This window comes from Acinetobacter sp. IRS14 (assembly GCF_034650275.1).
Taxonomy (GTDB): Bacteria; Pseudomonadota; Gammaproteobacteria; order Pseudomonadales; family Moraxellaceae; genus Acinetobacter; species Acinetobacter oleivorans.
On record NZ_JAOVFN010000011.1, the window covers coordinates 1 to 57,671 of the forward strand.

Below are 57,671 nucleotides of genomic sequence, written 5' to 3' on the forward strand. Positions count from 1 at the left end.
CCAAGAAATAATGAATGTGCAAAGCCAACTCCTTTTTATTGGGAGTTCTGCCAAACATTTATAGAATTATGGTGGCAGAACGAAAGGGGGTTAGCAGACTGGCCGAAAAAACCCAGCACACCCGAAGGTGTCCCCCTCCCGTTCCACCGTAGAGGGGGCACGAGGGTTCGTCACTAAAAGAATTAACTTTTAATGCTTTTCGGAACGGTCTGCTAAAACCGACTGGCAATGTGGCCAGCAGGCAAAGGATAGTGCTCTGCCCTTTAGCAGTCAAGCACACAAAATGACATTTGCTTTAAAATAGATCATTAAAAAGTAAGGATAAATAATGAGATAGTTATTGTTAAATGGGGGTTTATAAAGGTGGGAATTTTGAGATATAGCAGTTTAGGAAACTAGAAATGCGCTAGTGCGGCTTCCGCCACCTGCGCTTTATTATTAAAGTTATTGTTTAATTGAGTATTTGAAATGTGCCCTAAAGCTATGAGGTTTTTCTATTTTTAAAAGAACGCTATCCTGCAACGTTAAATGTACTGCGTGGATAGATTAATTTATTTTATCAATTTTAAAAATTTTACCACTTAGAGTACTTTGAAAAAACATTTCAAAACCCGGTCGTATATCTTCACCTTCAACTGTAATGTATTTTAAATTAGAAAAACATTGAGTATTAGCGAAGTAACTATCTACTGTTGCCTGAATGACGTATTTAATTCCAAACTGGTCTTTAACACTGATATTTTGTTTAAGCATGACGATATCCTAATAAAATTATGGCAGAAATAATGGACCCGCCTAAATATCCAATAGCAAACTGAGTTTTAACTAACTCTATAATCTAATTTAAATAGTTGATTTATAGACGCATAAAAGGTACGCCCATCTAAATTTAAATCAACTTCAATTCCAGAGGAAAGAAGAACTCTTTTACCAACTTCAACAGTTTTAAAACCTTGACGTGTATTTTGTATTCTATTTAGAGGAATTAAAGACACTAAAATTTCTGTACCATTTTTAGATTTTGCAATTAAATCATTTATTTTTAACAATTTATATCCTAAATTAAAATTTACTTATAATCTTAAAATAATTTTAAAATTAATTTAAAGTGAAAAGCACTCATTAGTGCTTTTTACTTATGACTGCTTATAATTATTTATAGAGCAACAATATTTACAGCATTTGGGCCTTTTTGGCCTTGTGCAACACTGAATTCAACACGTTGACCTTCAGCAAGAGTTCTGAAACCTGAGTTAGCGATTTCGCTAAAATGAGCAAAAACGTCTGGTCCTGATTCTGGTTGGATAAAACCGAAACCTTTAGCTTCGTTAAACCACTTAACAGTACCTTTCATGATATTTGAATTAGACATAATACATCCTAGTTTTTTTAAAAATTTAAACCATTTTATTGGTTATGAGTAACATCGAAATAATAAAGAATGGAGCTGAAAATCTGAAAAAAACGAAGGATTATGACTAATACTGCGGTACTTAGAGAAGATTTACCAAACATGACTTTTTCTAGTTATGTTCATTGTATACGAAAAATAAAATTAATCAAGTTTTCTAATATATATATTTATTTTATTTATAAAATAGGTGATGTTCTGGATTCTGAATGTTTATAAGGGGGGGTGCTCAATGCAGGCAGGCAAAGGACTGTGCTCTACCCTTTTGCACTCAAGCAAATGACATTTGCTTTAAATTAGATCATTAAAAAGTAAGGATAAATAATGAATAAGTTATTGTTAAATTGGGGGTTATAAAGGTGGGGGTTCTGGGAGTTACAGCTTTATAGAGCAAAGTTTTGAGGGTGTAACCTTTTTAGAAAGTACAAAGGTTACAGATTTCTGAGGTTACACCGCCCAATTAACTTATAAATAGAAATTAGACTTAATCTATTTTCATAAAATATAAATCGGTGCCTTTTGCAATGACCTGCTCTTGAAACGGAACCATCACAATACAGTTCGCTTTGACAAACGGTTCAATTTGATATGGCTGCTGTTGCTCAATAATTTCTAATAAATATTCACCATTTTCTTGAGCCTTATAACTTCCCCATAACAATTTTCTGTTTGTCGTATCAGGAACAATCTCTATGTCAGCTTTACCTTTAAAGTAAGCATGATCAAAAAAGTCTGAGATGTGCTTATTCAAAATATATTTCACAAAAGCATGCATCAGAATTGCAATATCTTGGATATCACCCGGTAAATTAATAATAGTCGCTTTATCTTCTGTAACAACTACTCGCATACCTTTATGATTACCGCTTTCATCATATATCTGCACTGTCTCACGACTAGGTGGAGTCCTATCTTTGCCTTTTAGAATTTTAATTTCATTCGCTGGTATACAACGAGTATTCAAAGCCGATGACATGCTGCTTTGATCAAAGATAGGAAGTTTTTCAAGCTGAAATAAAGCAGAATGGTTATTTTGATATGTGCAGCAAAGAATGACATCAAAATTCGAGGTTTGTTCTTCAAAGAACTTTATATAATTGTCCCTGCTTGTCGTTAATGAGTCATCTAAAGCTGGGTCATTATCTTTTTTAAGATTATTAAATGCTGCATCGAAACGTTCAGGTTTAAGCAATTTTATTTCTACGTGTTCATATCCCCATGTTTTCAAGACATCTTTAACATAGAGACTTTCCTCACTCATTTCATCTTTATCAAAAGAATGCATACTTACAATGAGAATTTTAGGATTCTTATATATAGATAATTCTTTGATTCCAGCCCGTCTTAAGGCAATTAATTTTTCAGGAGTTAGCTTTTCATCTTTTTTTAAAATCACATCGCCTTGTTTAAATATACTGCCCTTAGGAATAACACCATGCATAGCAGGAATGGAGCCAGTAATTTTTTTAGCATCGGTATCAGAAAGATCTAATCTTTCATCTTGTTCAGCAATGACTGCATCTAAAGACTCTGGTAATTTTGTATAGGCAGGAATCTCTAACAAACTTGGAGCTTTTAGGTCTAATTTATATGGATTAATAGACCGATAAAGTTGTTGTCCCCAATAGTACCAATGAGTAATTAATAAAGGGCTTTCTTTACTTGCAGTTTGAGTTATTTCTGAATTAATAGCCCATCCTGCATATCCTGATAAATTATGTAGAGGATAGTCCTGTAAAGCATACACATCACTTGCATTAACTTGATTTATTGCGTCATCCAGCTCTACAGTTTCTTTTAAATCGCCTTTTGGCAAATTTATATTGATGTGATAAAAAATGTCCGTTAAATGATTTGGTAAGTTATCGGGTACTGGAAGTTTTTTTTGCATAAATATAATTCCTGGAAGTACCTCAAATAGGAGGTACTTCGCTAATTTTAATTATTAATCAACATTAATAAAGAACTTATCACCGTCTAAAACGCGTTCAGCATTGAAGAAAGACCCTAAAAAACTACCTGCTCTACGGTTGTCAGACGCATCAATTTTTTTCACCGAAGCCCCTGTACCACCTTGGTGGGTAGCTGCAAATGGAAATTCATCACAATCGCAGTCTGTAGCGACTTCATCTGAATCGCCAGTAAAGAAGCACTTTGAACCAACAGTTGGACCATATTTAACTTTGCACATTTTCACAGATTCAGCTCGATTATCTTTACGAGTTTGAGCATCGCGCAAACGAGTTAAAGGACTTGCACTTGAACTAGGAAAAACCGAGTTGGCTGAGCCTGCAATAAATTTACCTGGCTGTCCAGCGGCAAATGCTTCTTTAATATGCTTTGCAGACTCATCTACATCGGGATTAGTGACTTTAATTGTAGTAAGGACAGGTGGTACATCTGAATATACACATCCTTTCGTATTTGCCTTAGCTTTACCTATATCACAGCGAACACCCGGACTATAAATACCTGGATCATAACTTGCAGCATCATTAAATGACGCGTTTGCTTTAACGACTTGAAAAGACACACTAGGAGATAATGATAACGGGTTTGAAGAAGCTAACTCTGTATTAGACGGCGTGAAAGTTGTTGTAGATTCTAAAGATAACCCATTTACTAAATTAATTGGATTGCCATAGACAGTCTTTGCTGTGCAGTTATAACAGTACAACTCAGGTCGTACTTTTAGAGAATCGCCAGGTTGCCCTATAATTTGTGTGCGCAGTTTATATTTAAAAGTCCAAGTTAATGCATTTTTTGGATTATCAGAATAAACATATGCAACCACTTTCGCAGTACCTACATTTAATCCTTTTGCATCAGTCAATGGAATTTCAAATGGTTCGGACTCTAAACAATGCGCCCCTCTGTTTATATAGCTATCTAGATCTTTTCCAACTTTTTTACAAATTGGTGAAACATCCAAAGCACTAGCAGCATGGCTAGTTGTTACTATGAATACTGAAGCTAAAGCTATTATATATTTAGTTATATTTAACATGAAGTTTCCAATTTTATAAATTTAAAAAATCACTCTAATAAGCCATTTTGGCTTACCAAAATGAGGGCGCATAATATCACAATTAAAAAATAAGTAAATTTATTGATTAAAATTGATATGTTACATTTACCAATTGGTATTTTTAAAATTTTAGAGCATAAAAAAATAAAATACTATTCACGTAATTATTATTCACAAACCTATCAAAACATCTTTTGTTTAAACTATTTTATTAAGCTTTATTTCAATGTATTCAAATAAAAATTATATCCAAACGCTTAGACATCATTGTTTTGAGCCGCTCCTATCTTGGTCTTCAAAAGAAATTTTTAATTATTTTCTGCTTAAGGATTAATCAGCTGTATGAATTTATGAAAAGCAATAAAAAAAGCCCTAAACCATTACAGTTTAGGGCTTTTTAAGTCATGTAAAGCTATTCGAGTTTATATGACTTTAAATCTTGGTAGGTATATCCAGACTCGAACTGGAGACCTCTACGATGTCAACGTAGCGCTCTAACCAACTGAGCTATACACCTAGAATGGAAAGCATAATATTCATTTTTCAAAAGCAAAACAAGTGATTTTCAATTGAAAAAAATACAAATGAGCAGACTTTAAGCAAACATTTTTCATTTTCAAAAAAAGAAAAACGGTACATGGTTTAACCACATACCGTTTTGTTTAGCTAAATATCAAGCTCAACTTAACAAGGGCATTTCTTTAAAGTACCGCCTGCCGATGGATAACGCGCATCGACACAATGACGGTAGAAAGTCGTCGCATCCATTGGGGTTAAATCAGGATGATGAGCTTTCATATGCTCCACATAAGTCTGATAGTCTGGCACGCCAACCATCAGTCGAAAGCTTTGCTGCAAACGCTGCCACAAGGTTGCAATACGCGACCAGTTCTTTGGAGAAAGCAACAGCTCTTTTTGTGAGAGCACCGTCATTTTGATGATTTTCGCAATAATGACAGTTCCATTTTTTGCAAATTTAAAATTCATCATTACTCTCCTCGCGGGGTGACCACTTCCGGATCAGCATATACAGCTGGCGCTTCATTTACTGTTGGTTTAGGGCTTGCTAAAGCACGGCGCACAATACCAATTGAAGCAATAATCATGACAATCGAAACAATCATAAAGAAGCCACAAAGCGCAGCATTAATCTGATTCGACATCACAATGTTTTGCATTTCAGCAATACTTTTAGCTGGTTTTAATATTTCACCACGAGCAATCGCGTCAGAGAACTTATGCGCTTGTGCCAAGAAACCAATCTTAGGATTTTCGTGGAAAATCTTTTGCCAGCCCGCAGTCATACAGGTGATGAATAAGAAAATTGTTGGGATGATCGTCACCCAAACATATTTTTCTTTTTTCATTTTAAACAGAATGACTGTACCCAAAATGAGTGCCATTGAAGCCAACATTTGGTTACCAACACCAAATAAAGGCCATAAGGAGTTAACACCACCGAGTGGATCAATCACACCTTGATAGACGAAGAAGCCCCATCCACCGACTGCAACCGCAGTACCGACCAAGTTACCAAAGAATGAACCTGATGCTTTAACCGCAGGAATAACAATACCAACCGTGTCTTGCACCATAAAACGACAAGCACGTGTACCCGCATCTACAGCAGTTAAAATGAATAACGCTTCAAATAAAATGGCAAAGTGGTACCAGAATGCCATCATTGAACGGCTATTGAAAATTTCCGAAATGATATGTGCCATACCAATCGCAAAGGTAGGCGCACCACCCGTACGCGATAAAATCGAAGATTCTCCGACTTCCTGTGCCAACACAGTTAACATTTCAGGAGTAACGACAAAGCCTAAATTACGCACAGCTTCTGCCGCAGTTTCTACAGTTGTACCCAGTACAGCCGCAGGAGCATTAATTGCAAAGTACACGCCCGGATCTAAGACAGTTGCACAGATCATCGCCATGATACCGACGAATGATTCCATGAGCATACCGCCATAACCAATCACACGAATATCAGCTTCGTTATCGACGAGTTTTGGTGTTGTACCACTTGATACAAGTGCATGGAAACCAGAAATCGCACCACAGGCAATGGTAATAAATAGGAATGGGAATAAGCTACCCGAGAAAACAGGGCCAGTACCGTCAATAAAATGAGTCACTGCTGGCATTTTCAGTTCAGGTAATGCAATGATAATACCGACTGCTAAACCGAGAATTACACCAATTTTAAGGAATGTTGATAGATAATCACGCGGTGCTAACAATAACCAGACAGGTAAGACTGAGGCGATAAAACCATAAATGATTAAGCACCATGTCAGCTGTGTTCCTGTTAAGGTGAAAAACTCACCCCAGTAAGGATCTGCTGCAACATGTCCACCGTAAACAATTGCAAGCATCATTAAGACGAAGCCAATAATCGAAACTTCAGCAATACGTCCCGGGCGAATAAAACGCATGTAAATGCCCATAAATAATGCAATTGGGATAGTCGCTGCAATCGTGAAAACACCCCATGGACTATGGGCAAGTGCTTTAACCACAACTAAAGCCAATACTGCAAGGATAATAATCATTACCCCAAGCGCACCAAGCATTACAACGATACCAGCAAAAGAACCCAGTTCCTGTTTTGCCATTTCACCAAGCGAACGACCGTCTCGACGCGTTGAAATAAATAAAACTAAGAAGTCTTGTACTGCACCCGCGACAACCACACCGACCAGTAGCCAGATTGTCCCTGGTAAAAAACCCATTTGTGCAGCCAAAATTGGCCCGACTAATGGCCCCGCTCCTGCAATTGCAGCGAAGTGGTGACCAAAAAGTACATATTTATTGGTGGGAACATAATCCAGACCATCGGCTAAACGGTGGGCTGGGGTTAAACGTCTTGGGTTTAATTCAAATACTTTAGTTGCAATAAATAGACTATAAAATCGATATGCGATGCTATATACACATGCTGCAGCCAGTACAAGCCAAACTGCATTGACATGTTCACCACGACTGAGTGCCAGCATCCCAAAAGAAATTGCACCTATAATTGCCACTAGGCTCCAGACCAGCTTGGAGGGAAGCGTAGATTTCGCTTGCATTGTGTCCATTCTTAACCTCTCAATAAATAACTACAGCATTTTTATATTGTTATGTACTGTTCTATCAAATCCTTGTGACTGTACTCCTCCTTTAATTTTTTTCCTCTTATACTTTCGCATAAAAAAAGGGATGATTTACATCATCCCTTCGATAATAGTGTATTTTTTAACTATTATGCACGCTCTAAATAATCGCCAGTACGAGTATCTACACGAACGCTTTCTTCTTGCTGAACAAATAACGGAACACGAACAACCGCACCTGTTTCAAGCTTAGCTGGTTTACCGCCACCGCCAGATGTATCACCGCGTACGCCTGGATCAGTTTCAACAATTTTTAATACAACGAAGTTCGGTGGGTTTACAGTTAAAGGTACGCCGTTGAACAACATAATCGTACATTTTTCATTTGAATCGTCTTTTAACCATTTTGCAGCATCGCCCATTGCAGTTTTGTCTGCAGCGATTTGCTCAAAAGATACAGGATCCATGAAATTCCACATTTCACCATCGTTGTATAGGTATTCCATTTCAACTTCAACAATATCAGCAGCTTCTAAAGAGTCACCTGATTTGAAAGTTTTTTCTAATACTTTACCAGTTTTAAGGTTACGTAATTTTACACGGTTGAACGCTTGACCTTTACCTGGTTTTACATATTCGTTTTCCATGATTGAACATGGGTTACCATCAAGCATAACCTTAAGGCCTGCTTTAAAATCATTTGTAGAATAATAGGCCATGAAAGGCACACTCCAAACTTAACAAGTCAACTATGCGATATAATGCGTTGTTGCATTATCTTAATCGTGTCAAATGATAAACTATTTATACCAAGAGCAAAACTGGCAATCACAACTGAGTGACCTTATTACTGATCCGTCGGAGTTGCTAAGCCTACTCGAGTTATCCTCTGATCAGCTATTATCAGGTGCGATTCTGGCTTCTGAACAGTTTAAATTGCGTGTTCCTCGCGCGTTCGTCGGAAAAATGAACGCTAAAAACCCTTTTGACCCGCTTTTGCTACAGGTTTTACCTCATCATTTAGAACTTGAAGAACATCCTGAATTTGTAACAGACCCTTTGGGTGAAGAAGCAGCAAATCAATTACCCGGTGTATTACATAAATATAAATCACGTTTTTTACTGACTTTGACAGGTGCTTGTGCGGTACATTGCCGTTATTGTTTCCGTCGTCATTTTCCCTATCAAGAAAATTTACCGAAAAATGATGATTGGCTAAATATTAAAAATTACATTGAAGCGAATCCGCACATTAATGAAATCATTTTAAGTGGTGGAGACCCCCTTACGCTTTCTAACCGTAAATTCGCACTTTGGCTAGAACGTTTATCATCTCTCAAACAAATTAAGATTCTGAGAATTCATTCACGAGTTCCAATTGTGATTCCAAACCGGATCGACGAAGAGCTAATTTCTTTATTAAAAAACAGTAGGCTGCGTATAGTTCTGGTGGTACACTCAAATCACGCTTCTGAACTCGATGACTTTACCTGTTCAAAATTGTTGCAGTTATCTGCCGAGCACATTACTGTACTTAATCAGGCAGTATTGCTTAAAGGCGTTAATGATTCTGCACAGACATTAATTGATTTAAGTTATCGTTTATTTGAAGCTCGCGTTATGCCTTATTACTTACATGTTTTAGATAAAGTAAAAGGTGCACAACATTTTGATTTAATACCATCTGAGATAGATGATATATATCGTGATGTGTTAGCGAACCTACCGGGGTATTTGGTTCCTAAACTCGTCAGGGAAATTGCGGGCGAAAAGAATAAAACACCGCTTTTTGGGGCAACAACATTTTGAGTTATATAATAAGTGATGATGAATAATGCACTATCGGACATTTTTCACAATCAAACCGAACTCACTCGTGAACGGTTAAGCTTTTGTGAAGCCAATATTAAAGATCTTAATGAATGGGTCACTACCCTTTCTATTATGCAACTCGGCGATACGTCAAAAGCATTATTCACCGCCATTTTAGAGCTCAATGAATTAAAATGTAGTGAAACTTTACGTTTTGATCTTATACAAACGCTTCATCCCACCATTAATAACGTTCTTGCAAGTCTAGAAAAAAACTTTTTTAACCAAGGTGTGATTAGTACAGACCGTAACGAACATATTATTGAGTTAGCGATGTTGCTGCGTTGCTATTTCGCCAGTATTTATTTAAATATTGCACAAAATAGTCATGGGCAATTACAGCATCAAAAGTTTTCTCTATTTGCCTATAAGCAAAAAAAGAATTTGCAAACGGCACGTACCTTATCGACTTTTCATGCACTACAACAATTAACGAGTCTCTTATATCAGCAGCATATGCTCTATAGTGAGCCTCTTAAAGGACAGTGGCTGGTTGCACATCAGCTCTATGAAACCGCTGTTCAACACAAATATCATCTCATCAATATTAATCATATTCAGGGTATCCACCACCCTCTAGCAAATATTACCCAAGCTTATGCTCAGCTAATTTTGCTCGATATTTTAAATACAAACCAGATTCGTCAGTCAGAAATTCAAGCCTTATTCCAATGTAGTTTTGACTGGGCAAGAATGATTCATATTTTGCCGAAAGATACTGCCTTAACCAAATATGTTGTCGACCCAAGTAAAGACCATCCGCCAGTCTATAACACCAAACGCAGCTCTAACTTTAGCCCAAGCATTTTTATAGGCACTCAGGCTTTACTTGAGCATGTCACTGCAACCATGCATAAAAATGCGCAATATATTTCCAAAAATGAAAAGTTTTATTTAAGCCCAGCTTTAAAATTTCATGTTCAAACGATTTTAGGTACAACGGCTCAACGTCGTCACGAACGTTATGAATACAATGCAGAGCTACAAATTTGTTTCGGTTTAAGTACAGCTCATTTCTATCTAGCGAAAGCAAAAAACTTTGAAGAAACACTACAACTTAACAATAACTACAACTTACAAAGTGAGTCTAAAGTTTTATCAAATTTAGAGAAAAAAGAACAACAAACCACATCCTACCAACGCTTAAGTCGTGAAAGCAAAACTATTTATCAAACCACTGTTCTCGATATTAGTGTCAATGGATATCGTATTAAATGGTCTGGGGAAGCACCGAAAAATTTAAGAACCGGTGAATATATTTTAGTTAAAGAAACTTTGCATGGACAATGGCGTGGTGGCGTAATCCGCTGGATTAAACAGTCGACAGAGAAATCTCTAGAGTTAGGTCTAGAGATTTTGTCACAGGCGATGTTCCCTTGCGCAGTGCATGTTCAGGCAGAGCGTCATACACGCAATTATCATCCTGCACTATTACTACAAACACAAAATCTAGAAGAAATACAAAATACGTTGATTTTACCGGGGTCACAAATTTTTAGAGAGCAACAAACAATTCATTTACGATTGGGGACAGAAGAAATCAAAGTGTATCTACTCAAAGCACAACTCATTACTCAAAGTTTTATTCAATTTCATTTCGAACTTCTGAATGAGCAGCAACAAAATCTGCTTGATCAGTTCATGATGAAAAAGAATAGCAACTCTAGCAGTCAAGATTTATGGGAAGCACTAAAGTGAGAAACTCTTTATTATCTAAAAAGTTAAAACGTACTGAAACACGTTTACTCATTATTGATGACAACCAGCTACGTTATAACCAGATTTTAAATTTATTATTGGGGAATAATTATCAAGTTCATGCTTTATTACTTGATGATCTAAAAAGTTTCGAAAAACAGTTAAATACGCCTTGGGATGCTATTATTTTTGGTCGTGCTTATGACCTGAAAATTGAACAAACACTCTCCCTTATTCAAGCATCTGAACAGCCACATTTACCTGTTTTGTTATTGCAACCTGAAGATTATCAACCTCAGCAATATCAAGCCTATATTCATAAAGGTATTTATGACGTAGTTCCATTAGAGCCATTAGATTATTTTTATATCACGCTTATTCGGACCTTGTCATATAGTCACTTATTGCAAACTGAGCAACGTCTGACCAATGAATTGGAAACTATTCATTCTCATACACAAACGTTGGTTAATAACAGTCATAAAGCAGTTGCACTCTTTCAAGAAGGCATGCACGTTAAGGCAAATACAGAATACCTCAACCTTTTTGGCTTTAAGCAAGAAGAAGAGATTATCGGCCTACCCATCTTAGATGTTTTACAACCCAATGATTTAAATATTTTTAAACAAAGATTTAAGAAAATTTCATTAGGTCAATTTGATCAGGCTCGTTTTGAAATCCAAAGTCAACATGCAGCAATTTCAGGTAATAATGCTTTAAAACTTGAATTTATTCCAAGTCAGGAAGAAGACGCTGTACAGTTAACCATTGACTATCAACTGGATTTACAAACACCTGCAAATACAGCATTTTCTGAAAAAAGTTACGGATCCACTGCGCCTTGGCAACAAATTAATCGACAACTATCAACACACCCTGCTCAAGCGAATGCATTGGTTTTATTCAGACTAAATCAGTGTCCAGAACGAGTGTTTCAACTAGACTGGCAAACACCCGGACAATATTTTAATGAGCTGCAAAGTTTCCTGAAAGAACAGGCTCAAATGCCGATTTTTAATCTTGAACTTGGGTCATATCTTGGCGTTTTGCAAGCCGAAAACAGTACAGTCCTTAACTCCCAATTGGCTAGTCTGCAAAGTTTGCAAAAAGAGCATTTATTAACGGTTAATGAACTTAATTACTCAGTACAATTCAAACTGAGTTATGCGCAAATTACAGAACCATTAAATGAAGCTAGCTTTGCAAAGCTTCTTGATCAAACAAATCAGCAAGCGTTACCTAAGGCCAAGCCAGAAATTGAGCTAACGCCAACAATCGATATTATCCCTTCTGAACCTATCAGCTCGTCTCTGTCACTTAATTTAAGCCTTCAAAATGTTGATGCTCCAATGCCCTCACCACTATTGCAGCAGTTAAAGCAACAGCTGGCACGGGGTGAGATTCATTTAAAATATCAGCAGATTTATGATAAGCATGATCAAGAAACCCATAACTACGAAGTGACGAGTGGTTTTATTGCAGATGAACAGTGGCATGATTTAAATGATTTAGCCGCATTGCGAGATGATAGTGAACTTTCGATTCAATTAGACCGTTGGATTTTGGTCGAGGCTTGCAAGCAGCTACATAATTTCATCACGCAGTACCCGAAAGCCAAGCTGATTATCAACTTGAATATTGATATCTTACTTAAAGATAAATCAGCCCCTGAGCTTATTTCGAAATTACTCACCATTATTGGTAGTAAGCAAGAAAGCCCGTTGATTTTACAATTTTCAGAGCAAGCGATTCAGCCACACCTTGCAATTGCACAGCAACTTATAGCCCGCCTACGTCAACACGGCGCAGAAATTTCAATTCGGGATTTCACATCTTCTATGTATAGTGAATCGATATTGCAACAACTTGATGTTCAATATTTAAAATTGCAATCGAAGAAGACAGAGCTATTAAACTCAGATGCTGGTTTAGCGCAATTACAAGAAAAGATTCTAAATTATTTAACTGTAAAACCTATTGGGATTTTACTTGCCGATCTTAATGATATGAACTTATTTGCTAACGCTTGGAATGTGGAAGCACGTTTCTTACAAGGTCGTTATTTCCAGAAAAGACTTGATCGATTAACAGACGTACAAGACCAATAATGGTCTTGTCGTTCATAAACAAAAAACGGGCATAAAGCCCGTTTTTTGTTTCGTTTTTCAGTATTAACGCTTGATAGAGCGAGACATACCAGAGAAACGTTGTTTGAATTTGTCGATACGACCACCAGTGTCTACATTCTTTTGCTTACCAGTGTAGAAAGGGTGGCAAGCTGAACATACGTCAAGGTAGATAGTGTCTTTACCTAAAGCAGAACGAGTTTCGATTACGTTACCGCAAGAACAAGTTGCTACTAATGTTGCATATTTTGGGTGAATATCGGCGCGCATCGTCGATTACTCCTAATTTAGAAAGGCTTAAGCTGTTATCGCAATTGATCACTCTCAAAATAAATCGAGGAAAGCTCAAAATGAGCAGATCAACACCACAACAGACCATTCTTTTGGCTCACCGAAACCCCTAGGGTTAGAGCTAAGCACAACAAGTGGACAAGATTATACGCCAAATATTTTTTATTTGCGAATTAATCTTTAGATTTAGCCCAGTAATTTGCAATGACCCCGCAAACCATTAATTGAATTTGGTGAAAGATCATAATAGGTAACACAATCATGCCTAAAGGCTGACCAATAAATAAGATTTGCGCCATCGGCACACCGCTCGCCAACGTCTTTTTTGAACTACAAAAGAAAACCGTGACTTGATCTGCTCGGTTAAATCCAAAAGCACGAGGTAGATACAGTGCTAATAACATAATGACCGTTAAAAGAACTGAACAAGCAACCACTAAAATAAGCAAGGTTTTCCAATTTACCTGATGCCAAAGACCTGCAACCACTGCCCCACTGAACGCGCCATACACTACCATCAAAATCGAGCCTTGATCGAATGCTTTAACGATACTTGGGACTTTTGCCATATACGGGAAAATATAAGGACGTAATATTTGCCCTAAAATAAATGGCACTAACAGCAACAATGTAATTTGTATAATTGAAGCAGTCGGGTCGAACCCATGTTGGCTTTGGCCTAAAATAAAAAAGCTCACCAACACGGGTGTAATAAACATACCAATCAAATTGGAAAAAGATGCGCTACAGACCGCTCCAGCCACATTCCCTTTTGCAACTGATGTAAATGCAATAGAAGATTGAACTGTAGAGGGTAAAAAGCACATAAACAGAAAACCCCAGTACAGCTGCTGGCCGAGTAGAGGTAACAGAATCGGTTTAGCTAACAAACCAAGCACGGGGAAAATAAAAAAAGTAAATGCGAAGACAAGTAAATGCATTTTCCAATGCAAAACGCCTTCAATTACAGCCTCGCGGGACAGCTTCGCACCATGCAAAAAGAATAAAATTGCAATCGCGACAGTAGTCAGTGTATTGAAATATTGCGCTGCTTGACCACTGACTGGAAAAAATGTTGCTAGCAGTACCATTCCAACTAACAAAATTGTAAATCGATCAAGTGCCAATAACTTCAACATAGCCACATCCTATGATTATTTTAGATAATAAAAAACCCAGTTGATAAATTGACCATCTGGTCAAGCGTTCATCATACTGGGCTAAAAAAATAAAGCTAGACTTTTAAGACCTAAATCTTAAAGCGTCATAGTCAATTTTTAGTTATTTGTCGCATTAGCATCTTGTTGAATCAACTCGATTTTATAACCATCTGGATCTTCAACAAATGCGATAACGGTAACACCGCCTTTCATTGGGCCCGCTTCACGCACAACTTTGCCGCCACGTGCTTTAATTTCTTCACACGCTTTATAGGCATCGTCAACACCAATCGCAATATGACCATAGGCATTACCTAACTCATAACTTGATGTATCCCAGTTATGGGTAAGCTCAAGCACAGTATTGGTTTCTTCATCACCATAACCAACAAATGCCAGTGTAAAGCGCCCTTCTTCATAATCACGCTTACGAAGTAACTTCATTCCTAATACTTCGGTATAGAACTTTAAAGATTGTTCTAAATTGCCTACTCGCAACATTGTATGAAGCATTCGCATGTTTATTCACCTGCCTTTTCTGATTCATGAGTTTGATGATCTTTTAAAAGCTTTCCAACCCAAACCACTAAAATCAAGATTGGAATACCAATAAGAGTGGTCATCAAAAAGAACTTTGGATAGCCAATATTACTCACTATGGTACCTGAATATCCACCCAAAAGTTTTGGTGTGAGCGTCATGAGTGAACTAAAGATCGCATATTGAACAGCTGTAAATGACACACTCGTTAAACTTGAAAGGAATGCAATAAATGCTGCTCCAGCCAAGCCAGAAGCTAAGTTGTCGACAATAATGGCAAAATAGAGCCATAAAGAACTATATGGTTTAATTACCTTACCGCTGACTTCAACTGATTGGCCAGAAAGTGGATCGATGTAAGGGAGCGGCTCAATATTCACATCTAATTCACTTGTCGCTTTTAGATTCGCACTCACTGCATATGGATGAGATGCAGAAAGTATTTTCTGTTCGCCCTCTACTACAGCGACCTTAAGCTCTTTACTCGTTGATGCTACTAATTTTTTAGCATCGATTGTCGTACTAAAAACACCTTTTTGGTCAGTCATTTTTGCATCAAAATTTTGTCCATCAAGACTAATTATGATTTTTTGTGCAGGAGTTAAAGATTGCCCAAAGTATTGGCCTCGAACAACAACACTTCCCTCTCCATCTTTTAATGAAACCTGATCATTTCCCATAACAGGTAAAATTTGTAGAGGTGATTTTGCCAATTCGGTGGTCAGCAACGGCTGAGTACGCACTACAGGTGGCACAGTATTTTGTGCAGCATAAGCAGCTTTTACTTCAATTTGTTTTGTTCCACTAAAAGCAGAGCTTGGAACTTCTAATTTCCATAAACCCACTTCATCTGGTTTAACTTGATAGCTTTGACCACCAACTTTTACATCAACCATATCTAATGGCTGACCAGATTTTACGAGCCCAATAAAAATTAAATTTGTAGAACTTGCTAAAACTGCACCCACAAACATAAGCTTCATAATGTTTATGCGCTGTGCTAAAAGTCCCCCTAAGAATCCACCGACTAAACTGAATAACACACCATAGATTTTGACTGCTTCGGCAATTTCTTCTTTGCTAAAGTTCAGATCCTGATAAAACACATTGGAAATGACACCAGCAATAATGTCTGAAATACGGAAAAAACCAATGAGAAGTAATAAGACTAATGCAAGTTTGACACCATAACGTTTAAAGAAATCTAAAATGGGTGCAATCCATGTTTCTTTCGCCATTTGCTGATTAACTACACCAAATTTAACCAGTAAATAACCCACAAAAATGGCGCAAGCTGTAGCCGTTAAAAATCTTAAAGCTTCTAAACCAAATAATGCTGCGTTGTCTTTTATATTTCCAGCTTGTGAGATTGCATCTGTAATCTGCCCAGAATAAATATAGGTGACTACAAATGAAATAACAGCAATAAAAAATACAAAAACCAAGCGGTAATAATCACTAGTCTTATAGTTTTTATAGACACGATTTACCTGAGGTTCACGAACGAGTAATGTCGTTACAATACCGACTAACATAACCGCTGCCATGGTTAAGTAAGTCATTTTCCAAGCTTCGTAAATGTAATTACCTTTAGCAGTCCCTAAATGTGCAGCTAAAAATAATGCTCCTGCTCCAGCCACAATCATGCCGATTCGATAACCAGCATTATAGGTAGATGCCAACACTGTTTGCATTTCTGTTTCTGCTAGTTCAATACGATAGGCATCAATTACAATATCTTGTGTTGCTGCTGAAAAACCAAGCAACACTGCACCCACTGCCATTTGAACCAGATAACTCTGACCTAAAGCTGGGTCAGAGAAAGCCATAATACAAATAGCAAGAACGATCAAACACTGTGCAATTAACAACCAAGCTCGTCTTCGTCCTAACATTTTAGTTAAGATCGGTACAGGTAATTCATCAATAAGAGGAGCCCAAACGAACTTAAAAGAGTAACCTAGAGCCGCCCAACTAAAAAAAGTGACTGCACTTTTATCAATGCCCGCCTCTCCAAGCCATAAAGAGAGACTAGAGAAAATTAATAAAATTGGAATTCCGGCAGAAAAACCCAGAAACAGCATAATTAATGCACGGCGATCTAAAAACGCTTTAAAAGCCGAGACCCAACCCGAAGCTTGTGTGGTCATTCGTTTTTATTTTCCATAAATTATAAATGTGCCTATTCAAACCCTTCTTACAATTGCTTTCAAGATTCTTTATGCAAACATTTTTGTTTTGGCGATAAAAACCGCAAGTTTGCTTGATATTTTATGCTAAACCTGTATACCTTAAGGCTTCAACCTTCGTTTTCTTTTGCTGGATATCAACAGTGACACAAAAACTTGATCAAGTGACTATTTCAACTTTATCACTCGCTAAAACAACCACCACAAACGTCACAGTAAATGCATTTCCTTCAGCTTTTGAGCAACCTGATATAAAAATGACCTTAGATAAGACCGTTTTAAAACCTGAACAACTTACACATATCCCCGATTTTGAAAAAATTCCAGCTTCAACTAAACGCATCAAACCTCTTAATAATTTTTTAGGTCAAGATCGTGCCAAAGCATCTGTAGAGGCGGGAATTTCTTTACCCTACTCAGGCTATAACATTTTTGCAGTAGGAACTGCTGGTTTAGGCAAACGTACCATGATTAAACGTTTGTTACAGCAACACGCCAAAACAATGCCAACACCTGATGACTGGGTGTATGTCTATAATTTTAAACAAGCACGTCAACCTATTGCCCTACGCTTTCCAGCAGGTCAAGGAACTAAGTTTCAACAGGCACATGACCAAACTTGGCAAATTATTTTAAAACAACTTGAACGCCGCTTTAGTGCAGAGACTTATCACAATCGTATTGAACGTATCCGTCAAGAAACAGGTGATGTCCAACAACAAGCGCTTGTTGAACTAACCAAAGAAGGCGAAGAACTCGATTTAAAACTCATTTCTCGTAATGAGAAACACGGTTTTGTTCCCGTACAAGTCAAAGACGATCAGGTTCAAGAACTTACCCAAACAGATATTGATGCATTAAATAGTAAGCAACGCGCTGAAATTGCAGCCAATATTCGCTATATGGATAAAAAGCTGGATCGCCTTGGTCTACATTTAGGTGATTTAGAAGATGATGCACGCGACAAAGTGTCTGTGTTAAATCGGGATATTGCAACGCAAGTTGTTATGCCAAGAATGGAGCTTATTTTAAATAAATATGGTCAAGTGAAAGGACTCGAAGATTACTTAAAACAATATGCCCAAGATATTATTGATAATGTTGAACTGATCTTAGAACAAGATGAAGATGATTTTACTCCATCAATGTTCAATCGTGTTCCAGCACGTTATCAGGCCAATGTGATTGTTGCAAATAAACCAAATAGCGGCGCTCCTGTTATTTTTGAAGACTTTCCAACGCACTATAATTTACTCGGCCACGTTGAACAGCTCACCCATAACGGCACAATTACTACAGATTTCACTCTCATTCGTCCAGGTGCTCTACATCAAGCGAATGGTGGTTTTTTAATGCTTGAGGCCGAGCAATTACTCGAACAGCCTTATGCATGGCAAGGTTTAAAGCGTGCCTTAAAATCAGGCCAGCTCAAGTTATCTTCTCTTGAACATATGCTGACGTTAACAGGCTCTATCTCGATAGAACCCGCTGCAGTTCCACTTGATATTAAAGTGGTTCTTATGGCAGAACCTGAAATTTATTATGAAATTTTAGAAGTAGAACCAGAGCTTGGTAGTGTATTTAAAATTCGTGCAGATTTTACCGATACATTACAACGTAATGACGAAAATGAACAAGCCTACATGCAGCTAATTGCTGACTACGTACAAGCGGATAAATTGCTTCCGTTTGATCGCAGTGCTTTAGCAGCGTTACTTACTGATTCAAGTCGTCAGGCTGAAGACCAAAGTTCACTGTCTTTACATGCTTCAACCCTAGGTGACCTGATTCGCGAAGCACATCATCATGCATTTAAAGCGGATGAGAAGCTGGTAACCGACCAGCACATTAACCTTGCTCTACAACATCGCCAATACCGCTTAGGCTATTTAAGAGAACTTTACTGGCAAGATCTTTCACGTGGTACACAATTAATCGAAACGTCGGGATACCGTTTAGGTCAGATCAATGCCCTCTCCGTCATTCATTATGCAGATGTTGAATTTGGTTTACCTTCACGTTTAACAGCATCTGTTTATCAAGGTGGCGGTGATATTCTTGATATTGAACGTAGTGTAGAACTTGGTGGGTCACTTCATGCGAAAGGCGTGCTGCTGATGTCTAGCTTCTTGAAAGCTCACTTTGGTCGTGAACAGATTTTACACTTCTCCGCTGCGCTTGCATTCGAACAGAGCTATGGTCAAGTTGATGGCGATAGTGCAACTGTTGCTGAGCTTTCAGCGTTGATTTCTGCGATTAGCCAAATACCAATTGATCAATCATGGGCAATTACCGGCTCAATGAACCAATTAGGGCAAGTTCAACCTATTGGCGGCGTAAATGCAAAAATTGAAGGATTTTATGATGCATGTAAGCTACAAGGTCTGACAGGTAAGCAAGGTGTCATTATTCCTCGCCAAAACATGCAGCATTTGATGTTACGTCAAGATGTTATTGATGCTGTTCGCAGCGGTCAATTCCATATCCATGCCATTGATACGATTGATCAGGCACTTGAAATTTTGATGGCTCGTCCGGTCGGTACTCTCGATAAGAAGGGTAAATACAGCAAAAATTCAATTTATGCAGCAGTAATGGAACAACTTGAATATTGGCAAGCCATTGAAGATGGTGCTGAAATTGAAGAAGAGCCAAAAAAGAAAAAGAAAAATAAGAAAAAAATTAAGAAGCATGAAGAACTTACTGCTGACGATCTGCCACAAGAAAATGCAGAAGAAGTTGCTACATTAAAACAGAAGTAATAAAAAGGGCCTGTTAAATACAGGCCCTTTTTATGTTTAGACTTGCAAAATTAACGAACGATCTGAATCGCTCGTCCTCCTGCTAACTGGCTAAAATATTGTTTAAGTGCTTCAACACAACGTTGAATTTTCATTGGTTGTTGATCATGCTTGGCAACCTCTGCATACAATGTAAACGTTGGTAATTTCCAATCTGGCATGAGTTCAATCAAAGAACCATTTTTTAGTTCTTTCTGAGCATCCAAATATAAAATTCGTGCAATACCATGCCCTTGCTGACATAACGCTTTTGCAACTTGTAAATTATTGCTCTGCAAACGGCTTTGCATTTCAATATTGAGCGTTTCACCTGTTTTTACATGTTGAAAATTGAAATGGCGTGAGTCATTCATGACATTAATCGACAACAATTCATGATCTCTTAAATCATTAGGATGCACAATTGGACTAGACTGATTGAGATAACTAGGAGAAGCAATCAAAATCTGATCTACAAAAGCCAACGGAATGATCAAGCTGCTCTCTTCTACAGGAGTAGAACTCATGCGGACTGCAATATCAATTCGCTCTTCAATTAAATCGATATAACGATGCCCAACTTCGAAATGCACAGATAAACCGCGATGAGCCGACATCCAGTGAGATAATGCAGGAATGAGGTGTTGAACTGCTAAATCAGGAGTTGTCGCAATACGCAAATCCCCGATTAAGTCATCCCTCAATTCATTAATTCGGATTTTTCCCCTTTCAGCAGCCGCCAACATCTCTTGACAGCTTGAAAAAAAAGCCTGTCCGGCTTCTGTCAAACTAAGTTTACGAGTGGAGCGATGTAATAGAGTTACATCCATTTCATGCTCAAGCGAGCGTATCTGCTGACTCACCGCACTTGTTGTAATTCCTAATTCACGTGCCGCACCACTAAATGAACTTTTTTCTACCACACAAGCGAAAACACCCATCGCACGAAGCTGATCTAACATAGGTTTCCTCAAATCTAATTTTAAATTTATAAAAAATGCTTATTGTTGTAATGAAAGCAACCAATTACATTATACGAGGAAACCTAAGATTTTTGCATTAGCTATTTTGGTAAAAGATTTATAGGATTAATCGGTTTTCCATCCAAACGAATCTGGAACTCGAGCATGACTTGAGATGCACCAGTAGATCCCATTTCGGCAATTTTTTGTCCAGCAGTTATATTATCACCGCTTTTCACAAACATCTTGCTATTGTGGGCATACGCACTGATATATCCATCAATATGCTTAATTAAAACCAGATTTCCGTATTCTTTTAAGCCATCAGCTGCATAGACAACTTGACCATCGGCTGCGGCATAAATAGGGTCACCCTGATTTCCACCATAACGGATTCCCTTGACATTATTTGCCAAATTAAACCCTTGAATCACTGGTCCATTCGTCGGTTTTATCCAACGTAAGCTCGAATTTGGTGCAACTGATGCCACTGTCGTATTTGTTGACGGTACAGTAGACGGCTGTGTTACTGGAGCAACAGGCTGTGTAGTTGGCAAAGCAATCGTTTGACGCTTGATTTGCTCAGGCTGTGCCATGACTTGTGTAGATACCGTTCTTGGTGAAGAACCTTTCTTCAAACGTAATGATTGATTGACATAAATACGATATGGCGCAGGAATATCATTCATTTCAGCAATACTGATGTAGTCCAGACCATAACGCATTGCGATACCACTCAAAGTATCACCTGAACGAACTGTGTAATAGTTAGGAGCCATTGCATAGCGAGAACTATTATTAATTTGTGGTTTAGAAGCACAACCTGCCATAGCTACGGTAAAACCTACAACCGCAGACAACAACATAATTTTCATTATTTTGTCTTTTTGGATATGCACTCTGTTTTGTTGCCCAATTAAATGCATTGATCTCCCTCACTAAATGCTACAAATCATTTCGGCTAAGAGTACCAAAAAAGTAAGAGGAAACACGTTCCTCTTTTTCTTTATTCACAAAGTTATAACATTCGAGCTCAATTATTGACTCAAACTGACCTGAAGGTCTTCTAAAACGGCGTAATTTGTAGCATCCATTTGAATAGGTGTAACACTGACATAACCATTTGCTACCGCAAAGAAATCCGATTGAATCTGGCTTGAAACACGCTCTGGATCTGTAACCGCCTCGCCTGCTAATCCAATCCAGTAAACTTGGCGTCCTCTTGGGTCGACATGGCTGGTAATAGGTTTAGATTGAGCACGGCGTCCCTGATACGTAATTTGTGCTCCTTTTAACTTCGGCACATCAGGAATATTGATATTAAAGATATGTCGTGGAGGCAAAGCTGGTAAACCGCTTGCAATAAAATCATGAACCCATTGAGCAGCCTGAGCATAATCTTCTTTAACATTATAAGCGCGTACATCAGGACCAGCTAAAGAAACAGCAATTGCAGGTTGCTTCATTAAACGCCCTTCAAATGCAGCACCAACTGTTCCAGAATATAAAACATCATCACCTAAGTTCGCGCCACTATTGATTCCACTTACGACCAAGTCAAATTCGAAATCAAACAAACCATTCATGGACAAATAAACACAATCTGCTGGCGTACCATTCACAGCCCATACATCTTCGGCGATTTGAATTGGGCGCAATGGTCGATCTAGTGTTAATGCACTTGAAAAACCACTTCTTTCACTTTCTGGTGCAACCACAACCACACGTCCAAGCGGTTTTAATGCTTCAGCTAAAGCCTGTATACCTGGCGCAAAAACACCGTCATCATTCGCTATTAAAATATTCACTAAAATCTTTCTCTACAAATAAACCTAAAGGTTTTCACAATTGAATTATTTGTTGAATTATATATATTTATGCCTCCATAGCATTATAAAATTGTGAAAAAATGAAAACTTTTGCTCCTTTTTTTCAGGTATTGGGGATCAGTATCACATTGTGTACGCAAGCTGTTTTTGCAGATGAGGATATCTCAACACAAGAAGCTGATAGCTTAATTAAAGATGATATTGCGGCAACGCAAGTCTTACAGGAAATTTGTCCAGCTTTCGTAGGGACAAATAAAAAACTTGAGTCAAATACTCAAAAAATTATCACAACGTATCTTCAAGGGTATTCGAATAAATCAATTACCCTCTCTGCTCTACAAAATGATGCAGAGTTTAAAACCTTGTTGAATGAAGCACGTCAAGCTTCAAAACAAATGGACCATCATGAGCAACACGAACTTTGTGAAGAGATCGTAAACTATAAAGGATAGGTTTTTTGCTCGTTTAGGGTAGAAGTTTATTTACTGAGGTTTTCTGTTTGGTATTAAGCAGAAAACCAACATAACAATACATTTTTTCCATTTTTTTAACCTGTAAATTGGTTAAGCTATCGACATATTTAAAAATTTTATTTTGGGTTATCGATGTTTATGAAGAAAAGCTTAGTTCAATCGCTCTCTTTGGTTTTACTTATGAGCATGACAACAGTTGGTTTTGCTGCTGATAAGAAGAAAACAGCTGAAAAGAAAACCGAAAATGAAAATGTTGTTGAAGTAACTCCACAGCAAACTATAACTCCTGAAGAATTAGCTGCAATTCAAGTACTTTCTGAAATTTGCCCAAGCCTTATTGGCAAAAAAGATGCTGATTTTGCTCAAGGTTATGAACGTTTAGTAAAAGACTATTTACCAAATGAAGCCGATCCAGTTGCAGCTTTAGAGAAACGTGCTAAAGACAAAAGTTTCAAGAAAGTCCTAAAAGAAGCGCGTAATGATGCAAAAGCTGCTGGTAACGAGCAAAACACATTAGTTTGTCAAGACGTGAAAGCTTATCAATCGCAAAACTAAATTAGTAAAAAACTCTTGAGTTACAATACTGTTTGAAAAAGCCGACTTCCCCCATAGAAGTCGGCTTTGCTTTATCCTAAAATGCTAGGTTCTTCTGCTTCATACAAGATATTGGAATTACCTAGAATGACTCGAAAAAGCGCTATTGCTGCACTCCTCCTCTTACCAAGTTTTTCTTATGCAGCAACTGTCTTATCAGCTCCGCCAGAATTAAATAATAAGTCTTATGTATTAATGGATTATGAGACAGGACAAATTCTCGCTTCTAAAAATGAAAACGAAAAGCTTGCACCTGCTTCAATGACAAAAATGATGACAAGCTACATCATTGAACAAAAATTATTAAAAGGTGAACTGACTGAAAATGAGCAGGTTCGTATGAACGAGTCTGCATGGTGTAAAGGAAGCAGCTCTGAATCATGTATGTATGTTCCTTTAAATGGTACAGCGACTGTTCTAGAAATGCTTCGCGGTATCATTATCCAGTCAGGTAATGATGCATCAAAAGCAATGGCTGAACATATTGCCGGAAATGAAGGCACGTTTGCTCACATGATGAATCAGGAAGCAAAACGTATCGGTATGACGAATACCCAGTTCATTAACTCAACTGGTTTACCGGCAGAAGGTCATTATTCAACAGCTAAAGATATGGCTGTTTTAGCGCAACATATTATTAAAGACAGCTCAAGATATTACCCAATCTACTCTGAAAAAGAATTTACGTTTAACGGCATTAAACAAGGTAACCGTAATGCCTTGCTTTACACAGACCCAAGCGTAGATGGTTTAAAAACAGGTCATACAGATGAAGCGGGTTACTGCTTAACAACTTCAAGCAAACGTGGTCCGATGCGTCTCATTTCCGTTATTTTCGGAACGGATAGCGTTAATGAACGTGCCAACCAAACGCGTACATTATTGTCTTGGGGCTTTGCAAACTTTGAAACTGCAAATATTCAACCAGCCAATCAAGTTCTTGCTAAAGCAAAAGTGTGGTTTGGTAAAGAAGATGAAGTTCAAATTGGTCTGGCAGAAAACTTTAGTGTGACTATGCCTAAAGGCAAAGCTAACGGCATTAAAACACAGTTAGTTGTTCAACCTAACTTAAATGCACCGCTTCAAAAAGGCCAAGTTGTGGGCAAACTTGTTGCTAGCCTTGATGGCAAAGTAATTGCTGAAAAGCCATTAGTTGCATTAAAACCAGTTGAAGAAGCAGGATTCTTTGCACGCTTAATCGACCATGTTAAACAATTCTTCAGCAACTTATTCTAATTTTTGAATAGTTGAATTAAGCACTCATGCTATTTAGCCTGAGTGCTTTTTTATTTTATAATTCATCTAAATTTTATTTTGATACTACTCATGGCAAAGAACATACGCCCTTATCTTGAACACCGTCCTCAAGTTGATCCAACATGTTATGTTGATGACATGGCTGTTGTAGTCGGTGAAGTCAGCTTAGCCGAAAATGTTTCTGTCTGGCCTTTTGCCGTCATTCGTGGTGACGTAAATAGTATTCAAATTGGTAAAAACAGTAATGTACAAGACCATTGTATGTTGCACGTTAGCCATAAAAATGATGCAAAACCTAATGGCTCACCTCTTATTATTGGTGAAGATGTGACGGTTGGACATCATGTGACTTTGCATGGCTGTACCATTGGCAACCGAGTTTTAATCGGAATCAATACTGTTATTTTAGATGACGTGATTATTGAAGATGATGTGATGATTGGTGCTGGAAGTTTGGTTCCACCGCGTAAAGTCTTAAAAAGTGGTTACCTATATGTAGGAAGCCCTGTACAACAAGTGCGACCATTAACCGAAAAAGAATTAGCATTTCTTCCTTATTCGGCAAGACATTATGTAAAAGTACAAAATAATCATAAAGCGGCTCAAGCAGAGCAAGATTAATTAGCTCTATGAAATATCAGCAATAAAATTCTGATTTTTTAAACGATATGGTTTTGTAGTATTGCTCATATCGTTTAGCAGATCACCATAGCCAAAAACCCCTAAATTTCGTATCATACGTCTTTTAAATCATGGTGCTTTTTTATGGCCGCATGGACTCCTCATGTCACTGTTGCTACAGTCGTAGAAAAAGACGGACGCTATCTTTTTGTTGAAGAACATAGCGAAGGTTTTGTACACACAGTATTTAACCAACCTGCTGGTCATGTGGAATGCGGTGAGTCATTAACTCAAGCAGCCATTCGAGAAACACTTGAAGAAACAGGTCATCATGTTGAAATTGATGCCTTGCTTGGTATTTATACGTATACCCCGCCCATGTTTCCGGACCGTACCTATTACCGCTTCTGTTTTCTAGCACATGTGACTCAAGTTGAAAATAATCCTCAACTCGATACTGGTATTGTAGCTGCTGTGTGGATGACACCAGATGAGCTCAAAGAATCTGCTCGTGCCCGTAGTCCACTCGTACTCAAAGCAGTTGAAGATGCCATGAAAGGTCACCATTATCCTTTATCGCTTATTTATGAGCACCCTTTCTCTCCCTCATTAACTTCTCATTTGGATGCCTAGTCCTATGCAACAACGTGTCATCGTCGGTATGTCTGGTGGTGTAGACTCTTCTGTTTCTGCAGCACTTTTACTTCAACAAGGATATCAAGTTGAAGGTCTTTTCATGAAGAACTGGGAGGAAGACGACGGCACGGAATACTGTACGGCAATGGAAGATTTAGCCGATGCTCAAGCAGTAGCAGATAAAATCGGTATTAAACTCCATACAGCAAACTTTGCTATGGAATATTGGGACCGCGTGTTTGAACTTTTCTTAGCTGAATATGCAGCTGGACGCACCCCAAACCCCGACATTTTATGTAATAAAGAAATTAAGTTCCGTGCATTTTTAGATCATGCCATGACTTTAGGTGCAGACTTTATCGCGACTGGTCATTATGCTCGCCGTGGTGAAACTGCTTACAACTCGAAAGGCGAAACATACGCATCATTATTACGTGGTGTAGACAATAACAAAGACCAAACTTATTTCTTGCATGCTGTTCATGGTAAAGAAATTAACAAGACCCTATTTCCAGTAGGTGAGATTGAAAAACCAGAAGTCCGCAGAATTGCTGAAGAACTTGATCTTGCTACAGCTAAGAAAAAAGACTCTACAGGTATCTGTTTTATTGGCGAACGTCGATTTAATGACTTCCTTAAACAATATTTGCCCGCTCAACCTGGAAAAATTGTGCTTGATACAGGTAAAGAAGTTGGTGAACATCACGGTCTGATGTACTATACGCTCGGTCAACGTGGCGGAATTGGTCTAGGTGGTTTGAAAGGTGCAGCAGAAGGTGCATGGTTCGTACTACATAAAGATATTGCCAATAATCGCCTCGTTATTGGCCAGGGACATGAACACCCTCTCATGCAAAGCACACAGCTTTGGAGTGAGTCAATTGACTGGGTGGCTGGTGAACAGAATATTCCTGTTGAAGGTTTACGCTGTACAGCTAAAACACGCTATCGCCAACCTGATCAGGCATGTACAGTTTTTATTGATGAAAATAGTGAACACGGTGTACGAGTTGAGTTTGATGAACCTCAACGCGCTGTTACACCGGGTCAAAGCGTTGTATTTTATTCAGATGAAGTTTGCTTAGGCGGGGGTGTCATTCACCATACAAATGCCCCTACACCAAATTTTATTTAAGGGAATGAATGACATGGTGGAGTTACCATTTCAACAATCACAAGCCTTGAATGTTCGCCAAAACCGTGCCCTTGCCTTGGCTGGGGTATTTCAGGCTACCCAGCTCACGCACATGACAGCTTTAACTGGTCAGCAGAGTATTGGTGAAAGTGGTAACTTCTATTTTGAGCTGTTAATCAAAGCGAGTTTAAATATTCGCCCTACAGTCAACAATGGTGTTCAGACATTAGATTTTTTCAATCAGTTGGCAGATATTTCCTTGGGGCTTAAAACCCTCGAAAATTGTATTACTCAACCTTTTACAAATATGCCCAAATCTCGTCTTCCAAAAATGGGCACTGCCAAGCTTCCAATGTCATATGCGATGTCCCTTTTGCAATTAGAAAAGAAGGTCTATAGCAATCCTGAATACGTCGCAATCATTGAAAAAGCTCAGCAAAAGATTTTAAAACAGCTTTCTTTTTTTGATAATAACTACTTACACCCAAGCATTTTAGCCAATTTGGCTCAAACCTATGTTGATACTGCTGGGCAGATTAACCCTCGCATTCTCGTTCGTGGTAATGCAGAAGCATTTAAAGATACCAACCATACTAACCGCATCCGTGCTTGTCTGTTTACTGGCTTGCAAATGGCGCATTTATGGCGACAACTCGGTGGTAGTTCGTGGAACATGATTTTTAGCAAACGTAAATTGCTACAGGATATTCAGGCACTTGCTCGTTTACAGTACCAAGTCATCTAAGGCTGTAAAGAGATTATTTTTTGTTTTATGTTTATTCCAACATTAAGGAATCGTTATGAACGCTTTAACCGCACTATCACCATTAGATGGACGTTATGCCAGCAAATGTGATGCGCTACGTCCTTTTCTTTCTGAGTTTGGTTTAATTCATGCTCGTGTCACTGTAGAAGTGCGTTGGTTACAAGCGCTTTCTAACCGTCCAGAAATTGTTGAAGTTGCTCCTTTTTCAAATGAAACAAATGCAGCTTTAGATGCAATTGTTAGCAACTTTTCTGAAGAAGATGCTAACCGCATTAAAGAAATTGAACGCACAACTAACCATGATGTAAAAGCTGTTGAATATTTCTTAAAAGAGAAAATCGCAGGTATCGCTGAATTACAAAATGCAGGTGAATTCATTCACTTTGCATGTACTTCAGAAGACATCAATAACTTGTCTCATGCACTTATGCTTAAAAACGGCCGCGAAGTTTTAGTATCAAGCATGAAGCAAATTTTAAATGCGATCTCTACTTTAGCAACAGCTCACGCTGAACAACCAATGTTGTCTCGTACACACGGTCAAACTGCAAGCCCAACAACTTTGGGTAAAGAAATGGCGAACGTTGCATACCGTTTAGCTCGCCAAATTAAACAGTTTGAAAATGTTGAGCTACTAGGCAAAATCAATGGTGCTGTAGGTAACTACAATGCTCACCTTTCAGCTTACCCAGATGTTGACTGGGCTGCACATGCTCAAGCATTTGTTGAATCTTTAGGTTTAACATTCAACCCGTACACGACACAAATCGAACCACATGACTACATGGCAGAGTTGTTTGATGCGTTACGTCGCTTTAATACGATTTTAATCGACTTTAACCGTGACGTATGGGGTTACATTTCTTTAGGTTACTTCAAACAAAGATTGAAAGATGGTGAAGTTGGTTCTTCAACTATGCCACACAAAGTTAACCCAATTGACTTTGAAAACTCTGAAGGTAACTTAGGTATTGCGAATGCTGTATTGGCACACTTAGGCGAAAAATTACCAATTTCTCGCTGGCAACGTGACTTAACTGACTCTACTGTACTTCGTAATATGGGTGTTGGTTTTGCGCAAAGTTTAATTGCTTTTGATGCGTGTTTAAAAGGTGTTGGTAAACTTGAACTCAATGCAAACCGTTTACTTGAAGATCTTGATCAAGCTCAAGAAGTTTTAGCAGAGCCAATTCAAACTGTTATGCGTCGTTATAACGTTGAAAAGCCATATGAAAAGTTAAAAGCATTAACTCGTGGTCAAGCAATGACTCGCGACATGATGGTTAACTTCGTAAATGGTGATGAACTTTCTCAAGTACCAAGCGAAGAGCGCGCACGTTTAGCTGAACTTACTCCTGCAACTTACACTGGTAATGCAGCTGAACAAGCTAAACAAATTAACGATTTAATTAGCAAAATCTAATTAAAAAGTTCATAAAAAGCGGAGCTTCGGCTTCGCTTTTTTATTACACTGATATAAAGCACAATAAAGTACTATTTCTAAAATGATCGAAAAACAATTCAAACTTAAACACTATATTGCTCTTGGCCTTATTTTTATTGCCATCATATTGTCTGGCATCCAGCCCCTTGAATTTGAAGCTTATTTACTTCATCAGGTGGGTACAATTTTTATGTTAGTCCTCTTATTTATTATTTTTAAAAAGATTGGTCTCGATTATTTAAGTTTTACTTTCTATTTAGTTTTTTTGCTCATCCATATTATCGGTGCACACTATCTGTACTCATATGTTCCATACAATGATTGGATTCAACATATATTCCATTTTAATCTAGATCAATACATGGGGTGGTCCCGTAACATGTATGATCGTTTAGTTCATCTTGCCTATGGTGTTTTACTCTACCCTCTTATTTATCGAGTCTTTCAAGTTTGGTTACCGACAGCTCGACCTTTTACTCTGTTTTTACTTGTGGTTCAGTTCGTCATGGCATCTAGCGTTTTTTATGAACTCATTGAATGGGTAATTGCGATTGGCTTATCGCCAGAGCAAGCCGAAAATTATAATGGTCAACAAGGCGACATGTGGGATGCCCATAAAGATATGTTATTAGCAACGATCGGTGCAATTCTCTATGGATTCGTAGCTCTTATAAAAACACTTAAAATAAATAATTCATAAATAAAAAAAAGCGCTCAATGAGCGCTTTTTTTAAGAATTCTTTAGACGACTGAATAAGTTTGATCTAACAGATTTGATAAAGCCGAAGAAGTCGTATTTGGTAGAAGCTGTTCTAGATTAGTTGTGACATCACTCGCTGTATTATTTACTTCGCTCTGCTCATTCACTACAGGTTTAGAATCTGTTGTAGATAAAATTTTTGCGATTGGGTCAGAAGCATCCGTTGAAGAACTTTTTAATAAATCATCTAATGACACAGATTTTTGCTGCTGACTAGTCGTTTCATTAGTTGTAGTTTGCGCTAACTTTAATGTATTTAACCCAACGCTATCCGCAACAGAAGGAATAACTTCATTTACATCACTACTGACAACTTCACTCGTACTCGCTACTTTTGGTGCGACGACATAAAAGGTAAACGATGCACTCTCTTCACTAGGAAGACCTGCTGCATCTTTTTGAATTAAAGTAATTGTATGTTTTCCAACAGCCAAATTTTTATCAAGTGTAAATGACCAATAACTATTTGCATCTACTTGACCAACTTTAAGAACCGAAATTGCGACTCCATTATCATAAATAGTTAAGGTTGCATTGGGTTCAACTTTAACAGTAAATTTTGGAGTTGAATCATCAGTTTCTGAGTTAGGAGTGATTTGTTTTACAGTAGTACCATTATCATTATCCACTCTATTAAATGTAGGTTTATCAGGAGGGGTTGTATCCTTTGTACCTGTTACCTCAAATGCTACAGAACTATTACCTGCGCCATCTATTGCGGTAACTTTCGCTTTATTATTATCTGTTAAAGCAGGTGAAATCGCGATTGTAAATTTTCCATTTGCATCTGTCGTTCCCGTACCAATTACCTTAGTACCTATTGTTATTTGTATTTTAGCATTAGCTTCGGCAGTTCCTGTTACCGTGGTTCCATCAGCATTAATTTGAGCTGTAGGTTTATCTGGCGCTATAGTGTCATAGCCAGATTTAATTTCTAAAGGCTTAGAGGTATTACCCGCCGCATCTTCAACAATGATTGTCGCCTTTTGTGATTCTTTTAATGCTGGAGAAAGCGTAATTTGAAATTCACCTTGGGCATTGGCCGTACCCGTTCCAATCACTTTGCCATTAGCATCTTTAATTTGTACTTTGGTATTAGCCTCTGCGATTCCTTCAACTACTGTTCCTTCTTTATTCACTTCAACTAAAGGAATATCTGGAGCGAAAGTGTCCTTTCCAGCAATGATTTTAGTTGGCTCAGATTCATTTCCAGCTTTATCTACAGCAACCACTTTACCACCCGCTTCACTGGTCAAAGGCGGAGTAAATTTGTAAGAAAACTTCCCATCTGAATTTGCTTTTGTAGTATCTATGAATTTACCACTGGCATCATAAATGAAAACCATTGCATCGGGTTCAGTCTTACCATCTAATATTGAACCATCTTCGCTTAACTGGGCTTGTGGAACATCTGGCGCAATTGTATCTTTTGTACCTGTAATAGCAGCACCAGTAGACTCTTTACCACCTCCATTTTGAGCGAAAACATTTAATTTATTTCCATCTGTCAAAGGTTTATCGAGCTTAATCGTAAAATTACCAGTTGCATCTGTATTACCAGAAGCAACCACATTTCCATTTAAATCTTTAATATAAATTTTGGCATTAGCTTCTGCCTTACCAGTGACCGTAACAGCATCATCCGCAAGTTTTAGTTCTGTTGGTTTCGCAGTGTTTGGGACATCAACAGGAGAATCATCCTTGTCATCTTTATCAAAAGCCCACAAATATAAACCTTCAGCAGCTAAAACTGCTAAGCCAGCTTTTAACACATTGCCCATCGAAAACGTTGGGGAATCATCAACCGCCATTGTTGAAGCTGGTTGACTAGTGCTTGTATAAGCTAAATCTGTGACATGGTTTAGACCGGTGTAGTCAATCACCTTACCTTGTGCGTCGAATTGGGCTTCAACAAATTTTCCGTGTTCAGTCGGAAAAACAAGTGAATGGTCTGTTGTATTTGTTGCTTCATTAAAGAAATTTTCTAAAACAAGGGTTTCACCATTTTTTAAATGGATGATAAGACTTCCACCTTGCTTTTCCATCGATGCTATATCTTTTTGACTTACACCAATTTGAATGATTGCTGGTTGGTTTAAAACCACTTTATTGAGCTGACCATCTTGTAGAACGTCCAAACCCTCTTTGGATGCCACAATTATTCTTGTCATTATTTCCTATCCTGAATTTCAGTTATATTTTTAAATGTCTAACTTTTTAAATGATTCATCTAAAAGCTATTTTATTGCTGTTTAAAATATCAAAACCATGTGTTTATCACAATTCAAAAAGCATGTTTATCAATAATTATTTTTGACTTTTAATTAAAATATCTATTTCTCATAAAGCCCATATCAACCTTAAATTTCACCCTGTTCTATTATTTATTAAATCTCTCATATATTAAGGCCATCATTTACATTCGTAAGTAAAAGAAGCTAAAAATGCCTATTACAATCAAAAGAAATAAAGCAGCGAATTTAGTTATTTTCGCATCTGACAAGGTCATTTTTAGCATACTCCAGCCCTGAAAACGTTTTGCAAAAATGCTATTTAGAATAAGAGTTGAAACATGCAATAAAACTAAAGCTAAAAACAAGTTTGCAAAAAATTCGTGTAGGTCTTTCAAAGAAAAATTAACATGCTCAGTCGCATACCCTAACCCCACCACAATTGGAATCACGAGAAATATAAGTACAATTGAAGTTTGAAAAAGTGCAATGCTAGCTGAATGAATTGAATTTTTAGAAAAAACACTCTTAAAGTTTGAATGACTTAAGGATTTTTTGATCGCATTTATCGCTATGTTGCTTCGCTTTTTAATACCAAATGGTGTTGTACTTGAAATACGTGGACTCAAAAAATGCCAGATCACTCGCGCAGTAATACTAATAAGAAGTACGTAACCAAACATCATATGGACTTGGTGCAGATCTTCATTATCTCCTGTGAAATAAGCACCAATAAAGCCAAGCATAATAATGATATGTAAAATACGTATGAGAATATCAATGTGTGGCCATGTTTTTGACATCACAAAAACTCAGAAGTGAAAAGTTAACTATAACTTTTACAATTGAAACTTAAACAAATATTAATCAAATTTCTTTCATCACTCACATAAAAAAAAGAGCACCCTTACAGGCACTCTCTATTTCAAAATTTAGCTTAATTAAAATCTAGTATCACGCATTTGTACTAAGGTTGAATTGGCTTTGGCCAACGTGTCTGCAACTTTATTCATTACAGCCGGAATCAAGCTATCTGCCATTTGAGCTGCTTGTAAACCTAACTTTTCACCTAAAGTCGCTTTCTTACGTGTATTAATTACATAAACATCATGTTGTGGTAATAACGCCAATAGATACTCATCAGATGTTTGTAATTTATCAACAAGGTTTAGCTCTAGCGCATCTTCACCATACCAATGCTCACCTGTAGCGACTTTATCAACATTAAGTTGTGGACGGTACTTTTCTACAAAGTGCTTAAATAACACATGAGTTTGTTGAAGCTCTTCTTCGAACTTCGCTTTACCTTCAGGGGTATTTTCACCAAACATCGTGACAGTACGCTTATATTGCCCTGCTGTGTAAAGCTCGAAATCCACATTATGTTGTTTTAAAAGACGGTTAAAGTTTGGAACTTGAGCAACCACACCAATTGAACCAACAATAGCAAACGGCGCTGCAATAATTTCATTTGCAATACATGCCATCATATAGCCGCCACTTGCTGCTACTTTGTCTACGCAAATTGTCAAATGGAAGCCCGCATCGCGTAAGCGTACCAATTGAGCTGCTGCTAGACCATAACCATGTACCATGCCCCCAGGGCTTTCAAGACGAACCACAACACGGTCACGGCCAGCTTTAGCAGTTGCTAAAATGAGGGTAATTTCTTCTCGTAAGTTTTCAACTGCTGAGGCTTGGATATCACCCTTAAAATCTAAAACAAAGATTTTCTGATTGTTTTTACGGCGTATTTTAGCTTCTTTAGCAAGTTGTTGAGCCAATTGTAAAAGTTCTAAACGGCTTGCAGTTGTTTGTGCAATTTTTTTTCTCTGTTCATTTACACGTGCATTTAAATGACTCACACGTATTTCTGCAGGGAGTTTAGGCAAATGGAATAACATAAAATTCTAAGCTCATAAGTTATCTTTTATAGCCTTAAGATGTGGTCGTTTTGATTAAAATTCAATAGCGTTTTTGCAAAATAGAGTCATTTTCATTTATAAAATAAAAAAAGAGCACATGGCTCTTTTTTTATATGAATGACTAATTAACCGAATCGTCCAGTAATATAAGCTTCCGTCAACTGATGGTCAGGTTGAGTAAAGACTTTTTCAGTTGAGTTAACTTCAATCAAATCACCTAAATGAAAATAAGCAGTACGATCAGACACGCGTGCCGCCTGTTGCATTGAGTGAGTCACAATAACTATTGTATATTGCGTTGATAATTCAGAAATTAATTCTTCGATTTTTGCTGTTGCGATTGGGTCAAGCGCAGAACATGGCTCATCCATCAAAATCACTTCAGGACTTACTGCAATCGTACGAGCAATACATAAACGTTGTTGCTGACCACCTGATAAACCAGTACCCGGTTGATTCAAACGGTCTTTCACTTCATCCCATAGACCCGCTTTACGCAAGCTATTTTCAACAATTTCTTCAAGATCATATTTATCGCGCGCTAGACCGTGAAGTTTAGGGCCATAAGCTACGTTATCAAAAATAGTTTTAGGGAACGGGTTTGGCTTTTGGAATACCATACCAACCTGAGCCCGTAATAATACGACATCAAGGTTTGGATCATAAATATTGTGGTTATCGAGTGTAATTTTACCTGTCACACGGCAACCATCAATGGTGTCATTCATACGGTTTATCGTACGAAGAAAGGTCGATTTACCACAACCTGACGGTCCAATAAAAGCAATAACTTCGTTCTTGTAAATATCGAGGTCAATACCTTTAATCGCTTCAAAATCACCATAATAAACATGGGCATCTTGCGCACTAATTTTGATTTCGGTTGAGTTCTGCTTTTTTGAAGTTTGTGGTTCAAAATGCGAAACATACGAAGTGCCATGATTCTGCGATTTATCTGTAAATTGAGATTGTTCAGTGTTCACTAACTTATCCTTTTCTAAGGAATTCGTAATATCAATAGTATTCATTATTTATCCTCTATTACCAACGCACTTCGAACTTTTTACGTAACCAAATTGCAAGACTGTTTAAACCAATCATTAATGCAAGTAGTACGATAATCGCAGCGGCAGTACGGCCTTCGAAGAAGTTACGCAACTCATTACCTTGCCATAAGTAAACTTGGACAGGTAATGCAGTTGATTGATCAAATGGTGTTGCTGGAATACTTGCAACGAATGCACTCATTCCAATTAAAAGTAAAGGTGCAGTTTCACCAAGCGCATGAGCAACACCAATAATTGAGCCGGTCATAATGCCTGGTAAAGCTAATGGTAAAACGTGGTGGAAAATAGTCTGGAACTTAGAAGCTCCCAAACCAAGTGCGGCTTGTCGAATAGAAGGTGGCACTGCTTTTAATGAAGCACGCGTCGTAATAATGACTGTTGGTAATGTCATCAAACTTAAAACTAAACCACCAACTAACGGAGCCGATAACGGTAAATGCATCCAGCCAATAAAAATTGCCGCACCGAGTAAACCAAACACAATTGAAGGAACAGCAGCAAGGTTATTGATGTTAACTTCAATAATGTCTGTGACAATATTCTTTGGAGCAAATTCTTCAAGATAGATTGCGCTGGCAACACCAATTGGAATCGCGATAATGATCACAATCAGCATCATGAATAATGAACCCATAAATGCGCCAGCAAGACCACTAATTGCAGGTGAACTACGAGAGTCCGGATTCTTAAACAAGTTCAAATTGAACGTATTTTCAAGAACACCTTTTGCTTTTAATTCATCCGCAAGTTTACGTACTTCTGGTTCAAGTTGTTGCTGATCATCTGGCAATGAACGGTCAATATTACCTTTTAACCAGACATCAACATTGGCATCACCCAAGAAATTAATATTTTCTTTTTTACCAATGAGTGATGGGTCTGCAAAAACCATGTCACGTAAACGATAAGCCTCTGAACTTGCATAAAGACTACTTAAGTAATCACGCTCACTAGCAAGTGCAGGATCTTTGGCAATCATTCCATTTACAATAATGCCATCCCAATCCACCATACCCATTTTAGTTTGCCAATCAACATAACGCTCTTGGTAATGAGCAGGTGTTTCACCTTGAGTACGTACAGGTACTGGACCTGCATCAATTACTTTCGGATCGAAGTAAATTGGAACATTCATGCTCGTTTGCCAAAAAGCAGGTAAACCTTTTGCCAAAATACTGCTAAACAATAGCGCTACAAATGCAAGACCAATAACAACTGCCGATAAACCAGCAAAACGGAAAGCTTTTTCTTTACGGTGACGTTTAGCCAATGACTTTTCAATCACTTTTTTACGGCGATCACGTGCTTGAGCAGCAGCTTGTGGATCAAATACGTTCTGATCCATAGGAGACGATGTATTTGATGTACTCATTCGTATTGCTCACGGTATTTACGCACAATGTACAGTGCAACAATGTTTAAACATAAGGTAATCACAAAGAGTGTTAGACCTAACGCGAATGCAACCAAAGCTTGTGGGCTGGCAAAGTCAGTATCACCAGTTAACTGTTTTACGATCGTAACGGTCACTGTCGAAACAGCTTCAAATGGATTTGCATGTAAAAGTGGACTGTTCCCTGCTGCCAAAACCACAATCATAGTTTCCCCTACGGCGCGAGAGACAGCTAATAAAAAGGCGCCAGTAATGCCCGGTAACGCAGCAGGTAAAACGACTTGGCGAATTGTTTCTGACTTAGTTGCTCCAAGTCCTAAAGAACCGTCACGTAGTGCACGAGGTACTTGAGTAATGATGTCGTCTGATAAAGAAGAAACAAACGGAATAATCATAATCCCCATCACGAAACCAGCAGTTAAAGCACTGGTCGCGTTAATTTCAAGACCAACGTAAGCACCAGCTGTCTTGAAAAATGGTCCAATAATCATCATGGCAAACACACCATAAACAATTGTTGGAATACCCGCTAAAACTTCAATTGTTGGTTTTGCCCACGAGCGTAACCATGGAGAAGCATATTCAGCTAAATAAATGGCAATCATTAATCCAATGGGTACGGCAACTAATAAAGCAATGCCGCTGACCATGAGTGTGCCCCAGAGTAATGGTAATAAACCATAACTACCTTCTGCATTGCCTGAAGTACTAAAACCTGGGTTCCACTCTGTCCCGAAGAAGAAATCAAGCGGGCTTACAAAACGGAAGAAGTGCATTGCTTCACCAAACATCGACATCACAATACCGATGGTTGTTAAAATCGCAACACCAGAACATAAAATCAAAGCAACATTAATCGCACGTTCAACTTGGTTACGTGCACGATATTGTTGATTAATCTTTTTCTTTGCCCACACTAAACCTAATAAAGCTGCACAAACTACAACAGCAAATTTGGCAAAAGAGCCAATAGTTTGAAATTTTGCAAACTGTTGTGCAGCAGCTAATTCATAGGCTGCCGGCTTATCACTTACCCCAAAACCTGAAGCAATCGCTTGAACACGATCAATCAAGACACTTCTGCCAGCTTCATCAAGTGATGCACTTACAGATGCAGGAATATTATTAAAGATAATGTGATTTAAAATACTTGGTTCAACCAAGCTCCAAATGATCAAAATTAAAAAAGCAGGGATACCGCACCAAAGACCAACCAGTGCACCATAATAACCAGGACGAGAATGTAATGTCGCCGAGTTGCTTCCCTTACCTGCTAGGCTACGGCTCTTTCTCAGCCCAAGTTGATATGCGATTGCCACAAGGGCTAACAACACACCGATAAGTAGCAGATTCATGTACTCTCCACTGTTTTCTCAATTGTCATAATTTGGAAAAACAAGTTAGACAAAAAGGCTGATGAACTCTCAAGATCACCAGCCCCTATTCAAACTAACTTATTTAACAGTTTTACCTGCTTTAAAGTCAGCCAATACTTTTGCACGTTCAGCATCAGACATTGCGATTAAGCCATCACGTTCAGCTTTAGAGCCTTTACCTGTTGCTTTTTTGCTTACGAAATATTCTACATATTGCGGTAAGCCTTTAACTGATTTTAAATGTTCGCCTTTCACGTAGAAGAATAATGGACGAGACACAGGATATGTACCGTTCAATACAGTTTTCTCAGATGGAAGAACGTTATTTACAGTTGCTACACGTAACTTGTCACGGTTCATATCATAGAAACTTAAACCAAACACGCCTACTGCACTTGGAGAAGTCTTTAAGCGAGCTAGAGTTTCTGTATAGTCACCAGCAATTTCAATTACACGGCCATCTTTACGGAAAGTAGAACATGCTTTCTTCTGAGCATCTTTATCTAAGTTCTTGAAGTATTCATACGCTTCACAACCAGCATCAACCATTTTCTCTTGGAAAACTTCACGAGTACCGTGGTTAGATGCAGGAATTACAAGAGTAATTGGTTCATTTGGAAGTGATTTATCAATCTGGTTCCAGTTTGTATATGGGTTTGGAACCAATTTACCATTTGAAGGTAATTGTGCAGCTAAAGCAGCAAACACATGGTAAGGTTTTAATTTATAAGCTGCTTTGTGTGAGTTAGACGCAAATACGATACCGTCGTAACCAATTTTGATTTCTTGAATTTGTTTTACGCCAGCTTTGTTACAAGCTTCAATTTCAGTGCTTTTAATTTTACGAGAAGCATTAGCAACGTCGATTGTGTTATCGCCAACACCTTGACAGAATTGTTTCAAACCAGCAGAAGAACCGCCAGAACCAACTACAGGAGTTTTAAATTGAGGAAATGTATTACCAAACTCTTCAGCTACAACGCTAGCAAATGGTAGTACAGTTGAAGAACCAGCAATTTGAATCGTATCACGAGCTGCATTTGCAGTCGTTGTTACAGCTGCCCCAGTTACTGCTAACGCAATTGCGATTTGACGTGGATTTAAGCGCATTCTGTTCTCTCTCATTAATGCAATAGGTTGTACGTCACTTTTTGTTGAGTGCTTGTACGCTCTTCGATAGCTGCATTGTGAATAGAAAATATGACAATTAAGTTACAGTATGATGACGCTTTAATGATTTCGATATTGTTAATTGTCACATTATTATTTTTTATCTTTTATCAAATATTTAATTCAATCTGAGTGGATATTTTACTCTGTATATTAGTCTCTATTATGACACTGATTAAAAATATAGATTTTAAGGATTCATAAAATATAAAACCAAAAGATATTATAATTATTTTAAAAATCGATAATTTAACTATATTTTTACTTTTACTGCTAAAAATAATTTTATTACTAAAATTCTGATCAAAAATTGCGGTAGATAATAATTTCTTTGTAACATGAAAATAATATGACAAAAGATAAAGGGTTACCTACTGTGTGTAAGGTAACCGCAATATCGTTGTAAATTTAGCTTATTAGTTTGATTGCACTTCTGGCATTGCGACCATTTTTCTGCGGTATTTGAAGAAATACATCAGTGCTAAAACAGCAAGCCAGATTGGACCTAAAATAACGGCCAATCTCATATCTGGCGTCATTGCCATAATAATAAGAATAAAGCATACAAAGCTAATGGTTAAGTAATTACTCCATGGACTCATAATGCTTTGGAACTTAGTTTGGCGTTTTTGCAATTTCATTGCTTTGGTAAATTTCAAATGTGTGACTGAAATCATGAGCCAGTTAATGACAAGTGCAGCCACAACAAGCATCATAAAGAGCTGAAAGGCTTGTCCAGGAATTAGGTAATTTACGACCACACATATTGCTGTGATTGATGCAGAAACAACCGCTGCTGGAACTGGAATACCACGGCTATTTACTTTTTTCAAAATTGCCGGAGCATTGCCCTGCTCTGCTAAACCATGCAGCATACGGCTATTACAATAGATACAGCTGTTATAAACCGAAATAGCAGCAATTAAGACTACAAAGTTCAGAACATTCGCAACACCATTACTGTTTAATGACTGGAAAATCATAACAAATGGGCTACCGCCTTCTGCCACCATATTCCAAGGATAAAGACACAGTAATATCCCAATAGCACCGATATAAAAAATTAAAATACGATAAACAATTTGGTTCACTGCTTTTGGAATAGTAGTTTCAGGTTTTTTCGTTTCAGCAGCAGCAATACCAATAAGTTCTAGACCACCAAATGCAAACATAATAACGGCTAAAGCCATGACAAAACCATGAATCCCGTGCGGGAAAAAACCACCGTGTTGCCATAAATTTGCAATACCTGCTTGTGGACCAGCAGAACCTGTAAATAAGAGGTAAGTACCAAAACCAATCATGCTTAAAATTGCAACAATCTTAATGCAGGAAAATAAGAATTCGGATTCCCCAAAAAAGCGGACATTCACTAAGTTAATGCCGTTAATTAAAATAAAGAAAAATAAAGCAGTCAGCCATGTCGGAATTTCAGGCCACCAAAACTGAATGAAGGTTCCAATTGCACTGAGTTCAGCCATGCTTACCAGCACATACAACACCCAGTAGTTCCAGCCAGACATAAAACCAGCCATTTTACCCCAATACTTGTTCGCAAAATAACTAAAAGAACCACTTACTGGTTCCTCAACAACCATTTCACCTAAATGACGCATAATTAAGAAAGCGATAATTCCAGCAATCGCATATCCTAATAAAATTGAAGGACCTGCCAGTTTAATCGTTTGAGAAAGACCTAAGAATAACCCTGTTCCGATCGCACCTCCTAGCGCGATGAGTTGAATATGCCGATTGGATAAGCCTTGTTTTAACTCGTGCTTATTGTTTGCATCCATAACATTATCTCCAATGTTGGTGTCACTTCCTGTACACCTTTATTCAGCACCATATCCGAAGGCCAGAAACCGGCCTTCAGATATACGTTTGCTTTAATATGAGTCCATTTAATTTTAAGAAGACTTGTCCTATCTTCTATTTAAAACGAGCTTGCATCCTTACATTTAATAGGCTGGGAACGCTCCTTTAAAATTTCATAGCCACGATCGCCGTAATCAAAACGCGCGATGACAGAAGCAAATTTTTTCAAACTTACTGGCGCATCCATTGCTGGTAGCTTTAATTCAATAAAAGTTAACTGATCATTTAAATGAACATTCTCTAAAACACTTCTAAGCTGTCCGGCAGTTTCAACCACATAGGTGGTATGACCTTTTTTACCGTTAAATACCGCAGGAATTTCGGTGTATTTCCAGTTTTGCACGTCGTTATAGGCTGCGTTTTCACCCATAATTAAGCGCTCAATGGTGTAGCCGCCATTGTTCAGCAAGAAAATAATAGGTTTTAAACCGTGACGGATAATTGTAGAAAGCTCTTGTACCGTAAGCTGGAAAGAACCATCACCAATAAACAAAATTTGACGGCGTTCAGGAGCAGCCAACAAGCTACCAAGTAAAGCCGGTAAGGTATAACCAATAGAACCCCAAAGCGGCTGAGCAATATATTTAGCTGTTGCAGGAAGTTTTAAACCAGACAAAGCTGAGTTTGAAGTTCCTACTTCACCAATAATCACATCATCTTCTTTTAAGAAACCTGAAATGTAGTTCCAAAGTACATCTTGGCTTAGCTTTTGCTGGGCTGGAGCTTCAATTACTTTCTGTGGCTGTTTTTCAAGAAGAGGCATTGACGATTTACGTGGTGCAACTTTTTTATTTAACTCAACAAGTAACTGTCCAATTTCAATACCCGGAAAATCCTGACCAAAAATGTTCAGACCATAAGATTTAATTTCAATATAGTTCTTAGTCTCAATTTGATGAGTAAATACAGCTGAACCTACATCTGTAAATCGTGCACCAATACCAATTAGGCAGTCAGATTGCTCAATAATATTTTTCACATGCGGTTGGCTTGCCCCACCCACATACGTTCCGATATAACGAGGTGAGCCTTCATCCATAATATTTTTTGCAGTATTCATACCCGCAAATGGAATTGAGCATTTTTGAGATAAATCATTTAAAAGTGAAGTTACACCAAAAACTGAAGCTTCATTATCAATAAGAAGTGCTGGACTTTTTGCATTGTTCAAAATGTCACAAAGTTTGCTTACCACACTTTGCAATAAGTCTGGTTCAACAGATGGATAACTTAAATCAAGTGGGCGGTCAGTAACTTCAATTTTAACGTGAGTAATATCTCCCGCTAACTGGATGTGCACAGGGCGACGTTCAAGGAAACACTGACGTAATACACGATCAATTTCAAAAGCTGCATTTGCAGGAGTTAAACGTGTTTGAGCAACTGTGAACTCTTTCATACAGTTCATAATATTGTCGTAGTTACCATCGACAAGCGTATGGTGAATTAAAGTGCCCTTTTGAACTGCATGTAAAGGCGGAATACCTGAGATATGAATAAGAGGTACATTTTCTGCATATGCACCTGCAATGCCATTAATCGCGCTTAAATCACCTACACCATAAGTGGTTGCCAGGGCAGAAAAACCGTTAATTCGTGCATAACCATCAGCTGCATAGGCAGCATTTAATTCATTACAATTTCCGATAAATTCGAGTTCTGGATCTGCTTCAACTTGTTCGAGATATGAGAGGTTAAAATCACCAGGTACACCAAAAAGATGTTGGATACCCATTTGTTTTAAACGAAGATTTAAAAAGTCACCGATTTCTATGAACATTGCTCTATATCCTTTGAGACCAATTTTTATTCCATAGAAAAATAATATTTCATCTACCTTTTAGATTTCGTGCATAATGAAAACGCATTTTAATAAAAATACATGATTTGTGTATCATAAAAGGATTTTATGCAATGGATAAGTTCGACTGGCAAATCATTCAGGCACTACAAAAGAATGGACGGCTCACCAATCAGGAAGTTGGAGATTTAATCGGTTTATCTGCTTCTCAATGTTCTAGAAGAAGACAGCTACTTGAGCAAAAAGGCATAATTTTAGGTTACACGGCCCGTATCCAGCAACAAGCGCTAGGACTAGAAGTCACAGCGATGATTCACATTAATTTAAGAACACACGAGGCAAAATCTCAGCAGGCATTTCAAGAGCTCATTGAAGCGGAAGATAACATTCAAGATGCATTTTCAATTAGTGGCGATGCGGATTTTATTTTAAAAGTCGTTGCTGAAAACTTAGAACAGCTTTCTCAATTTGTAACCGAAAGATTGCTTTCTTATAATTTTATTGGTCACATAAAGTCTTACATTGTTCTAAAAAAAATTAAAGAACAGAATCATTTTTTAATCAAACCTAAAGGTCACGGTTACCACCACACGACTTAAGCAGATTAATATTTAATAAGATAATTTAAAAATAAAAAAGGCGGATCTATCATCCGCCTTAAAATTAATATTTAGACTTTACTGATATGGACTGTTTGCCCAATCGTATTTTCAAGTAAACCTTCTAGACCAAACTCAGCACCTAAGCCTGACATTTTCCAGCCACCAAAAGGAGCATGAGGCAGCACTTCTGCATGGGTATTAATCCAAACAGTGCCGCATTGAAGCTGTGTAGCATAAGTTTGAGCAGCTTTAATATCAGAAGACCAGATTGAACCACCTAAACCAAACTCGCTGTCATTGGCACGTGCAATTGCATCATTGATATCTGTATATTTTAAAACAGGCAACACTGGACCAAATTGTTCTTCTTGGACCACTCTGCTAGAGTCAGACACTTCTGTCAAAATAGTAGGAGCAATAAAGTAGCCCTGCTCTGGTAACTGCTGGTGACCAGAAAGCGCTTTTGCACCTTGAGAAATAGCATCGGCAATGAGTTCTTTCACTTTGTTATATTGCATTTGGTTTTGTACCGGACCAAACATTGTAGAAGACTCCATTCCACCACCCACAACTTGAGCATTGGCAATATCAGCTAACTTTTGAGATAGAGCTTCATATTGGCTTTCATGTACATATAAACGTTTTAACGCCGCGCACGTTTGACCAGCGTTTAAGAACGCCATATTAAAAATCTTAGCTGCAATTTCATCGATATTTGCATCTGGCAATACAATACCAGCGTCATTACCGCCAAGCTCTAATGTTAAATGTTTTAACTGTTGAGCTGCACCAGCCATAATGTGCTGACCTGTTCGAGTTGAACCCGTAAATACGACTTTTTGCACATCTGGATGAGAAGATAATGCTTGGCCAATCTCACCAGCACCTACCACAATTGAAATAACACCCGCTGGAACTTCTTGCTGAATGATTTCACATAGACGCAAAGTTGATAGCGGTGTGTATTCAGAAGGTTTGCTAATGACAACGTTACCCGCGCGTAAAGCAGGCATGATATGCCAAACAGCAATCATGAGAGGCCAGTTCCACGGAGTAATTGAAGCCACTACACCTAATGGCTGACGATGGCGTTCAATACGCTTGGTTTCACTGTCTTCAATTACTTCAACAGGTAAATCCATAGCAGCGGCATAGCGAGTCCAACCAATTGCACCCTGCACTTCCATTTGCGCAAGTGCTAGTGGTTTACCTTGCTCAAGCACAACCAGCTCTGCAAGCATTTCAGCGTGCTTTTCAATACCATCTGCAATTTTGTTTAAAATTGATTTACGTTCATCATGTGAAACTTGTTGCCAAGCTTTAGAGGCTTGTTTAGCTGTACTCACTGCTTGATTCACCTGCTCAACCGATGCTTTTGCACAGCGTGCGGCTGTTAGACCTGTAGCAGGGTTAATAACTTCTAGTTCACCCTGTTCACCTGAACAAGATTGACCGTTAATAATCAGTTTAAATTCATTAAGCACATTAACTTGTTGCATTTCTTCTTCCTTGTCTTAATTGTAATTACAGCCACTTACTTTTTTCAGTTAAAACGGGATTATTTAAAGTAAGTACGATATTGATATATCAATGTGACCAAAAATATTGGGGACATACCAATACAATAAGAAATTTGCATAAGATAGATCATGCATAATTATTTTTGTTTTTGAAAAATATGCATGGTTTGTGCATATTTTTATTTACTCATACACATTTTGAATAAAAGAATCTGTAATAAAAAAGCCCAGCAAGAAGCCGGGCTTTTTTTGTTATCAACTCAATTAGTCTATTGGTGGTACATAGTTACCAGAAGCAATCGCATCTTTAATGCGGTCAGCTTCAGCCAATACTTGACCTAAAAGGTTTTTAACATTTTCGAATGTCACAACAGGGCTTAATGTTGTCATTTTCAATGACTGTACATTACCAACTTTTGTTACACCGATATTTGCTTCACCACGTGCAAACAATTCGTCTGCTACGTTTTGGTTCAAGCTATCGATAAACTCAACTGGGTAGCCTTGTGGCACAACACGGAACAATACCGAAGCAAATTGTGGTTCAACTAAAAGCTCTAAACTGTCAGTTGCCTTGATGTAATCTGCAACTTCACGAGTAAGTTTTACACCATGGTCAATCATTGAACCGTAAAGGTCTTCACCAAGCGACTCAATTGTCATCCACAATTTCAATGCATCAAAACGACGAGTCGTTTGTAATGACTTAGAAACAAGGTTTGGTACACCATGTTCTTCGTCATAAGCAGAGTTCAAGTATTCAGCTTCGTAGTGCATGAAACGGTAGTTCGCTTCGTCTTTCAACAAGAACGCGCCACAGCTAATACTTTGGAAATAATGCTTATGGAAGTCGAGGGTAATCGAGTCAGATAACTCAATACCATCAAGCATTGCACGGTAGTCATTTGACAGAATTAATGCACCGCCCCATGCCGCATCGATATGCATCCATGAACCATATTTCGTTGTGATTTCACGAATTTTCTTCAATGGATCAATTGCACCAGCATCAGTTGTACCTGCTGTCGCAACAACACAAGCAACCACTTTGCCTTCTGATTGCAAATGCGCCATCGTTTTTTCGAGAGCATCTACATCCATTTGTGCATTTTCATTCACAGGAACAGTCACAACTGACTGGAAGCCCATGCCCATCATTGCCATGTTCTTTTGCACAGAGAAATGCGCATTTTCAGAACAAATAACTTTGACGTTTTTCATTGCTTCAGCTGGAATACCATCACGCTGTACAGACCACGGCTTACCGTTTTCGTCTTTCCAGTTTTTCGAAATGCACCAGTCACGAGCAAGTAACACACCCATTAAGTTAGATTGAGTACCGCCAGAAGTGAAAACACCTGCCTGACCAGAACCATAACCAACTTTTTGACGCAACCAATCAATGAGCTGAACTTCCATTAATGAACCGGCTGGGCTTTGATCCCATGAGTCCATAGACTGGTTAGTTGCATTGATTAACACTTCCGCAATCTGGCTCATCACCATGGTTGGGCAGTGTAAATGCGCCAATGAATGTGGATGATGTACTTTTAAGCTTTTATTTAAGAAAAGCTCAATCATACGTTGAAGTGATTCTTGTACACCCATACCTTCTTTTGAAGGTTGGAAAGAAATTGCTGAACGCAATTCTTTAATGCTACCGCCTGTGTACATCTTTTCATTTTGCAACCATGCTGAAACGGCTTTTACCGCTTCGCCCATTGCTGACTCATAGTCAGCAATGGATTGTGCATCATTGCAGAGTAACGCTTTACGATGTTCTGCAAAATCCACCATACTTATGCGCCTCGTACTGCAACCAATGCTTCTGCAATTGCTTTCTTAAAGCGAGCAACTACTTCAACACACTCTTCTTGAGTGATGATAAGCGGGCAAAGTAAACGAATTACTGTACCGTTACGGCCGCCTTTTTCAAGCAATAGTTTATTGTTGAAACAAGCAGTTTGAATTGCAGCAGCTAATTGTGAATCCGCAGGAAGCGAACCAATACGGTCAGTTTGTTTACGCTCGTCAACAATCTCAACACCGATCATTAAACCGCGACCACGTACGTTACCGATACATGGGAATTCTTGAGCTAATTTTTTAAATTCAGCTTGTAGATAATCACCACGTTCTTGCGCATTTTGTGCAAGATTTTGTTCAGTAATCGTTTTTAATACGACAAGGCCTGTACCCATAGCAAGTTGGTTACCACGGAAAGTACCAGTGTGACCAGCAGGCTGCCAAGCATCAAATTTACGTTTAATACCTAATACTGCAAGTGGTAAACCACCACCTACTGCTTTAGACATTACAACAACATCAGGTTCAATACCTGCATGTTCAAATGCAAACATTTTGCCTGAACGTGCAAAGCCAGCTTGAACTTCGTCTAAAATTAAAACGATGTTGTGCTTTTCAGTCACTTCACGGATTTTTTGCAACCATTTTACTGGAGCTGTAACTACGCCGCCTTCACCTTGAATTGCTTCAAGAATAACAGCAGCCGGTTTTGTTACACCGCTTTCAACATCTTCGATAAAGTTTTCGAAGAAGTAAGTTAAAGCGTCAACACCAGCTTCACCACCTAAACCAAGTGGGCAGCGGTATTCATGCGGATATGGCATGAATTGTACGCCTGGCATTAAACCGTTAACCGCATTTTTTGCACTTAAGTTACCAGTCATAGCAAGTGCACCATGGGTCATACCATGATAACCGCCAGAGAAACTGATCACTGAACTACGGCCAGTGTAAGTCTTAGCAAGTTTAATTGCTGCTTCAGTTGCGTCTGCACCAGCAGGACCACAGAACTGCAAGCAGTATTCTTCTTTACCACCAGGTAAATATGCTAACAATGCTTCAGTGAATGCATCTTTTAAAGGTGTGGTTAAGTCTAAAGTATGCAATGGCAAACCACTTGCCAATGTATCTTGAATACTTTGAATCACCGCAGGATGATTATGACCTAAAGCCAATGTACCTGCCCCAGCTAAACAATCAAGGTACTCTGTACCTTCAACATCAGTAACCCAGCATCCTTGTGCTTTCGCTATCGCTAACGGTAATTTACGTGGATAGCTACGAACATTTGATTCCATTTGACTTTGGCGAGTCAAATAATATTCGTTAGTAGCATTAGTGGCAGGGTTAACGGAAGTAACGCTCATATCGGATTACCATCTCTGATAGGGGTAGAAAGAAATAAGTCTGGTGACTTTTGGTCCTTTGACTCGGTGCTTTATAGAACTAGTAAAGACACTTATTTTATATCTTGTAACTAGGAGCGCGATGATACCTAATTTTACAAGAAAAAAAACGTCTTTTATGTACTTTACTCATCTAATCTTATTGAAAAAATGTATCATCCCAATAGTTAAGATGAATTATCATCATACTATGTGACAACCTAAAGAAAATATTCTTTTTTTATATTACTTTGATTTTTTAAGTTACATTGACACACTTTGTTTTTAAGTATTTATTTTTAAAATACTTTATATTTACCAAAATTTAAAAAACTGATCTAAATATTACAAATACGCCACAAAATCTGCAAAAGTTATGCATAACTTATGTTTAACATTTCTTAATGAAAAAAATTAAATTTATATTAATTTTTAAAGGAAAAAATTATGCGTACTTTAGCTGTCTCAACCCTTCTTTTAGGTTCTCTCCTCAGCCCTTTCGTTTTTGCTCAGGATGATAATGCTTTGAACTATAATATAGTGAATGTACAAGCTGAAGCTTCTCGTCAAGTTTCTAATGATGAAATGCACGCAACTTTATATATTGAAAAAAGTAACAAGCAACCAGCCGAACTTTCAAATCAGATTAATCAATTAATGAATCAGGCACTTGCCGTTTCTCGTAAATATCCGCAAGTAAAAGTGGAAACTGGTGCTCAAAGCACTTATCCAATTTACGATAACGATAGTAATAAGCTAAAAGAATGGCGTGGCCGTGCTGAAATTCGTCTTGAAAGTAAAGACTTTAAAGCAGCAAGCCAGTTAGTCAATGAATTGCAACAAAGCTTCCAAACTCAATCGATTAATTTTACGGTTTCAGATGAGCAACGTAAAAAAGTTGAAAATGATTTGATGGTTGAAGCATCTAAAAACTTTCAACAACGTGCTCAAATGTTGACTCAAGCATGGAATAAAAGCCAATACACGCTCGTTAACTTAAACTTAAATACCAACAACTATTTCCCTCAGCCTGTAATGAGAGCGAGTATGGCTAAGTTTGCTATGGCTGAAGCTGCACCAGCTCAAGACATGGCAGCTGGTGAGTCTAAAATTACTGTGAATGCAAACGGTTCAATTCAATTTAAATAATTTCTTTCTCTAAAAAGCCGCATGAAATATGCGGCTTTTTTATGTATGAATCAAAATATTTAACTCAAATTTTGCAAAGAATCCCAAGCAGCTTTCGCCAAAATATCTTTATAAACTTTAGGATTTGAAGGAACACGTTGTGATAACCACGCACGGCAATAGTTCTCAGTAGATCCAATGACTAATGAAAGTAATAACTCATGCGGTATAAATTTTAAAAACTCAGCCTCAGCATATTTTGAAATTTCGCTAAAGATCTTTTGATTTCTTAATTTATTTTTCTGAACAAGACGTTCCTGATCTTCCCCTTGCATCACACTAAAACGAGCAGATATTAAAAATTTAGCGAACTCAGGTTGTCCACTAACCCAATCAACATAGCTATGAATAAAAGCATATAAAACCTCTTGAAGAGATTTTGTACCCTCCAAATATTCATCTCTTAATGCCGCTTGGTCATCTAAAGCTGCAAAGAATAAAGTCGCAACAATCCCTTCTTTATTTTTAAAGTGGTGATAAATAGCCCCTACACTGCTGTCAGATTTCGAACGAATCATTTCAATGCTAGTGGTTTCAATTCCATTTTCTAAGAAACAAGACAAGGCATCTAATAAAATCTGTCTTTTTAAAGCAGCCCTTCTGCCTGGATATAACAGTTCTAATAACTCTTGCGCAGATTGCATTGTTTGTTCCCTAACCAGTTATCGGAGATATTCTGAATGACTTGACTCACTTTTGTAAACAGAATTATATTCTGTTAAAGAATATAATTCTGTTTTTATTAATATGGAGCTTTAAATCATGGCAACCACTTTAGAACTTTGGAACAGAGTGTCTACTTTTCCGAAAGGAAAATGGACTTTCTCACGCATGCTATGTTTAAAAGCACCTTATTTCGGCAGTATTTCGCCGCTATTTATTGAGTTAAAACCGAATCATTGTGAAATAGCCATTAAGAAAAAGCGTTCTGTTCTCAATCATATTGGAACAATTCATGCGATTGCGATGTGTAATATGGCCGAGCTTGCAGGTGGAACAATGACCGAAGTCACTGTACCTTCTACCCATCGCTGGATTCCCAAAGGTATGACTGTCGAATATTTAAAAAAGGCAGAAACAGACTTAATTGCAGTTGCAACGCCTGTAGAAAAAAATTATGACTGGGATAAAGCTGGCGAATATTTAGTAAATGTAGAAGTCTATGATTCCCAGAAAGAAAAAGTCTTTCAAGCGACAATTACCATGTGGATTTCTAAAAAGAAGTAATAAAAAAGCCCTGAACTGATCAGGGCTTTTCTTGATTATTTTTTAAAGGGTAAAGCATATTTAAAGATACGACCCACAACCTGTCCAAACTGTTTAGCCAAACTTGCATTATTGTAATTTAGACCATACTTTTTACATACAGCTTCAACTTTTGGAGCCATTTGGCGATAACGGCGCGCAGGAACATCAGGATATAAATGATGCTCGATCTGATGACTCAAATGTCCGCTTAAGATGTGTAATGCTTCTGAACCTTTTAAGTTTGAAGAACCACGAATCTGGCGCATATACCAGTGACCACGGCTTTCTTCCTGTAAAACAGACTTTGGAAATACTTCTGCATCTTTAGTAAAGTGACCACAGAAAATAATCGTAAACGTCCAGATATTACGAAGACCATTCGCAACCAAGTTTCCTGTCAATACAGGTAATGCCGCTGGCCCTGCAATTAATGGGAAAAAAACGTAATCTTTGAAAAGCTGAGTACCAATCTTTTTATTTACTGGTTTTAATTCTTCCAAGAATTTAGCCATGCTCTTACGCTTGTAAAGAACTCGACCAATTTCAAGGTTTTGAATCGCTACGCCCCATTGGAACAATAAGCAAAATGGAATGCTATAAACGGGTTGAAGCAAGAAACCAGGCTTCCAACGTTGCTCTGGGAATAAGCGAAGTAAACCATAACCAATATCATCATCGATACCTTTAATGTTGGTATATGTGTGATGTTTATAGTTATGCGTTTGGCGCCAGTTATCAGAAGTACCGACCGTATCCCATTCGTAGGTTTGACCATTAAATTTAGGATCGTTCATCCAGTCGTATTGGCCATGCATCACGTTATGCCCAAGTTCCATGTTTTCCATAATTTTAGAAAAGCCTAGTAGACCTGTTCCTAAAATCCATGCTGGTGGGAACCAACCTGCAAATAAACAAGCTCGGCCTAAAAAACTACTGTAGCGAACTGCTGCATAGACACGGCGGATATATTTAGCGTCTTTTTCACCCAAATCATCCAATACTTCTTGTTTGATCTGATCAAGCTCTTTTGCAAATGCGTCAAGTTCTGCTGGAGTCAAATCGCGATTTTTAGGATTTTTAAAATATTCGACTTTCACTGGCATATTCATAAAAGTTCTCTCTTAAAGATCAATAACTAGATCAGATTGTGCTGAGTTCACACAAATTTTGAGTAATTGGCTTGGTTCGGTATTTTCACTACCGTTGAGTAAGTTACGTGTAGAACCTTGAGCTTTATTACAAACGCACTTATTACAAATTCCCATACGGCAGCCATGTGTTGGCTTAAGGCCTTCATGTTCAAGACTCACCAAAATTGATTCGCCTTTTGGAATTGCAATAACCTTATTAGACTGGGTTAATGTGACATTTACATAACCAACTTCAGCCGTACTATCACGCGTTAAGCTAAAAGCTTCTGTTAATACAGTCGGTGCTTTTTCAAAAAGCTGTTCCACTGTTGAAACGAAACCAGAAGGTCCACATGCATATATGGTGCTGTTTTCCAAATCGTCGACTAATGCTAAATGCTCTGCATTTAAACGTTCATCATTTGGTGTTTCTTGTGTATAGAAAACCTGATAACTAAAATTTGGGAATTGCTCTGCAACTTTTTCAAAGTATTCAACAAAAGCTGCATCTGAGCGTTGCTTTACCCAATATAAAAGCTGTACTTGAACTTTATCTAACTGCTGGCTTTGTTTAATTGCAGTGATTAAGCTCAACATTGGGGTAATACCACTACCTGCAGCTAGCATAATTAATTTCGGTGTTTTGATGTTTTGTTGCATGTCACCATAAGGCTGACCAAGCTCAAAAACATCACCAATTTGGCTTTCAGTCATAAACCAGTTGCTGACAATACCATCAGCCACTTTTTTAATCGTTAAACGTAAATGTTGTTCATCAATTTGCGTCAAACTATAAGTACGTTCATAACGACGACCAGCAATTTCAACAATGACAGGATGATGCTGACCAGCAACACCTACTTTCACTAAACGGTTACATTTTAATGTAAGACTCACCATGTCATGAGCGACAAATTCTTTTTTTACAATTTGAACAAGCCCATGTTTTACTGACCATAAAGGATTAACTTTTTGTAGCCAGAAGTTAGCCATTTCTTTATCAAAGATGGCTTGTGTCAATGAATTGAATAGAGAATTTCTCTTTTCGATTACTTGCATAGATGGACGCTCTGTCGCTCTTTTTTAATTATTATACACATGTATATATATTTGTATATACACCCGTACTTTTAATTACAATTTCACAAGTTCAGCTTCTAAGGCTATAATCCTGAGAGTTTACAAATATATTGAACAGCATGACCCAATCTTCACTTTCTCAGAACCTGAATGACACACCTCAACAACAAGATGTCATTGAAATTAAAACAGCTACGCGTTCTGTGGGAAGAAAAGCGACAATTACTAAAGAAGAACTTTTTCAGGCTGCTCTAAATCTGATTGGCCCACAAAAGAGTATTGCTTCATTAAGTTTACGTGAAGTAGCACGAGAAGCTGGCATTGCGCCAAATAGTTTCTATCGACACTTTAAAGATATTGATGAGTTAGCAATTTCTTTAATTGACCGTGCAGGTATCGTCTTACGTAAAATTATCCGGCAGGCTCGCCTACGTGCTTCCTTACAAGAAAGTATTATTCGCAGTTCTGTCGATATTTTTCTTCAGCAGCTCGATGCCGATGAAGGTAATTTAAGCTTATTACTACGCGAAGGTTTTACAGGTTCTACTTCTTATAAAGCAGCGGTTGATCGTCAATTAAACTTCTTCCAGCAAGAACTACAAGAAGATTTAATTCGTCTAGAGCACTTAAATAATAACCACTTATACCACCCTGATCTTGTTGCAAAAGCAATTACGCAACTTGTGTTTCACATGGGCGCTAAAGTGATTGATCTTCCAATTCATCAACGTGCAGAAGTTGCTGAGCAAACGATGATTATGATTCGAATGATTTTAGAAGGTGCTCGGCATTTGGATGAAGCAGAAATTCGTTAAAATTGTCTAATGAATGGCTTGTTAATAAACAGGCCATTTTTACATCTAACTCCTCTATTTTCCAATAAAAATATAATTCACCGATTGAAGCGAATAGCTTGCGAGAGTATAAATAATTATTCCATTTGCTCTTTCCTCTATATTCCCAACGATCTCAGGGATCAACATGCAAAATTTGAATAATCGTCAAAGTCTGATTGCAAGCTACATTCTTATGGGCATCTTTTTGCTTTCGGTTATCCCATTACATCTATTAGCAAGTTTTTTTGCAGGCTTTCTTATTTATGAAATTATTATTAGCTTAAGCTCGGTTGTTGAACGTTATATTGATGGTCAAAGAGCCCGCATTTTTATTAGTATTTTATTAAGTATTATTACGATTTCACTGATCGCCTTTTTCTTTACAAGTTTAATTAGCTTTGTGGTTCACGATTTAAAAGGTGTAGGCATCCATAATATCAACAGCAAAGTCGATCAAACCCTGTTGCATTTACAAGCTGAAATTAGCAAATATCTTCCGGGTTATATTCCCGATAGCGTGACAGAATTAAAAGATGAAATTTTCGCGTTTATGAAAGATAACGTGACCATATTAAAAAATACCAGCTCCGATATTTTGCATAACTTCGTGACGATGGTTATGGGTCTCATTATCGGTATTTTGGTGGCTATACATGGTTTTCACCGCCGTACCCCCCAACCTGTTTTTAAATCTCTTCTGATCCAACGTATTCAGAAACTATCAATTTCATTTAAAAATGTTGTTTTTGCACAGATAAAAATTTCAGCAATTAATACGCTGCTCTTTATTTTATTTGCATTTGTTTTATTACCGCTTTGGGGAGTGCACCTTCCTTTTGCCAAAACGCTTACTATTTTGACCTTCATGTTTGGATTGATTCCAATTTTAGGTAATCTTATTTCCAATACATTGACGTTCATTGCTGCTCTTACTGTTTCACTCGGACTCGCAGGTGCAGCATTACTTTATCTCGTTCTTGTTCATAAACTTGAATATTTTATTAATGCTAAAATTATTGGGCATAAAATCAATGCAAATGCATGGGAGATTTTATTAGCAATGCTGGTATTTGAGTCAATTTTTGGCTTAGGTGGTTTAATCGCAGCTCCAATTTTCTATGCATATTTAAAATTAGAACTAAAAGATGCTGGTCTCATCTAATTCAAAATCGATGTATAAAAAAAGCGCCCTCTAGGCGCTTTTTTTAGTTTGAGTTAATTATGGCTTAACCACAACTAATACTTGAATTGCTTCTGGTGTAACAGTTAAACCATCAAGCAAGCTCAAGCCTTCTTTTTGCAGCTTTTGTAAACGTTCAATTTCATCTTGACGAATACTTGGATTAAACTGTTTTAGATAAGTTAAACGGTCAATTTCATATTGCCATTTATTACCATAGTGTTCTTTTGCTTGCTGCTGAAGCTGTGGCAAATCAACTTTCGCGATATCCAACGCTTGTTTATAACGTTGCTCAATGATATCACGGCGAGCTTTAACCACCTGACGACAGCTATTGCCATCTAAGTGATGTAAATATGGTTTCAAAATTGCTGGATCAATTTTTTCAGATAAATCTTGACCAGTTTCGCTTAATAGCACACGAATAAGCTGCTTAGGCAAGCTCGATGGTAAGTTCAACGCCTTAGGCGCAACTACATCGACTTTAAACCACACTTCAATTAATACCGAACCCTGCTTTAACGCATTAGATTTGAGTACAGCAACATTGGTACTACCAAATGATTGCGTACGAATCATTTCCATCACACTTTCAATGAATGGATGCTCTAAAGTTAAATATTGAGCATCTTCACGAAGCTGAGCCTGATCGCGATAGAAAGTAGCGGTCATGCCTTCTTCGTCTAGCGCCAAACCTTGCACTTGCATTTGGTCTGTTGGACGAATAATTACAGTACCGTTACTTTGCTCATCAAAGTCGATATTAGTTGAAGACATGAAACGCTTCACAAACATTGGTAGCGTTGTATTGTCATCATAATCTTCTAAAGCCTGAACAATCTCTTGCGCCACGATAGGACGACATGAGTTATATTCAAGTAAACGATCTCGGCCCGCTTGAAGTTCAGCTTCTAAAGCTTGACGTTGAACATTCACTTCTTCAAGCAAATCTTCAAATGTTTGACCTTGGTCTGCAAGCAAACAGTCTTTTAATTCAACAATAAAATTCTCTTGCAGCGTTTGCGCTGTTGGAGAAATATTACTGAAAATATTAAGTGCTTCATTGTACCAACGGAACATACGCTCTTGAGCTGTTCCTACAAGATATGGCACATGAATCTGAATACGGTTTTCTTGACCAATACGGTCTAGACGTCCGATACGTTGCTCTAAAACATCTGGATTAGCTGGCAGATCAAATAAAATTAGATCACTGGCAAATTGGAAATTACGGCCTTCCGAACCAATTTCTGAACACAGTAGAATTTGTGCACCATAGCTTTCTTCAGCAAAATAGGCAGCCGCTTGGTCACGTTCAAGTAAGCTCATGCCTTCATGGAACATTGCAGTACGAATGCCTGCATGCAAACGCAATACATTTTCTAGAGCTTCAACAACTGGTCCACTACGCGCAATTAAAAGCACTTTTTTATGCTTGAGATCTTTGCGCAGAATTTCCATTACCCATAGCACACGTGGGTCATTTTGCATCCATGAACCATCAAGTTGTGCTTCTTCTGGCCACATTTGCTCACGCAGTTTCCCATCTTTTGACCAATCTTCTGGTGCTGGTAATGGTGCTGGCTGACAATCACGCCCTGGGAAGCCTTGAATTGCTTCACGCGTATTACGGAATAAAATACGACCTGTACCGTGACGGTCTAATAATTCGTGAATTGCTCTAAAGCGTTGGTCCGGCTGGTCTTCAATACTATGACCTAATAAGCCTTCTAAAGCAGATAAATGCTCTGGATCTAAAGGCTGATCAGACATGAGTACTTCAGCAATTTTTGCAGTCTGCTGGTATTGAGTTTCTTCATCTAAGAAGCGCTCTAAACTGCTAAAACGCTGCGGATCAAGTAAACGTAAACGTGCGAAATGACTTTCCACACCAAGCTGTTCAGGTGTTGCGGTAAGCAATAACACCCCAGCGGTATTTTCAGCGAGCTCTTCAATTAAATCGTAGCGATCATTACCGCCTTCTTCTTCGCTCCACATCAAATGATGTGCTTCATCGACCACGAGCAAATCAAAGCCAGCTTCTATTGCTTGCTCACGTAAATCATCATGGTCAACCATTAAGTCAACGCTGGCAATAATGCATTGCTCAGTCAAGAACGGGTTAAGTTCTGGATCATGTTCTTTAATAGATGCGGTACGTGTTAAGTCAAACAGAGAGAAC

At 38.0% G+C, this 57,671-nt stretch carries 49 protein-coding genes and 1 tRNA gene (1 of these 50 running past the window's edge); 18 read left to right on the plus strand and 32 right to left on the minus strand.

Translation table 11 applies throughout. The features are described 5' to 3' along the window. Positions 1-546 precede the first annotated feature (546 nt). The 9 genes from ODQ17_RS11560 to efp form a co-directional block, all read right to left on the minus strand. Positions 547-753: a hypothetical protein gene (locus ODQ17_RS11560; RefSeq protein WP_013197165.1), complete on the minus strand. Its 207-nt coding sequence runs from the start codon at positions 751-753 to the stop codon at positions 547-549. Positions 754-821: 68 nt separating this feature from the next. After that, complete coding sequence (locus tag ODQ17_RS11565; RefSeq protein ID WP_005307255.1) at positions 822-1,049, minus strand: hypothetical protein; 228 nt, start codon at positions 1,047-1,049, stop codon at positions 822-824. A 107-nt stretch (positions 1,050-1,156) separates the two neighbouring features. Then, complete coding sequence (locus tag ODQ17_RS11570) at positions 1,157-1,372, minus strand: cold-shock protein (RefSeq protein WP_003650532.1); 216 nt, start codon at positions 1,370-1,372, stop codon at positions 1,157-1,159. 523 nt (positions 1,373-1,895) lie between these two features. Further along, positions 1,896-3,302, minus strand: coding sequence for a molybdenum cofactor biosysnthesis protein MoeA (locus ODQ17_RS11575; protein WP_322903751.1), 1,407 nt, complete (start codon positions 3,300-3,302; stop codon positions 1,896-1,898). A gap of 54 nt (positions 3,303-3,356) precedes the next feature. After that, a complete protein-coding gene (locus tag ODQ17_RS11580) occupies positions 3,357-4,418 on the minus strand; it encodes a NucA/NucB deoxyribonuclease domain-containing protein (RefSeq protein ID WP_322903753.1) in 1,062 nt (353 codons plus the stop codon). 461 nt (positions 4,419-4,879) lie between these two features. Then, a tRNA-Val gene (locus ODQ17_RS11585) sits at positions 4,880-4,956 on the minus strand. Between the two features lie 167 nt (positions 4,957-5,123). Continuing rightward, on the minus strand, positions 5,124-5,429 hold the full coding sequence (locus ODQ17_RS11590) for a YbdD/YjiX family protein (protein ID WP_322903755.1): 306 nt from the start codon (positions 5,427-5,429) through the stop codon (positions 5,124-5,126). After that, complete coding sequence (locus tag ODQ17_RS11595; protein ID WP_322903756.1) at positions 5,429-7,525, minus strand: carbon starvation CstA family protein; 2,097 nt, start codon at positions 7,523-7,525, stop codon at positions 5,429-5,431. Before ODQ17_RS11595 ends, ODQ17_RS11590 begins: the two co-directional genes overlap by 1 nt. Positions 7,526-7,689: 164 nt before the next feature. After that, complete coding sequence (efp, locus tag ODQ17_RS11600; RefSeq protein ID WP_004790907.1) at positions 7,690-8,259, minus strand: elongation factor P; 570 nt, start codon at positions 8,257-8,259, stop codon at positions 7,690-7,692. A gap of 73 nt (positions 8,260-8,332) precedes the next feature. Between efp and epmB the strand changes: the two genes are divergently transcribed. From epmB to ODQ17_RS11615, 3 genes are read left to right on the plus strand one after another with little or no spacing between them, the layout of a single operon-like run. Next, positions 8,333-9,349, plus strand: a complete 1,017-nt coding sequence (epmB, locus tag ODQ17_RS11605; protein ID WP_005307267.1) for an EF-P beta-lysylation protein EpmB — start codon at positions 8,333-8,335, stop codon at positions 9,347-9,349. 15 nt (positions 9,350-9,364) lie between these two features. Beyond that, on the plus strand, positions 9,365-11,110 hold the full coding sequence (locus ODQ17_RS11610) for a hypothetical protein (RefSeq protein ID WP_049837196.1): 1,746 nt from the start codon (positions 9,365-9,367) through the stop codon (positions 11,108-11,110). After that, positions 11,107-13,218, plus strand: coding sequence for an EAL domain-containing protein (locus ODQ17_RS11615; RefSeq protein WP_322903759.1), 2,112 nt, complete (start codon positions 11,107-11,109; stop codon positions 13,216-13,218). The genes ODQ17_RS11610 and ODQ17_RS11615 overlap by 4 nt, the downstream gene beginning before the upstream one ends. Positions 13,219-13,281: 63 nt before the next feature. Here the strand turns inward: ODQ17_RS11615 and rpmE are convergent, their stop codons facing one another. The 4 genes from rpmE to ODQ17_RS11635 all read right to left on the minus strand — a co-directional run bounded on the left by rpmE (position 13,282) and on the right by ODQ17_RS11635 (position 17,377). Further along, on the minus strand, positions 13,282-13,506 hold the full coding sequence (gene rpmE / locus ODQ17_RS11620; protein WP_003650476.1) for a 50S ribosomal protein L31: 225 nt from the start codon (positions 13,504-13,506) through the stop codon (positions 13,282-13,284). Between the two features lie 194 nt (positions 13,507-13,700). Next, on the minus strand, positions 13,701-14,672 hold the full coding sequence (locus ODQ17_RS11625; protein WP_171056844.1) for a bile acid:sodium symporter family protein: 972 nt from the start codon (positions 14,670-14,672) through the stop codon (positions 13,701-13,703). 132 nt (positions 14,673-14,804) lie between these two features. Continuing rightward, entirely contained in the window at positions 14,805-15,206 is a 402-nt protein-coding gene (gene gloA / locus ODQ17_RS11630) for a lactoylglutathione lyase (protein ID WP_005307276.1), read from the minus strand. A gap of 2 nt (positions 15,207-15,208) precedes the next feature. Continuing rightward, on the minus strand, positions 15,209-17,377 hold the full coding sequence (locus ODQ17_RS11635) for an AmpG family muropeptide MFS transporter (RefSeq protein ID WP_322903763.1): 2,169 nt from the start codon (positions 17,375-17,377) through the stop codon (positions 15,209-15,211). Between the two features lie 182 nt (positions 17,378-17,559). Between ODQ17_RS11635 and ODQ17_RS11640 the strand changes: the two genes are divergently transcribed. Continuing rightward, positions 17,560-20,178: a Lon protease family protein gene (locus ODQ17_RS11640; RefSeq protein WP_322903765.1), complete on the plus strand. Its 2,619-nt coding sequence runs from the start codon at positions 17,560-17,562 to the stop codon at positions 20,176-20,178. Between the two features lie 50 nt (positions 20,179-20,228). Here ODQ17_RS11640 and ODQ17_RS11645 read toward each other — a convergent pair whose 3' ends face one another. From ODQ17_RS11645 to surE, 3 genes are all read right to left on the minus strand, one after another. Continuing rightward, entirely contained in the window at positions 20,229-21,158 is a 930-nt protein-coding gene (locus ODQ17_RS11645) for a LysR family transcriptional regulator (RefSeq protein WP_151821805.1), read from the minus strand. A gap of 101 nt (positions 21,159-21,259) precedes the next feature. After that, positions 21,260-22,084, minus strand: coding sequence for a peptidoglycan DD-metalloendopeptidase family protein (locus ODQ17_RS11650; protein WP_151766906.1), 825 nt, complete (start codon positions 22,082-22,084; stop codon positions 21,260-21,262). Between the two features lie 111 nt (positions 22,085-22,195). Continuing rightward, positions 22,196-22,966, minus strand: coding sequence for a 5'/3'-nucleotidase SurE (gene surE, locus ODQ17_RS11655; protein WP_005307288.1), 771 nt, complete (start codon positions 22,964-22,966; stop codon positions 22,196-22,198). A gap of 101 nt (positions 22,967-23,067) precedes the next feature. Between surE and ODQ17_RS11660 the strand changes: the two genes are divergently transcribed. The 9 genes from ODQ17_RS11660 (at position 23,068) to ODQ17_RS11700 (ending at position 30,613) form a co-directional block, all read left to right on the plus strand. Further along, on the plus strand, positions 23,068-23,439 hold the full coding sequence (locus ODQ17_RS11660) for an MCR_0457 family protein (RefSeq protein WP_192833905.1): 372 nt from the start codon (positions 23,068-23,070) through the stop codon (positions 23,437-23,439). A gap of 153 nt (positions 23,440-23,592) precedes the next feature. Next, entirely contained in the window at positions 23,593-24,015 is a 423-nt protein-coding gene (locus tag ODQ17_RS11665) for an MCR_0457 family protein (protein WP_322903772.1), read from the plus strand. Between the two features lie 126 nt (positions 24,016-24,141). Then, positions 24,142-25,290 (plus strand): D-alanyl-D-alanine carboxypeptidase PBP5/6, encoded by a 1,149-nt coding sequence (gene dacC, locus ODQ17_RS11670; protein WP_005307294.1) that lies wholly within the window; start codon positions 24,142-24,144, stop codon positions 25,288-25,290. 90 nt (positions 25,291-25,380) lie between these two features. After that, on the plus strand, positions 25,381-25,932 hold the full coding sequence (locus ODQ17_RS11675) for a gamma carbonic anhydrase family protein (RefSeq protein WP_005307296.1): 552 nt from the start codon (positions 25,381-25,383) through the stop codon (positions 25,930-25,932). 144 nt (positions 25,933-26,076) lie between these two features. Beyond that, entirely contained in the window at positions 26,077-26,565 is a 489-nt protein-coding gene (locus ODQ17_RS11680; protein ID WP_005307298.1) for an NUDIX hydrolase, read from the plus strand. Positions 26,566-26,569: 4 nt separating this feature from the next. Beyond that, complete coding sequence (mnmA, locus tag ODQ17_RS11685) at positions 26,570-27,703, plus strand: tRNA 2-thiouridine(34) synthase MnmA (RefSeq protein WP_322903776.1); 1,134 nt, start codon at positions 26,570-26,572, stop codon at positions 27,701-27,703. 13 nt (positions 27,704-27,716) lie between these two features. Then, positions 27,717-28,448: a high frequency lysogenization protein HflD gene (gene hflD / locus ODQ17_RS11690; protein WP_004643577.1), complete on the plus strand. Its 732-nt coding sequence runs from the start codon at positions 27,717-27,719 to the stop codon at positions 28,446-28,448. Between the two features lie 55 nt (positions 28,449-28,503). Next, positions 28,504-29,892: an adenylosuccinate lyase gene (gene purB / locus ODQ17_RS11695; protein WP_004790879.1), complete on the plus strand. Its 1,389-nt coding sequence runs from the start codon at positions 28,504-28,506 to the stop codon at positions 29,890-29,892. A gap of 82 nt (positions 29,893-29,974) precedes the next feature. Then, the gene (locus tag ODQ17_RS11700) at positions 29,975-30,613 is read left to right on the plus strand and encodes a DUF2238 domain-containing protein (RefSeq protein WP_322903778.1); all 639 of its coding nucleotides are present in this window, start codon (positions 29,975-29,977) and stop codon (positions 30,611-30,613) included. A gap of 41 nt (positions 30,614-30,654) precedes the next feature. Here the strand turns inward: ODQ17_RS11700 and blp2 are convergent, their stop codons facing one another. The 9 genes from blp2 to ODQ17_RS11745 all read right to left on the minus strand — a co-directional run bounded on the left by blp2 (position 30,655) and on the right by ODQ17_RS11745 (position 43,493). Next, positions 30,655-32,844, minus strand: a complete 2,190-nt coding sequence (gene blp2 / locus ODQ17_RS11705) for an Ig-like repeat protein Blp2 (RefSeq protein WP_322903780.1) — start codon at positions 32,842-32,844, stop codon at positions 30,655-30,657. Positions 32,845-33,089: 245 nt separating this feature from the next. Next, complete coding sequence (locus ODQ17_RS11710) at positions 33,090-33,707, minus strand: cytochrome b/b6 domain-containing protein (RefSeq protein WP_322903854.1); 618 nt, start codon at positions 33,705-33,707, stop codon at positions 33,090-33,092. Positions 33,708-33,845: 138 nt separating this feature from the next. After that, positions 33,846-34,808: a protease SohB gene (sohB, locus tag ODQ17_RS11715; RefSeq protein ID WP_049837203.1), complete on the minus strand. Its 963-nt coding sequence runs from the start codon at positions 34,806-34,808 to the stop codon at positions 33,846-33,848. Between the two features lie 146 nt (positions 34,809-34,954). Further along, a complete protein-coding gene (gene pstB, locus ODQ17_RS11720) occupies positions 34,955-35,857 on the minus strand; it encodes a phosphate ABC transporter ATP-binding protein PstB (protein WP_005307307.1) in 903 nt (300 codons plus the stop codon). 13 nt (positions 35,858-35,870) lie between these two features. Continuing rightward, positions 35,871-37,268, minus strand: a complete 1,398-nt coding sequence (pstA, locus tag ODQ17_RS11725; RefSeq protein ID WP_004790867.1) for a phosphate ABC transporter permease PstA — start codon at positions 37,266-37,268, stop codon at positions 35,871-35,873. Continuing rightward, complete coding sequence (gene pstC / locus ODQ17_RS11730) at positions 37,265-38,644, minus strand: phosphate ABC transporter permease subunit PstC (RefSeq protein WP_005307309.1); 1,380 nt, start codon at positions 38,642-38,644, stop codon at positions 37,265-37,267. Before pstC ends, pstA begins: the two co-directional genes overlap by 4 nt. Before the next feature lie 99 nt (positions 38,645-38,743). Next, a complete protein-coding gene (locus tag ODQ17_RS11735) occupies positions 38,744-39,775 on the minus strand; it encodes a substrate-binding domain-containing protein (RefSeq protein ID WP_049837205.1) in 1,032 nt (343 codons plus the stop codon). A gap of 476 nt (positions 39,776-40,251) precedes the next feature. Continuing rightward, positions 40,252-41,631 (minus strand): amino acid permease, encoded by a 1,380-nt coding sequence (locus ODQ17_RS11740; RefSeq protein ID WP_005307314.1) that lies wholly within the window; start codon positions 41,629-41,631, stop codon positions 40,252-40,254. Between the two features lie 140 nt (positions 41,632-41,771). Continuing rightward, the gene (locus ODQ17_RS11745) at positions 41,772-43,493 is read right to left on the minus strand and encodes an alpha-keto acid decarboxylase family protein (protein ID WP_192454993.1); all 1,722 of its coding nucleotides are present in this window, start codon (positions 43,491-43,493) and stop codon (positions 41,772-41,774) included. Between the two features lie 134 nt (positions 43,494-43,627). Here ODQ17_RS11745 and ODQ17_RS11750 point away from each other — a divergent pair, with 134 nt between their 5' ends. Then, the gene (locus tag ODQ17_RS11750; protein ID WP_004643588.1) at positions 43,628-44,113 is read left to right on the plus strand and encodes an Lrp/AsnC family transcriptional regulator; all 486 of its coding nucleotides are present in this window, start codon (positions 43,628-43,630) and stop codon (positions 44,111-44,113) included. A 71-nt stretch (positions 44,114-44,184) separates the two neighbouring features. Here the strand turns inward: ODQ17_RS11750 and ODQ17_RS11755 are convergent, their stop codons facing one another. From ODQ17_RS11755 to ODQ17_RS11765, 3 genes are all read right to left on the minus strand, one after another. Continuing rightward, on the minus strand, positions 44,185-45,615 hold the full coding sequence (locus tag ODQ17_RS11755) for an aldehyde dehydrogenase family protein (RefSeq protein WP_322903785.1): 1,431 nt from the start codon (positions 45,613-45,615) through the stop codon (positions 44,185-44,187). Between the two features lie 285 nt (positions 45,616-45,900). Further along, the gene (locus tag ODQ17_RS11760; protein WP_322903787.1) at positions 45,901-47,433 is read right to left on the minus strand and encodes a pyridoxal phosphate-dependent decarboxylase family protein; all 1,533 of its coding nucleotides are present in this window, start codon (positions 47,431-47,433) and stop codon (positions 45,901-45,903) included. Positions 47,434-47,435: 2 nt separating this feature from the next. Continuing rightward, entirely contained in the window at positions 47,436-48,809 is a 1,374-nt protein-coding gene (locus ODQ17_RS11765; protein WP_322903789.1) for a diaminobutyrate--2-oxoglutarate transaminase, read from the minus strand. A gap of 465 nt (positions 48,810-49,274) precedes the next feature. Between ODQ17_RS11765 and ODQ17_RS11770 the strand changes: the two genes are divergently transcribed. Next, on the plus strand, positions 49,275-49,976 hold the full coding sequence (locus ODQ17_RS11770) for an SIMPL domain-containing protein (protein WP_049837209.1): 702 nt from the start codon (positions 49,275-49,277) through the stop codon (positions 49,974-49,976). A 59-nt stretch (positions 49,977-50,035) separates the two neighbouring features. Here the strand turns inward: ODQ17_RS11770 and ODQ17_RS11775 are convergent, their stop codons facing one another. After that, positions 50,036-50,659, minus strand: coding sequence for a TetR/AcrR family transcriptional regulator (locus ODQ17_RS11775; protein WP_322903791.1), 624 nt, complete (start codon positions 50,657-50,659; stop codon positions 50,036-50,038). Positions 50,660-50,777: 118 nt separating this feature from the next. Between ODQ17_RS11775 and ODQ17_RS11780 the strand changes: the two genes are divergently transcribed. Then, positions 50,778-51,242: a hotdog fold domain-containing protein gene (locus ODQ17_RS11780; RefSeq protein ID WP_322903793.1), complete on the plus strand. Its 465-nt coding sequence runs from the start codon at positions 50,778-50,780 to the stop codon at positions 51,240-51,242. Positions 51,243-51,277: 35 nt separating this feature from the next. On the opposite strand, the gene ODQ17_RS11785 is transcribed toward ODQ17_RS11780, so the two are convergent. Both ODQ17_RS11785 and ODQ17_RS11790 read right to left on the minus strand, forming a co-directional pair. Further along, positions 51,278-52,372 (minus strand): fatty acid desaturase family protein, encoded by a 1,095-nt coding sequence (locus ODQ17_RS11785; RefSeq protein WP_004790847.1) that lies wholly within the window; start codon positions 52,370-52,372, stop codon positions 51,278-51,280. Between the two features lie 12 nt (positions 52,373-52,384). Then, positions 52,385-53,452 carry a ferredoxin reductase gene (locus ODQ17_RS11790; protein WP_322903795.1) on the minus strand — a complete coding sequence of 356 codons (1,068 nt, stop codon included), beginning with the start codon at positions 53,450-53,452 and terminating at the stop codon, positions 52,385-52,387. Between the two features lie 140 nt (positions 53,453-53,592). On the opposite strand from ODQ17_RS11790, the gene fabR reads away from it, so the two are divergent. Then, the gene (fabR, locus tag ODQ17_RS11795; protein WP_107882831.1) at positions 53,593-54,288 is read left to right on the plus strand and encodes an HTH-type transcriptional repressor FabR; all 696 of its coding nucleotides are present in this window, start codon (positions 53,593-53,595) and stop codon (positions 54,286-54,288) included. A gap of 166 nt (positions 54,289-54,454) precedes the next feature. Beyond that, a complete protein-coding gene (locus tag ODQ17_RS11800; protein ID WP_004790840.1) occupies positions 54,455-55,471 on the plus strand; it encodes an AI-2E family transporter in 1,017 nt (338 codons plus the stop codon). A 57-nt stretch (positions 55,472-55,528) separates the two neighbouring features. Here the strand turns inward: ODQ17_RS11800 and rapA are convergent, their stop codons facing one another. Then, positions 55,529-57,671, minus strand: partial view of an RNA polymerase-associated protein RapA gene (gene rapA, locus ODQ17_RS11805; protein ID WP_322903798.1) — the 3' portion only. 695 nt of this gene lie beyond the right edge of the window; the window shows 2,143 of its 2,838 coding nt (coding positions 696-2,838); its start codon lies beyond the right edge, outside the window; the stop codon is at positions 55,529-55,531.

Coding starts and splice junctions, on each gene's coding strand:
- ODQ17_RS11745 (WP_192454993.1), bottom strand. CDS start 43,493: ATGTTCATAGAAATCGGTGACTTTTTAAATCTTCGTTTAAAACAAATG.
- ODQ17_RS11595 (WP_322903756.1), bottom strand. CDS start 7,525: ATGGACACAATGCAAGCGAAATCTACGCTTCCCTCCAAGCTGGTCTGG.
- ODQ17_RS11700 (WP_322903778.1), top strand. CDS start 29,975: ATGATCGAAAAACAATTCAAACTTAAACACTATATTGCTCTTGGCCTT.
- pstA (WP_004790867.1), bottom strand. CDS start 37,268: ATGAGTACATCAAATACATCGTCTCCTATGGATCAGAACGTATTTGAT.
- pstB (WP_005307307.1), bottom strand. CDS start 35,857: ATGAATACTATTGATATTACGAATTCCTTAGAAAAGGATAAGTTAGTG.
- blp2 (WP_322903780.1), bottom strand. CDS start 32,844: ATGACAAGAATAATTGTGGCATCCAAAGAGGGTTTGGACGTTCTACAA.
- ODQ17_RS11750 (WP_004643588.1), top strand. CDS start 43,628: ATGGATAAGTTCGACTGGCAAATCATTCAGGCACTACAAAAGAATGGA.
- ODQ17_RS11680 (WP_005307298.1), top strand. CDS start 26,077: ATGGCCGCATGGACTCCTCATGTCACTGTTGCTACAGTCGTAGAAAAA.
- ODQ17_RS11710 (WP_322903854.1), bottom strand. CDS start 33,707: ATGTCAAAAACATGGCCACACATTGATATTCTCATACGTATTTTACAT.
- ODQ17_RS11785 (WP_004790847.1), bottom strand. CDS start 52,372: ATGAATATGCCAGTGAAAGTCGAATATTTTAAAAATCCTAAAAATCGC.
- ODQ17_RS11790 (WP_322903795.1), bottom strand. CDS start 53,452: ATGCAAGTAATCGAAAAGAGAAATTCTCTATTCAATTCATTGACACAA.
- fabR (WP_107882831.1), top strand. CDS start 53,593: ATGACCCAATCTTCACTTTCTCAGAACCTGAATGACACACCTCAACAA.
- ODQ17_RS11660 (WP_192833905.1), top strand. CDS start 23,068: ATGAAAACTTTTGCTCCTTTTTTTCAGGTATTGGGGATCAGTATCACA.
- ODQ17_RS11560 (WP_013197165.1), bottom strand. CDS start 753: ATGCTTAAACAAAATATCAGTGTTAAAGACCAGTTTGGAATTAAATAC.
- gloA (WP_005307276.1), bottom strand. CDS start 15,206: ATGCGAATGCTTCATACAATGTTGCGAGTAGGCAATTTAGAACAATCT.
- ODQ17_RS11780 (WP_322903793.1), top strand. CDS start 50,778: ATGGCAACCACTTTAGAACTTTGGAACAGAGTGTCTACTTTTCCGAAA.
- rpmE (WP_003650476.1), bottom strand. CDS start 13,506: ATGCGCGCCGATATTCACCCAAAATATGCAACATTAGTAGCAACTTGT.
- mnmA (WP_322903776.1), top strand. CDS start 26,570: ATGCAACAACGTGTCATCGTCGGTATGTCTGGTGGTGTAGACTCTTCT.
- ODQ17_RS11610 (WP_049837196.1), top strand. CDS start 9,365: ATGATGAATAATGCACTATCGGACATTTTTCACAATCAAACCGAACTC.
- ODQ17_RS11570 (WP_003650532.1), bottom strand. CDS start 1,372: ATGTCTAATTCAAATATCATGAAAGGTACTGTTAAGTGGTTTAACGAA.
- ODQ17_RS11740 (WP_005307314.1), bottom strand. CDS start 41,631: ATGGATGCAAACAATAAGCACGAGTTAAAACAAGGCTTATCCAATCGG.
- ODQ17_RS11665 (WP_322903772.1), top strand. CDS start 23,593: ATGTTTATGAAGAAAAGCTTAGTTCAATCGCTCTCTTTGGTTTTACTT.
- pstC (WP_005307309.1), bottom strand. CDS start 38,644: ATGAATCTGCTACTTATCGGTGTGTTGTTAGCCCTTGTGGCAATCGCA.
- ODQ17_RS11575 (WP_322903751.1), bottom strand. CDS start 3,302: ATGCAAAAAAAACTTCCAGTACCCGATAACTTACCAAATCATTTAACG.
- ODQ17_RS11735 (WP_049837205.1), bottom strand. CDS start 39,775: ATGCGCTTAAATCCACGTCAAATCGCAATTGCGTTAGCAGTAACTGGG.
- ODQ17_RS11580 (WP_322903753.1), bottom strand. CDS start 4,418: ATGTTAAATATAACTAAATATATAATAGCTTTAGCTTCAGTATTCATA.
- ODQ17_RS11650 (WP_151766906.1), bottom strand. CDS start 22,084: ATGCATTTAATTGGGCAACAAAACAGAGTGCATATCCAAAAAGACAAA.
- ODQ17_RS11765 (WP_322903789.1), bottom strand. CDS start 48,809: ATGAGCGTTACTTCCGTTAACCCTGCCACTAATGCTACTAACGAATAT.
- dacC (WP_005307294.1), top strand. CDS start 24,142: ATGACTCGAAAAAGCGCTATTGCTGCACTCCTCCTCTTACCAAGTTTT.
- ODQ17_RS11775 (WP_322903791.1), bottom strand. CDS start 50,659: ATGCAATCTGCGCAAGAGTTATTAGAACTGTTATATCCAGGCAGAAGG.
- ODQ17_RS11760 (WP_322903787.1), bottom strand. CDS start 47,433: ATGGTGGATTTTGCAGAACATCGTAAAGCGTTACTCTGCAATGATGCA.
- purB (WP_004790879.1), top strand. CDS start 28,504: ATGAACGCTTTAACCGCACTATCACCATTAGATGGACGTTATGCCAGC.
- ODQ17_RS11675 (WP_005307296.1), top strand. CDS start 25,381: ATGGCAAAGAACATACGCCCTTATCTTGAACACCGTCCTCAAGTTGAT.
- epmB (WP_005307267.1), top strand. CDS start 8,333: ATGATAAACTATTTATACCAAGAGCAAAACTGGCAATCACAACTGAGT.
- hflD (WP_004643577.1), top strand. CDS start 27,717: ATGGTGGAGTTACCATTTCAACAATCACAAGCCTTGAATGTTCGCCAA.
- ODQ17_RS11645 (WP_151821805.1), bottom strand. CDS start 21,158: ATGTTAGATCAGCTTCGTGCGATGGGTGTTTTCGCTTGTGTGGTAGAA.
- ODQ17_RS11635 (WP_322903763.1), bottom strand. CDS start 17,377: ATGACCACACAAGCTTCGGGTTGGGTCTCGGCTTTTAAAGCGTTTTTA.
- sohB (WP_049837203.1), bottom strand. CDS start 34,808: ATGTTATTCCATTTGCCTAAACTCCCTGCAGAAATACGTGTGAGTCAT.
- ODQ17_RS11590 (WP_322903755.1), bottom strand. CDS start 5,429: ATGATGAATTTTAAATTTGCAAAAAATGGAACTGTCATTATTGCGAAA.
- ODQ17_RS11770 (WP_049837209.1), top strand. CDS start 49,275: ATGCGTACTTTAGCTGTCTCAACCCTTCTTTTAGGTTCTCTCCTCAGC.
- ODQ17_RS11800 (WP_004790840.1), top strand. CDS start 54,455: ATGCAAAATTTGAATAATCGTCAAAGTCTGATTGCAAGCTACATTCTT.
- efp (WP_004790907.1), bottom strand. CDS start 8,259: ATGGCCTATTATTCTACAAATGATTTTAAAGCAGGCCTTAAGGTTATG.
- ODQ17_RS11755 (WP_322903785.1), bottom strand. CDS start 45,615: ATGCAACAAGTTAATGTGCTTAATGAATTTAAACTGATTATTAACGGT.